The 53,996-nt window shown below is 69.7% G+C and carries 62 protein-coding genes, 2 tRNA genes and 1 pseudogene (2 of these 65 only partly in view); 30 read left to right on the top strand and 35 right to left on the bottom strand.

Annotation, left to right across the window (positions count from 1 at the left end):
* A protein-coding gene (locus tag B378_RS0112260; protein ID WP_026046278.1) for a metal-dependent hydrolase crosses the window boundary here: on the bottom strand, window positions 1-408 show its 5' portion. 87 nt of this gene lie to the left of the window's left edge; only the first 408 of its 495 coding nucleotides appear in the window; the start codon lies at window positions 406-408; its stop codon lies beyond the left edge, outside the window.
* Between the two features lie 114 nt (window positions 409-522).
* Here B378_RS0112260 and B378_RS0112255 point away from each other — a divergent pair, with 114 nt between their 5' ends.
* Entirely contained in the window at window positions 523-1,023 is a 501-nt protein-coding gene (locus B378_RS0112255) for an HPP family protein (protein WP_026046277.1), read from the top strand.
* 23 nt (window positions 1,024-1,046) lie between these two features.
* Here B378_RS0112255 and B378_RS17135 read toward each other — a convergent pair whose 3' ends face one another.
* A complete protein-coding gene (locus tag B378_RS17135) occupies window positions 1,047-1,199 on the bottom strand; it encodes a hypothetical protein (protein WP_192812443.1) in 153 nt (50 codons plus the stop codon).
* A 432-nt stretch (window positions 1,200-1,631) separates the two neighbouring features.
* On the opposite strand from B378_RS17135, the gene B378_RS0112250 reads away from it, so the two are divergent.
* A complete protein-coding gene (locus tag B378_RS0112250; RefSeq protein ID WP_017344072.1) occupies window positions 1,632-2,957 on the top strand; it encodes a 5'-deoxyadenosine deaminase in 1,326 nt (441 codons plus the stop codon).
* 67 nt (window positions 2,958-3,024) lie between these two features.
* Here the strand turns inward: B378_RS0112250 and B378_RS0112245 are convergent, their stop codons facing one another.
* From B378_RS0112245 to hemC, 4 genes are all read right to left on the bottom strand, one after another.
* Window positions 3,025-3,426 (bottom strand): hypothetical protein, encoded by a 402-nt coding sequence (locus B378_RS0112245; protein WP_017344071.1) that lies wholly within the window; start codon window positions 3,424-3,426, stop codon window positions 3,025-3,027.
* Between the two features lie 216 nt (window positions 3,427-3,642).
* Window positions 3,643-4,404, bottom strand: a complete 762-nt coding sequence (locus tag B378_RS0112240) for a uroporphyrinogen-III synthase (protein WP_026046276.1) — start codon at window positions 4,402-4,404, stop codon at window positions 3,643-3,645.
* Window positions 4,401-5,297, bottom strand: coding sequence for a uroporphyrinogen-III C-methyltransferase (gene cobA / locus B378_RS0112235; protein WP_017344069.1), 897 nt, complete (start codon window positions 5,295-5,297; stop codon window positions 4,401-4,403). The genes B378_RS0112240 and cobA overlap by 4 nt, the downstream gene beginning before the upstream one ends.
* Window positions 5,290-6,474, bottom strand: coding sequence for a hydroxymethylbilane synthase (gene hemC, locus B378_RS0112230; protein ID WP_017344068.1), 1,185 nt, complete (start codon window positions 6,472-6,474; stop codon window positions 5,290-5,292). Before hemC ends, cobA begins: the two co-directional genes overlap by 8 nt.
* A 168-nt stretch (window positions 6,475-6,642) precedes the next feature.
* On the opposite strand from hemC, the gene B378_RS0112225 reads away from it, so the two are divergent.
* From B378_RS0112225 to B378_RS0112195, 7 genes are all read left to right on the top strand, one after another.
* Window positions 6,643-7,731, top strand: a complete 1,089-nt coding sequence (locus B378_RS0112225; protein ID WP_017344067.1) for a beta-ribofuranosylaminobenzene 5'-phosphate synthase family protein — start codon at window positions 6,643-6,645, stop codon at window positions 7,729-7,731.
* Window positions 7,732-7,734: 3 nt separating this feature from the next.
* Complete coding sequence (locus tag B378_RS0112220) at window positions 7,735-8,571, top strand: HtlC (protein WP_017344066.1); 837 nt, start codon at window positions 7,735-7,737, stop codon at window positions 8,569-8,571.
* A gap of 110 nt (window positions 8,572-8,681) precedes the next feature.
* The gene (locus B378_RS0112215) at window positions 8,682-9,665 is read left to right on the top strand and encodes a hypothetical protein (RefSeq protein WP_017344065.1); all 984 of its coding nucleotides are present in this window, start codon (window positions 8,682-8,684) and stop codon (window positions 9,663-9,665) included.
* Entirely contained in the window at window positions 9,662-10,408 is a 747-nt protein-coding gene (locus tag B378_RS0112210; RefSeq protein WP_017344064.1) for a hypothetical protein, read from the top strand. Before B378_RS0112215 ends, B378_RS0112210 begins: the two co-directional genes overlap by 4 nt.
* 88 nt (window positions 10,409-10,496) lie before the next feature.
* Window positions 10,497-11,588, top strand: coding sequence for a putative sulfate/molybdate transporter (locus B378_RS0112205; protein ID WP_017344063.1), 1,092 nt, complete (start codon window positions 10,497-10,499; stop codon window positions 11,586-11,588).
* Window positions 11,589-12,127: 539 nt separating this feature from the next.
* On the top strand, window positions 12,128-12,457 hold the full coding sequence (locus B378_RS0112200) for a transcription factor S (RefSeq protein ID WP_017344062.1): 330 nt from the start codon (window positions 12,128-12,130) through the stop codon (window positions 12,455-12,457).
* 355 nt (window positions 12,458-12,812) lie between these two features.
* The gene (locus B378_RS0112195; protein ID WP_017344061.1) at window positions 12,813-14,057 is read left to right on the top strand and encodes a glycosyltransferase family 2 protein; all 1,245 of its coding nucleotides are present in this window, start codon (window positions 12,813-12,815) and stop codon (window positions 14,055-14,057) included.
* A 20-nt stretch (window positions 14,058-14,077) separates the two neighbouring features.
* Here the strand turns inward: B378_RS0112195 and B378_RS0112190 are convergent, their stop codons facing one another.
* From B378_RS0112190 to B378_RS0112165, 6 genes are all read right to left on the bottom strand, one after another.
* Window positions 14,078-14,728 (bottom strand): alpha/beta hydrolase, encoded by a 651-nt coding sequence (locus B378_RS0112190; protein ID WP_017344060.1) that lies wholly within the window; start codon window positions 14,726-14,728, stop codon window positions 14,078-14,080.
* Window positions 14,729-14,779: 51 nt separating this feature from the next.
* Entirely contained in the window at window positions 14,780-15,178 is a 399-nt protein-coding gene (locus B378_RS0112185) for a DUF5778 family protein (RefSeq protein ID WP_017344059.1), read from the bottom strand.
* A 68-nt stretch (window positions 15,179-15,246) separates the two neighbouring features.
* On the bottom strand, window positions 15,247-15,690 hold the full coding sequence (locus B378_RS0112180; protein ID WP_017344058.1) for a hypothetical protein: 444 nt from the start codon (window positions 15,688-15,690) through the stop codon (window positions 15,247-15,249).
* Complete coding sequence (locus B378_RS0112175; protein WP_017344057.1) at window positions 15,687-16,262, bottom strand: hypothetical protein; 576 nt, start codon at window positions 16,260-16,262, stop codon at window positions 15,687-15,689. The genes B378_RS0112180 and B378_RS0112175 overlap by 4 nt, the downstream gene beginning before the upstream one ends.
* Before the next feature lie 62 nt (window positions 16,263-16,324).
* Window positions 16,325-17,272 carry an A/G-specific adenine glycosylase gene (locus tag B378_RS0112170; RefSeq protein ID WP_017344056.1) on the bottom strand — a complete coding sequence of 316 codons (948 nt, stop codon included), beginning with the start codon at window positions 17,270-17,272 and terminating at the stop codon, window positions 16,325-16,327.
* A 24-nt stretch (window positions 17,273-17,296) separates the two neighbouring features.
* The gene (locus tag B378_RS0112165; RefSeq protein ID WP_017344055.1) at window positions 17,297-17,950 is read right to left on the bottom strand and encodes a hypothetical protein; all 654 of its coding nucleotides are present in this window, start codon (window positions 17,948-17,950) and stop codon (window positions 17,297-17,299) included.
* A 214-nt stretch (window positions 17,951-18,164) separates the two neighbouring features.
* Between B378_RS0112165 and dpsA the strand changes: the two genes are divergently transcribed.
* On the top strand, window positions 18,165-18,713 hold the full coding sequence (gene dpsA, locus B378_RS0112160) for a DNA starvation/stationary phase protection protein DpsA (RefSeq protein WP_017344054.1): 549 nt from the start codon (window positions 18,165-18,167) through the stop codon (window positions 18,711-18,713).
* Between the two features lie 96 nt (window positions 18,714-18,809).
* On the opposite strand, the gene B378_RS0112155 is transcribed toward dpsA, so the two are convergent.
* The 4 genes from B378_RS0112155 to B378_RS0112140 form a co-directional block, all read right to left on the bottom strand.
* A complete protein-coding gene (locus B378_RS0112155) occupies window positions 18,810-19,355 on the bottom strand; it encodes a DUF1684 domain-containing protein (protein WP_017344053.1) in 546 nt (181 codons plus the stop codon).
* 69 nt (window positions 19,356-19,424) lie between these two features.
* Window positions 19,425-20,126 carry a helix-turn-helix domain-containing protein gene (locus tag B378_RS0112150; protein ID WP_017344052.1) on the bottom strand — a complete coding sequence of 234 codons (702 nt, stop codon included), beginning with the start codon at window positions 20,124-20,126 and terminating at the stop codon, window positions 19,425-19,427.
* 65 nt (window positions 20,127-20,191) lie between these two features.
* Entirely contained in the window at window positions 20,192-20,470 is a 279-nt protein-coding gene (locus B378_RS0112145) for a hypothetical protein (RefSeq protein WP_017344051.1), read from the bottom strand.
* Window positions 20,467-20,865 (bottom strand): helix-turn-helix domain-containing protein, encoded by a 399-nt coding sequence (locus tag B378_RS0112140; RefSeq protein WP_017344050.1) that lies wholly within the window; start codon window positions 20,863-20,865, stop codon window positions 20,467-20,469. The genes B378_RS0112145 and B378_RS0112140 overlap by 4 nt, the downstream gene beginning before the upstream one ends.
* Before the next feature lie 168 nt (window positions 20,866-21,033).
* On the opposite strand from B378_RS0112140, the gene B378_RS0112135 reads away from it, so the two are divergent.
* The 3 genes from B378_RS0112135 (at window position 21,034) to rnhB (ending at window position 23,934) form a co-directional block, all read left to right on the top strand.
* Window positions 21,034-22,668, top strand: a complete 1,635-nt coding sequence (locus B378_RS0112135; RefSeq protein ID WP_017344049.1) for a TrkA family potassium uptake protein — start codon at window positions 21,034-21,036, stop codon at window positions 22,666-22,668.
* A gap of 138 nt (window positions 22,669-22,806) precedes the next feature.
* Complete coding sequence (locus B378_RS0112130) at window positions 22,807-23,178, top strand: 30S ribosomal protein S8e (RefSeq protein ID WP_017344048.1); 372 nt, start codon at window positions 22,807-22,809, stop codon at window positions 23,176-23,178.
* Window positions 23,179-23,226: 48 nt separating this feature from the next.
* The gene (gene rnhB, locus B378_RS0112125) at window positions 23,227-23,934 is read left to right on the top strand and encodes a ribonuclease HII (protein ID WP_017344047.1); all 708 of its coding nucleotides are present in this window, start codon (window positions 23,227-23,229) and stop codon (window positions 23,932-23,934) included.
* Between the two features lie 31 nt (window positions 23,935-23,965).
* Here the strand turns inward: rnhB and B378_RS0112120 are convergent, their stop codons facing one another.
* The 6 genes from B378_RS0112120 to B378_RS0112095 form a co-directional block, all read right to left on the bottom strand.
* Window positions 23,966-24,667, bottom strand: a complete 702-nt coding sequence (locus B378_RS0112120; protein WP_017344046.1) for a TMEM165/GDT1 family protein — start codon at window positions 24,665-24,667, stop codon at window positions 23,966-23,968.
* On the bottom strand, window positions 24,664-25,368 hold the full coding sequence (locus tag B378_RS0112115) for a metal-dependent transcriptional regulator (RefSeq protein ID WP_017344045.1): 705 nt from the start codon (window positions 25,366-25,368) through the stop codon (window positions 24,664-24,666). The genes B378_RS0112120 and B378_RS0112115 overlap by 4 nt, the downstream gene beginning before the upstream one ends.
* A gap of 177 nt (window positions 25,369-25,545) precedes the next feature.
* Window positions 25,546-27,138 (bottom strand): preprotein translocase subunit SecD, encoded by a 1,593-nt coding sequence (locus tag B378_RS0112110; RefSeq protein WP_017344044.1) that lies wholly within the window; start codon window positions 27,136-27,138, stop codon window positions 25,546-25,548.
* Window positions 27,138-28,022 (bottom strand): protein translocase subunit SecF, encoded by an 885-nt coding sequence (gene secF, locus B378_RS0112105; protein WP_017344043.1) that lies wholly within the window; start codon window positions 28,020-28,022, stop codon window positions 27,138-27,140. The genes B378_RS0112110 and secF overlap by 1 nt, the downstream gene beginning before the upstream one ends.
* An 80-nt stretch (window positions 28,023-28,102) precedes the next feature.
* On the bottom strand, window positions 28,103-28,573 hold the full coding sequence (locus B378_RS0112100) for a DUF5812 family protein (protein WP_017344042.1): 471 nt from the start codon (window positions 28,571-28,573) through the stop codon (window positions 28,103-28,105).
* A gap of 60 nt (window positions 28,574-28,633) precedes the next feature.
* On the bottom strand, window positions 28,634-29,176 hold the full coding sequence (locus tag B378_RS0112095; RefSeq protein ID WP_017344041.1) for a hypothetical protein: 543 nt from the start codon (window positions 29,174-29,176) through the stop codon (window positions 28,634-28,636).
* A 79-nt stretch (window positions 29,177-29,255) separates the two neighbouring features.
* Here B378_RS0112095 and B378_RS0112090 point away from each other — a divergent pair, with 79 nt between their 5' ends.
* Entirely contained in the window at window positions 29,256-29,915 is a 660-nt protein-coding gene (locus B378_RS0112090; RefSeq protein ID WP_017344040.1) for an undecaprenyl diphosphate synthase family protein, read from the top strand.
* A 30-nt stretch (window positions 29,916-29,945) separates the two neighbouring features.
* On the opposite strand, the gene B378_RS0112085 is transcribed toward B378_RS0112090, so the two are convergent.
* The 3 genes from B378_RS0112085 to B378_RS0112070 all read right to left on the bottom strand — a co-directional run bounded on the left by B378_RS0112085 (window position 29,946) and on the right by B378_RS0112070 (window position 32,611).
* Window positions 29,946-31,112 (bottom strand): inorganic phosphate transporter, encoded by a 1,167-nt coding sequence (locus tag B378_RS0112085; RefSeq protein ID WP_017344039.1) that lies wholly within the window; start codon window positions 31,110-31,112, stop codon window positions 29,946-29,948.
* Between the two features lie 629 nt (window positions 31,113-31,741).
* A tRNA-Gly gene (locus tag B378_RS0112075) sits at window positions 31,742-31,812 on the bottom strand.
* Window positions 31,813-31,903: 91 nt separating this feature from the next.
* Entirely contained in the window at window positions 31,904-32,611 is a 708-nt protein-coding gene (locus tag B378_RS0112070; protein WP_017344037.1) for an enoyl-CoA hydratase/isomerase family protein, read from the bottom strand.
* Between the two features lie 59 nt (window positions 32,612-32,670).
* On the opposite strand from B378_RS0112070, the gene B378_RS0112065 reads away from it, so the two are divergent.
* Both B378_RS0112065 and B378_RS0112060 read left to right on the top strand, forming a co-directional pair.
* Window positions 32,671-33,336: a hypothetical protein gene (locus B378_RS0112065; protein ID WP_017344036.1), complete on the top strand. Its 666-nt coding sequence runs from the start codon at window positions 32,671-32,673 to the stop codon at window positions 33,334-33,336.
* A 90-nt stretch (window positions 33,337-33,426) separates the two neighbouring features.
* A tRNA-Thr gene (locus B378_RS0112060) sits at window positions 33,427-33,498 on the top strand.
* A gap of 482 nt (window positions 33,499-33,980) precedes the next feature.
* On the opposite strand, the gene B378_RS16830 is transcribed toward B378_RS0112060, so the two are convergent.
* Window positions 33,981-34,157: a hypothetical protein gene (locus B378_RS16830; protein ID WP_155118215.1), complete on the bottom strand. Its 177-nt coding sequence runs from the start codon at window positions 34,155-34,157 to the stop codon at window positions 33,981-33,983.
* A gap of 769 nt (window positions 34,158-34,926) precedes the next feature.
* On the opposite strand from B378_RS16830, the gene B378_RS0112050 reads away from it, so the two are divergent.
* From B378_RS0112050 to B378_RS0112010, 10 genes and pseudogenes are all read left to right on the top strand, one after another.
* On the top strand, window positions 34,927-35,205 hold the full coding sequence (locus tag B378_RS0112050) for a ribbon-helix-helix domain-containing protein (RefSeq protein WP_017344035.1): 279 nt from the start codon (window positions 34,927-34,929) through the stop codon (window positions 35,203-35,205).
* Window positions 35,198-35,481, top strand: a pseudogene (locus B378_RS17490) (type II toxin-antitoxin system RelE/ParE family toxin). The gene B378_RS0112050 and the pseudogene B378_RS17490 overlap by 8 nt, the downstream one beginning before the upstream one ends.
* 52 nt (window positions 35,482-35,533) lie before the next feature.
* Window positions 35,534-36,124: an Rrf2 family transcriptional regulator gene (locus B378_RS0112045; RefSeq protein ID WP_017344034.1), complete on the top strand. Its 591-nt coding sequence runs from the start codon at window positions 35,534-35,536 to the stop codon at window positions 36,122-36,124.
* 3 nt (window positions 36,125-36,127) lie between these two features.
* Entirely contained in the window at window positions 36,128-36,604 is a 477-nt protein-coding gene (locus tag B378_RS0112040; RefSeq protein ID WP_017344033.1) for a DUF6516 family protein, read from the top strand.
* Between the two features lie 75 nt (window positions 36,605-36,679).
* Entirely contained in the window at window positions 36,680-37,681 is a 1,002-nt protein-coding gene (locus B378_RS0112035) for a hypothetical protein (protein WP_017344032.1), read from the top strand.
* A gap of 90 nt (window positions 37,682-37,771) precedes the next feature.
* Window positions 37,772-38,710: a lipoyl synthase gene (gene lipA / locus B378_RS0112030; protein WP_017344031.1), complete on the top strand. Its 939-nt coding sequence runs from the start codon at window positions 37,772-37,774 to the stop codon at window positions 38,708-38,710.
* A gap of 144 nt (window positions 38,711-38,854) precedes the next feature.
* Window positions 38,855-39,976, top strand: coding sequence for a branched-chain amino acid ABC transporter permease (locus B378_RS0112025; protein WP_017344030.1), 1,122 nt, complete (start codon window positions 38,855-38,857; stop codon window positions 39,974-39,976).
* Window positions 39,973-41,298, top strand: a complete 1,326-nt coding sequence (locus B378_RS0112020; RefSeq protein ID WP_017344029.1) for a branched-chain amino acid ABC transporter permease — start codon at window positions 39,973-39,975, stop codon at window positions 41,296-41,298. The genes B378_RS0112025 and B378_RS0112020 overlap by 4 nt, the downstream gene beginning before the upstream one ends.
* Window positions 41,291-42,202 carry an ABC transporter ATP-binding protein gene (locus tag B378_RS0112015; protein WP_017344028.1) on the top strand — a complete coding sequence of 304 codons (912 nt, stop codon included), beginning with the start codon at window positions 41,291-41,293 and terminating at the stop codon, window positions 42,200-42,202. Before B378_RS0112020 ends, B378_RS0112015 begins: the two co-directional genes overlap by 8 nt.
* Window positions 42,199-43,113, top strand: coding sequence for an ABC transporter ATP-binding protein (locus B378_RS0112010; RefSeq protein WP_017344027.1), 915 nt, complete (start codon window positions 42,199-42,201; stop codon window positions 43,111-43,113). The genes B378_RS0112015 and B378_RS0112010 overlap by 4 nt, the downstream gene beginning before the upstream one ends.
* A 32-nt stretch (window positions 43,114-43,145) precedes the next feature.
* Here the strand turns inward: B378_RS0112010 and B378_RS0112005 are convergent, their stop codons facing one another.
* From B378_RS0112005 to B378_RS0111985, 5 genes are all read right to left on the bottom strand, one after another.
* Window positions 43,146-44,222: a CNNM domain-containing protein gene (locus B378_RS0112005; protein WP_017344026.1), complete on the bottom strand. Its 1,077-nt coding sequence runs from the start codon at window positions 44,220-44,222 to the stop codon at window positions 43,146-43,148.
* A 59-nt stretch (window positions 44,223-44,281) separates the two neighbouring features.
* Window positions 44,282-45,604: a histidine--tRNA ligase gene (gene hisS / locus B378_RS0112000; protein ID WP_017344025.1), complete on the bottom strand. Its 1,323-nt coding sequence runs from the start codon at window positions 45,602-45,604 to the stop codon at window positions 44,282-44,284.
* A gap of 113 nt (window positions 45,605-45,717) precedes the next feature.
* Window positions 45,718-46,173, bottom strand: coding sequence for a DUF892 family protein (locus B378_RS0111995; RefSeq protein ID WP_017344024.1), 456 nt, complete (start codon window positions 46,171-46,173; stop codon window positions 45,718-45,720).
* 109 nt (window positions 46,174-46,282) lie between these two features.
* Window positions 46,283-46,876, bottom strand: coding sequence for an alpha hydrolase (locus B378_RS0111990; protein WP_017344023.1), 594 nt, complete (start codon window positions 46,874-46,876; stop codon window positions 46,283-46,285).
* Window positions 46,877-47,230 carry a DNA-binding protein gene (locus B378_RS0111985; RefSeq protein ID WP_017344022.1) on the bottom strand — a complete coding sequence of 118 codons (354 nt, stop codon included), beginning with the start codon at window positions 47,228-47,230 and terminating at the stop codon, window positions 46,877-46,879. It abuts the gene before it with no gap.
* A gap of 142 nt (window positions 47,231-47,372) precedes the next feature.
* Between B378_RS0111985 and B378_RS0111980 the strand changes: the two genes are divergently transcribed.
* Window positions 47,373-48,518: a 60S ribosomal export protein NMD3 gene (locus B378_RS0111980; RefSeq protein WP_017344021.1), complete on the top strand. Its 1,146-nt coding sequence runs from the start codon at window positions 47,373-47,375 to the stop codon at window positions 48,516-48,518.
* 101 nt (window positions 48,519-48,619) lie between these two features.
* Here B378_RS0111980 and B378_RS0111975 read toward each other — a convergent pair whose 3' ends face one another.
* Window positions 48,620-48,811 carry a UPF0175 family protein gene (locus B378_RS0111975; protein WP_017344020.1) on the bottom strand — a complete coding sequence of 64 codons (192 nt, stop codon included), beginning with the start codon at window positions 48,809-48,811 and terminating at the stop codon, window positions 48,620-48,622.
* A gap of 83 nt (window positions 48,812-48,894) precedes the next feature.
* Here B378_RS0111975 and B378_RS16825 point away from each other — a divergent pair, with 83 nt between their 5' ends.
* Window positions 48,895-49,065: a hypothetical protein gene (locus tag B378_RS16825; protein ID WP_155118214.1), complete on the top strand. Its 171-nt coding sequence runs from the start codon at window positions 48,895-48,897 to the stop codon at window positions 49,063-49,065.
* A 23-nt stretch (window positions 49,066-49,088) separates the two neighbouring features.
* On the opposite strand, the gene B378_RS0111965 is transcribed toward B378_RS16825, so the two are convergent.
* The gene (locus B378_RS0111965; protein WP_017344019.1) at window positions 49,089-50,993 is read right to left on the bottom strand and encodes a helicase C-terminal domain-containing protein; all 1,905 of its coding nucleotides are present in this window, start codon (window positions 50,991-50,993) and stop codon (window positions 49,089-49,091) included.
* A gap of 92 nt (window positions 50,994-51,085) precedes the next feature.
* On the opposite strand from B378_RS0111965, the gene B378_RS0111960 reads away from it, so the two are divergent.
* Together B378_RS0111960 and B378_RS0111955 are read left to right on the top strand one after the other, a co-directional pair.
* Complete coding sequence (locus tag B378_RS0111960) at window positions 51,086-51,316, top strand: hypothetical protein (protein ID WP_017344018.1); 231 nt, start codon at window positions 51,086-51,088, stop codon at window positions 51,314-51,316.
* 124 nt (window positions 51,317-51,440) lie between these two features.
* Window positions 51,441-51,869: a desampylase gene (locus tag B378_RS0111955; RefSeq protein ID WP_017344017.1), complete on the top strand. Its 429-nt coding sequence runs from the start codon at window positions 51,441-51,443 to the stop codon at window positions 51,867-51,869.
* Window positions 51,870-51,899: 30 nt separating this feature from the next.
* Here B378_RS0111955 and B378_RS0111950 read toward each other — a convergent pair whose 3' ends face one another.
* Complete coding sequence (locus B378_RS0111950) at window positions 51,900-52,727, bottom strand: universal stress protein (protein ID WP_017344016.1); 828 nt, start codon at window positions 52,725-52,727, stop codon at window positions 51,900-51,902.
* Window positions 52,727-53,996, bottom strand: partial view of an APC family permease gene (locus B378_RS0111945; RefSeq protein WP_017344015.1) — the 3' portion only. 155 nt of this gene lie beyond the right edge of the window; 1,270 of the gene's 1,425 nt are visible here — the last part of the coding sequence; its start codon lies beyond the right edge, outside the window; its stop codon occupies window positions 52,727-52,729. The genes B378_RS0111950 and B378_RS0111945 overlap by 1 nt, the downstream gene beginning before the upstream one ends.

Here is a 53,996-nt window from a genome sequence, read left to right as displayed (position 1 = left end):
CGCCGCCGTGAACAGGTCGAGCGTGTACTCGGTGTCTCGCACGGGCGCGAACGGCCGGATCCCCATTGGCGTCAGCGCGTCGGCGAGGAGGTGCGAGACGATCGTCACGACGCCGAACAGGAACCCGGCGCCGCCGAACAGCAGCGCCTCGACGCCGCCGCCTTGGAGGCCGGCCGCCAGCCCGACGACCCCGAAGGTGACGCCGACGAGCAGCGCGAACCAGACGGTGTGGGTGATCCCCCGGTGTTTGACGAGGGGGACGCGCATGTCAAGGTCGGGGACCATCGCCAGCGAGGCGACGCCGGCCGCGCCGACGAGCCCGACCTCTATCGAGGCGAGGGCCGTGACGAGGAACCCGAGCGGGGCGTAGACGACGAGCGACGCCCCGACGTGACCCTTCCGGTACATGTGAGCGACTGCGTTCCCGGTCCCTAAGTCCGTTGCGTCGGCGAGCAGCACGTCGTGCGTCCCGCCGCGCCGCCGGGGCGAAACGCCTACGGCCTCCCGCCGTGACGCTTCGGTATGACACTGACCGCCCGCGACCTGATGGAACCGGACGTGAAGACGGTCTCGCCCGACGACGACGTCGCCGACGTGTTCAAGCGATTCGCCCGCTACGAGTTCAGCGGCTTCCCGGTCGTCGACGACGACGAGCGGGTGGTCGGCGTGATCACCGAGTCCGACCTCGTCGACCTGTTCGAGCCCGAGGACGAGACACTGTGGATCCCGATCGGCCTCCCCCCGTTCGTCGACACGCTCTCCTATCAGGTGAAGCGCCCGTGGGCCGACCTCGACCTCGGCGTCGACATGCTCCGCAACGCGGACCGGCCCATCTCCGAGGTGATGAGCGCCGACGTGGCGACGGTGACGCCCGACAGCGACGTCGACGACGTGTTGGACCTCCTCGTCGGGGACGACCCGGATATTAATCGTGTTCCCGTGGTCGACGAGGAGGGGCGGATCGTTGGGATCATCGCCCGGCAGGACGTGATCCGCGCGTTTCGCGACCGCCGACTAGAATAGGACGGATCGAGTCGTTCTAAGAGCTATTTATAAATAGCCGACCATAGCTCGGCGGTGAACACCTCCAAATCCCCGGTCGCTCGCTTATAAATGGATGACTGTCGATCGACGGCGAACACCGCCAAAGCCCCAGCCGCTCGCTTATAAATGAGTAACTGTCGATTGACGGCGAACACCTCCAAAGCCCCAGCCGCGAGGCGGGCGCACGCTCGCTGCGCTCCTCACTCGGTCGCTCACTCCGTTCGCTCCCTCGTTGCGGTGCTTACGTCACCTGCGCCCGCCTCGCGGCTGCCCCTTTGAGTCCCGCCCGCACAGCACCGTCCCGCACCTCACTCCTCCCCAGCCTCGTCGGTCGCCGTCGCTTCGCTCGGCGACCGACTCCCTCGCGCGTGCGGTTCGCGGCCTATCGGCCGCTCACCGGCACGCGCCACCACACAGTCATTTATAAACGATTGCGACGACCGCTTACCCAAATTTAAATATCGCGTCGCTGCTGGCGGGCTGGTCCGCCGTTTCTCGGGTGGTTCGTTCGGTAGCCCCGAACGTCCGGGATTGGGGGGTCGCGAACGGACAGCCTCTTACCGGTCGACCGTCAGGAACGGACGGACATGCTGATAGCCGGAACCGTCGTCGCCGACTCCGAGACCGTCATCCCCGACGGCGCCGTCGTCGTCGAGGGGAACACGATCGCCGCGGTCGGCGACGAGGCCGCCCTCCGCGACCGCTACCCCGACCACGAGCGCCGCGAGTTCGACATCGTCGCGCCCGGGCTCGTCGGCGGCCACGTCCACTCCGTCCAGTCGCTGGGGCGGGGGATCGCCGACGACGACGCCCTCCTCGACTGGCTGTTCGGCGCCGTGTTGCCGATGGAGGCCGCGATGGACGCCGAGGCGACCCGGGCGGCCGCCGAGTTAGGGTACTTGGAGTGTCTCGAATCGGGGACGACGACCGTCGTCGACCACCTCTCCGTGAACCACGCCGAGGAGGCGTTCGAGGCCGCGATCGAGACTGGAATCCGCGCGCGGCTCGGCAAGGTGCTGATGGACCGGGACTCTCCCGACAGCCTGCTGGAGGAGACCGACGCCGCGCTCGCGGAGAGCGAGGCCCTCATCCGCGAGTACCACGGCGCGGCTGATGGTCGCGTCCGCTACGCGGTCACGCCGCGGTTCGCCGTCACCTGTACCGAGGAGTGCCTGCGCGGCTGCCGCGAGCTGGCCGACCGGTACGACGGCGTGACGATCCACACCCACGCCAGCGAGAACGAGGACGAGATCGAGACGGTGGAGGCCGACACCGGGAAGCGAAACGTCCTCTGGCTCGACGAGGTCGGGCTGACGGGACCGGACGTGACGCTCGCGCACTGCGTCCACACCGACGAGCGCGAGCGCGAGGTGCTCGCCGAGACCGACACGGTCGTCACCCACTGCCCCTCCTCGAACATGAAGCTCGCCTCGGGGATCGCCCCGGTTCAGGACTACCTCGAACGCGGCGTCACGGTCGCGCTCGGCAACGACGGCCCGCCGTGTAACAACACCCTCGACCCCTTTACGGAGATGCGGCAGGCGAGCCTCCTCGGCAAGGTCGACGCCCGGGACCCGACCCGCCTCCCGGCCCCGACCGTGCTGGAGATGGCGACGACCCACGGCGCCCGGGCCGCCGGCTTCGACCGCCTCGGCGCGCTCCGCGAGGGGTACCGCGCCGACGTGATCGGAATCTCGACCGACCTGACCCGGGCGACCCCGATACACGACCCGCTCTCGCACTTAGTGTACGCCGCCCACGGCGACGACGTGGCGTTCACGATGGTCGACGGCGAGGTCCGCTACGCCGACGGCGAACACGTCGGAATCGACGCCGCCGCGGTCCGCGAGCGCGCGACGCGCCACGCGGAGCGGGTGGTGGAGACGGCCGGCATCGACCTCGCCGGACCGTAGCCTCGTCGCCGTCGATCTCGCGCCGCGAGAAACGGGGAGGTCCGCGACCTACGGGGAGGTCCGCAACCTACGAGGAGGTCTCGACCGACGAGGCGGCCGCGGACGGGCACTTCGCCCACCGCAGCGCGGCGTCGTCGTCGTTGAACGCCTCGGTGTCGACGCCCTCGACGTCGATGGTCCGCTTGAGGTACCGCCGCTTCGAGCGCTGACCGACGACGGCGAAGCGGTCGACGCCACGGGCGACCGCGATCTGCGCGGACTCGCGGAGCGCCCGACGGCCAGCGTCCGAACACGGACGGCTCGTCCGCACGACGATCACGACGGCGTTGACGGTGTTAGGGTCCGTCGCGCCCCGCCACCGATCGAGGAGCGCCTCGCCGTCCGCGGGGCTCAGTCCAGTCCCGTGTGGGAACTCGACGACGAGGACATCGTCCTCGACCCGCAGCAGCCAGCGCTCGCTCGGTTCCATGGCACCCTCTATCACGTACAAGGGTATAAATTACGCCCTCAAAATATTCAATTTGATACTCTCCCGATCCGGTCGACAGCGCGGTCCGGTTTCCGCGCCATCCGCGCCGAGAAGTACGTGCGGGCGTCGCCGGCGCGGTCGCCCGTCCGTTATCATCGCGAGAGATTCGGCGGGAGCGCAACAGAAAGTGTCGCGGCCCTCGTCCGGCCCAGCGCGTCAGTCCTGGCGGGGCGATTCCACGTCGAGCGCGTCGACGACCGCGGTCGCGAGCGCCTCGAACGACGCCTCGTCGGGGACGACGTCGACGTCGACCCCGCGGTCCGCGGCCGTCTCCGCGGTCGGCGGGCCGATGACGCCGACCACCGCGTCCGCGAGTCCGGCGCGAGCCGCGTCCTCGACGCCGCGGTCCGCGGCCGCCGCGAGGAAGTTGTCGACGGTCAGCGAGGAGGTGAACGCGGCTGCGTCGAGGTCGCCGGCTGCGGCCAGCTCGGCAGCGTCACCCGCGCCGGTCGGTCGCGTGAGCCGGTACAGGACGGTCTCGGTCACGTCGGCGCCGGCCTCGCGCAGGCCGTCGAGGAGGACGTCGCTGCCGTGGTCCGAGCGCGCGACGACGACGCGCTCGCCCGCGACGCGGGGTTCGAGCGCCGCCACGAGGCCGGCGGAGGTGTACTCCTCCGGGACGACGTCGACCGTCCAGCCGGCCTCGCGGGCGGCCGCGGCGGTGGCGGGACCGATGGCGGCGAGGTCGGCGTCGCCCGGCTCCCAGCCCGCCTCGGCGGCCAGTTCGACGCCGGTCTTGCTCGTGAGGACGACGAGCGGCGCGTCCGCCGGAACCGCCCCCGTCGGCTCGACCTCGAGCATCGGGTCGGCGACAGGCTCGGCGCCGAGATCGCGGAGCAGGTCGACGGCCGACTCGATCCGCTCGTCGTCCGGCCGGAAGACGGCCACGCGCGGTCTTCGACCCCCGTTGCCGCTCACGCCTCGTCACCCCCGGCCGACCCGTCTTCTCTCTGGTCCTCGCTCGCCGACTGTACGGGGGCCGAGCCGGCGTTTTCGAGGAAGGTCACGACGCGGTCACGGGTCGCCGCCACGTCGCCGATCACGGTCACCGCGGGCGGTTCGATCCCCGCCTCGTCGCGGGCGTCGACGATAGTGTCGAGCGTGCCGGTCGCGACGCGGGTGTCGGGCCAGGTGGCGCGCTCGACGAGCGCGACGGGCGTGTCCCCGTCGAGGCCGGCGTCGCGGAGCGCGGCGGTGTACGCCGGCAGCTTCCCGACGCCCATCAGCACGACGATGGTTCCGCCGGTCGCCGCGAGCGCATCCCAGTCGACCGCCGACTCCTCTTTCGTCGGGTCCTCGTGGCCCGTGACGAACGAGACGGAGGAGGCGTGGTCGCGGTGGGTCACCGGGATCCCGGCGACCGCGGGACCGGCGATCGCCGAGGTGACGCCGGGGACGACCTCGAAGGGGACTCCCTCCTCCGCGAGGTGTTCCGCCTCCTCGCCGCCGCGGCCGAAGACGAACGGGTCGCCGCCCTTCAGCCGGACGACGCGGTTCCCCTCGCGAGCCAGTTCGACCATGCGCCGGTTGGTGTACTCCTGCGGCGTCCACTCGCCGCCGGCGCGCTTCCCCACGTCCTCCCGTTTCGCCTCGGGGATCTCGCCGAGGATCTCCGGACCCGGGAGCTTGTCGTGGAGGACCACGTCGGCCGACTCGATCAGCCGCTTCGCCTTGACCGTGAGCAGGTCCGGGTCGCCCGGCCCGGAGCCGACGAGGAAGACGGTGCCGACTCGGTCGTCGCGACCGCGCGTCGGGGGCTCGTCCGCGTTCGATCCGGGGCCCGCGCCGGTGCCGGCAGCGTCCTCACTCATCGTCCTCCCCGGTCTCCGCTTCACTGTCCTCCCCGGTCTCCGCCGCCTCGCGCGCCTCGGCGATCAGGTCGTCGGCGCCACGCTCCGCGAGGTCCGCGGCGAACTCGGCGGCGGCCGTCGCGTGCGACCGGATCGGCAGGTCGCGGGTGTCGGCCACCTCCTCGGTGCCGTCGGTCGAGAGGATCCGCGCGCGGACGTGGACGTGCTCGCCTTGAACCATCGCGGAGACGCCGATCGGCGCGACGCAGCCCCCGTTGAGCTCGCCGAGGACCGTCCGCTCGACGGTGACCGCGACGCGGGTCCGCGAGTGGTCGACCGCGTCGCGGACCGCTTCGATCACCTCCGGGTCGCTCGCGGTGACGGCGATGGCGCCCTGTCCGGCCGCGGGGACGAACTCCTCGCGCGGGAGCCGCGTCGTCTCCACCTCGTGGAAGAGGTTCGAGCGGCGGAGCCCCGCCTCAGCGAGGACGACCGCGTCGTACTCGGTCTCGACCCGCCGCTCCATCGCCGCGCGTTCGAGGTCCGACAGCGAGTCGAACCACTCCTCGACGGTGCGCTCGAAGTCGGCGTCGATTTCGTCGCTGTCTGTTTCGGCCTCGTCGCCCTCGCCGCCCTCGTCCTCCGCGCCGTCGCCCTCGGCGGTCAGCGCGCTCTCCTCGCCCGATGCGATCAGTCGGCGCTCGTGTTCCGCCTGGAGGCCGGGCGCGAGCAGCTTCTCCAGCCGGGTGTCGACGTTGCCGCGGATCGGCTCGACGGTGAGGTCCGGCCGCGCCGCGCGGATCTGCGCGCCCCGGCGGAGCGATCCGGTGCCGACGACGGCGCCCGACGGGAGGTCCTCGATGCCGAACCCGTCGGGGTGGACGACCACGTCGCCGGAGGGGGCGCGCTCGGGGACGCCAGCGACGACGAGGTCGGCCATCTCCTCGGTCGGGAGGTCCTTCAGCGAGTGGACCGCGAGGTCGGCGTCGCCGGCGAGCACCTCCTCGTCCAAGGCGCGCACGAACGCGCCCGTCTTCCCGAGGCGGTGGATCAGTTCGTCGGGGATCTGGTCGCCGCGCGTCTCCACCTGCCGGAGTTCGACGTCGCGGCGCCGGCTCGACAGCGCCTCGCGGACGGTCTCGGCCTGTCGAAGGGCTAAGTCCGACCCGCGGGTCGCGAGCCTGAGCGTTTCGGTCATACGCGAACGGAGGTCCCCCGCGTTCAAAAGCGCACCAGTTCGGCCGCCTCAGCGGCCGCGACCGTCCGGTGCCGCGTTCGCGGGGTTCAGGCGTCCGCTCGCCGGGTCCGAGGCAACTCCCGCCACGGTCACGGACCCTTTATCAGTCCGCCCCGAAGCGACGACGAGATGGCACGCGCGAGCGCCGGGGCCCGGCTCCACTTCGGCTTCTGTAACCTCAGCCTCTCGCACGAGCGGCTGTACGGCGCCCTCGGCGTGGGGCTCGCCAGCCCTCGCGTCGTCGTCGACGCGGAGCCGGCCGCGGCGGTGCGCGTGACGGTCGACGAGGCAGACGGGACCTCCTCGGAGTCGGCCGATTCCGCTCCGAGCGTGCGCGACGACGCCCGCGAGTACGCGACCGCGGCCGTCGACCTGCTCGGCGTCGACGGCGCCCGGATCGCGGTCCGCGAGTCGCTCCCGCGACACGCCGGCCTCGGCAGCGGGACGCAGCTGGCGGCGGCGACGCTCGCGGCGGTCGCGACCGCCCACGGCGAGCCGGCCCGGGTGCGCGAGCGCGCTCCGGCCCTCGGCCGCGGCGGGCGCTCCGGGGTCGGCGTCGCGACGTTCGAAGAGGGCGGGTTCGTCCTTGACGCCGGCCACCCGACCGCGCGCTTCACGACGGACCGCCCGGCGGACGGCGAGTGGACCGTCCCGCCCGTGGCCGCGCGCCACGCCGTCCCCGACGACTGGCGGTTCCTGCTCGTCGAGCCCGAGGCGGACGCCGGCCGGAGCGGCGCGGCCGAGGACGACGCGATGCGGACCGCGGTCGAGCGCGCGGAGCCGGGGCTCGCCGACCGGATCGGCGGGATCGTCACGCGGCGCGTTCTCCCCGCGGTCGCGACCGGAAACGCGGAGGCGTTCGGGGCCGCCGTCGGCGAGATCGGCCGTCTCAACGGCGCGTGGTACGCGGACGAGCAGGGCGGCGTGTACCGGCCGCCGGTCGGCGAAGTCGTCGACTCGCTGTCGGGCGCCGCGTCGGTGTTCGGCGCCGGGCAGTCCTCGTGGGGGCCGACCGTCTACGGGGTCACCGACGCGGAGCGCGCGGCGGCGGCGCGCGACGCCGGCGAGCGCGCGCTCGACGCGGCCGGAGTCGGCGGCGAGGTGTCCGTCGTCCGCGCTTCGAACGAGGGCGCGCGGATCGACGCGGAGCGCGGGACGGAACTGCCCTCGGCCGACCCGGAGAGGGGTAACACTAAACCCCGCGGCGACGGGGCCTAACCCATGTCCAGTGTTCCGTTCGGGGTCGCGCGCCTCGACTCGATCCTCGGGGGCGGCGCGCCGCCGGGAAGCGTCGTGCTGCTCGCGGGCGAGGCGGGCGCCGGCGCCCGGGAGTTCGCGTACACCAGCGCGGCGATGAACGCGCTGGCGGGCGCCGACGAGGAGCTGTTCGACCTCTACTACGGCGACGTCGACGCCGACGCGACGCTGCCCGAGTCCGTCCACTACATCTCCTTTACCGCCGACACCGAGGCGATCACCCGCGAGATGGGGTACACGATGGCCGACGAGATAGTCGACGCGGCGGTCGACGAAATCTCCTTCCGCGACCTCTCGCCGGAGTACTTCCAGCTGTCGCCCGTGCCGCGCGACTGGTACGAGACGGCGACGGCGTCGATCACCGAGCTCGGCGACCGCGGCGAGTACGAGGACGTGCTCACCGCGTTCGGCGACTACCTCTCGGAACACGGCGAGCGGAGCCTCGTCTGCATCGACTCCGTCACCGACCTCGTCTCGATGGTCTCCGATGACACCGACTGGAGCGACGTCGCCATGGTCATGAAGGGGTTAAAGAAGGCCGCCTACGAGTGGGACGCCCTCGTCCTCGTGTTAGTGAATACCGACGCGCTCCGCGACCGCGAGTTCGGCACCCTGATGGACGCCGCAGGCGGGACCCTCCAGTTCTCCTGGGAGAGCGGCGGCTCCCAGCGCGCCCGGACGATGTTCGTCCGCGAGTTCCGCGGGGTGCTCTCGCGGCTGGAGGCCGAGAACATCGTTCGCTTCGAGACCGAGATCCACGAGGGCGGGTTCGACATCAGCGACGTGCGGAAGATCCGGTAGCTGATTCCCGACACCGGACCGGGCGGTCGCCGAGTATCGATCCGGAGAACGGCGCGACAGGTTACTTAAGCCTCGCCCCGCAACGGCAGGTAGATGACGGAGGATCCGCGATGAGCGACCTCGACCCCGCGGCGGCCGCCCTCGACGCCGCGGCCGAGGACGCCGGCGTGAGCCGCGAGGAGCTCCTCAAGCGCGCGCTCGTCGCGCTCGCGGAGTCCGAGGAGATCGACGTCCCCGATTCCGAGGAGGTGGCGGCGATCGAGGCCCGCCTCGACGACCTCGACGCGGAGCTGGACGAGAAGGTCGCCGACCTCCGCGAGCGGTTCGTCGACCTCTACCGCGAGGTGGAGTCGCTCGACGCCGCCGAGGGGGGCGCGGAGGACGACGGAGACGCCGGCGACGCGGAGGGCGCGGCCGCGGCGCGGATCGACGAGCTCGCCGACGAACTGGAAGAGGTCGCCACCCGGCTCGACCGCCTCGACGCGGCCGTCGCCGACGCGCCGTCCGCGGACCGGGTCGACGACCTCCGGGAGCGGCTGGAGGCGCTCGACGACCGCCTCGACGACCTGGACGCGGTCCGCGACCGACTGGACGCGTTCGGCGACCGCCTCGATGGGGTCGACGAACGTGTCGACGCCGTGGACGACCGCCTCGACGACGTCGAGGCGGACCTCGACGGGATCTCCGCGGACGACCTGACCGAGATAGACGACAAGCTCTCGCGGGTCGCGAACGCGGTCGTCAGAGTCAAACGCCGGCTCGACGCGGCCGAGCGCGACCGAGCCGATCGCGAGCGCGTCGACGCGCTCACGCGGACGGCGAACCGGCACGGGGTGCGGACCGCGGACTGCGACCACTGCGGCGGCGGCGTCGAGCTGGGGCTGCTGTCGGCGCCTGAGTGTCCCCACTGCGGGCGCCGGTTCGAGGACTTAGAGCCGAACACCGGCTTCCTCGGCACGTCGAAGCTCCTCGTCGGGGACGCGCCCGCCATCGACGGCGATGTCGCGGACGGCGAGCGCGACGAGACGAGCCGGACGACCGACCGAACGAGCACCGCCGCGAGCGACGGCGGGCCGGACGGGGACCGCCGATGAGCGACGACCGGTCCGACGACCCGGAGGCCGATCCCTTCGGCGACGACGACTCGGACGGGGACCCCTTCGGTGACGATCCGTTCGGCGACGAACCGAACGACGAGACCGACGACGGCTTCGACGACTCCGACGCGGACGAAGCCGACGACCCCTTCGCGGCGCTCGGCGAGGGAGTCGACGACGGCCCCGACCCCGCCCGAGACGACGCCCGCGGCTCCGACGACGCTGATATCGGGTGGGAAACGGACGCCGCGGCTACCGACGACAGCAGCGAGACATCGTCTTGGGCGGACCCGGAGCCGAGCGCGTCCGCGGACCCCGAACCGAGCGCCCCGGCGGACGACCCGTCCGCCGAACTGGACGCCGACGCGTCCGACGCGCCGACCGACGAGGACCCCTTCGAGTCCATGGGGAGCGGCGACGTCGGCGAGGAGGACGTGTGGGAGGCGCTCGACGAGGGGACGTCGGTCGGCGCCGACGCGGCCGGGAGCGCTGCGGTCGGCGACGCGGAGGCGCCCGGCTCCGAGTTCGCGGGAACGGCGCCGGGCGCCGGGACCCTCGGCGACGAGCGCGTGGTCGACAAGCGGAGCTACTGCCAGCAGTGCCCGCACTTCACGGCGCCGCCGGAGACGGCGTGTACCCACGAGGGGACCGAAATCGTCGAGTCGGTCGACTTCTCTCGGTTCCGAGTCCGCGACTGCCCGATGGTCGACGCGGAGGATCCCGCCTTCGACGAAGAGTAACCGTACGTAGTTTCTCTCTGACGGTAGCGCATCCACCAGAAATTTCTGAACACGTTCAAGTCACCTCGGCAGATAATGCCCTCGTCACGTGGTGAAATTCGGTTCGAAGGGGTACCGGTCGATCGAGTTCGGGTCGGGGGCGGTCACCGGCGCGATAGGGGATTCGATTACGGTCATTCCGCTCGTCGTCGCGCTGGCGCTGCTGACGGACGTGTCGCTGCCGCACGCGCTCGTCGCCTTCGGCGCGTTCCAGGTCGTCTGGGGGGTCCGGTACGGCCTCCCGGTGTCCGTCGAGCCGATGAAGGCGCTGGCCGCGCTCGCGATCGCGGGCGCGCTCACCTACGCCGAGCTCGCGCTCGCGGGGATGATCCTCGGCGTCGTCCTCCTCGCGATCGGACTGTCCGGGACGCTCGCGTACGTCGAGCGCTGGATCGGCGAGCCCGTCATCCGCGGCGTCCAGTTCGCGGTCGGGCTCGTCCTCTTGGAGACGGGGATCGAACTCGCGGTCGACGACCCGCTCGTCGCGCTCGTCGGTGTCGCGGTCGCCGCCGCGTTCGCGCTCGCGGGCCACGGGAAGGCGAGCGCGCTGGCCGTTGCCCTCCTCGGCGTCGCGACCGCGCTCGTCGTCGCCGGCGTGCCGACGCCACGGCTGCCCGGTGCGCCGCCGACGCCGGCGTTCGGAACGGCGCTCACGCGGGCCACCTTCGACGGCGTGGTCGCGCAGTTGGCCATGACCATCGGCAACGCCGCGCTGGCGACCTCCCTCCTCTTCGCGGACCTGCTCGACGCCGACGTCACCCCCGACGAGCTGTCGACGAGCATGGGGATCACCAACCTAATCGCGGTGCCGCTCGGCGGGATTCCCATGTGCCACGGCTGCGACGGGGTCGCCGGCAAATACGCGTTCGGCGCGCGCACCGGCGGCGCGAACGTCGTGCTGGGCGCCGGCTACCTCGGTGCCGCGCTCTTCGCCACGCCCGCGCTCATCGCGGCGTTCCCGCTGGCGATGCTCGGCGCGCTCCTCGCGATCGTCGCCGTCTCCCTCGCGAGCAACGTCACCGACTCGAACAACCGCGCGCTCTCGGTCGGTATCGGCGTCCTCGCGCTCGCGACGAACCTCGGCGTCGCGTTCCTCGTCGGCATCGCCGTTCACCTCGTGTGGGAGCGGGTCGGCGGCTGACGGGCCAGTGAGGGGAAACCACTTATAAACGAGATGCGGTGGCGCGTGCCTGCGAGCGGCCCTTGGCCGCGAGGAGCACGCGCGAGGGAGTCAGCCGGCCGGAGCGTAGCGGAGGCCGGCTGACGAGGCTGGGGAGGCGTGAGGTGCGGTGCTGTGCGGTGCGGGTGCGGGGTGGGACTCAAAGGGGCAGCCGCGAGGGCGAAGCACGGCGCAGTAAGCACCGCAGGAGCGAACGGAGTGAGCGACGAGGAGCGCAGCAAGCCGCGCGAGTCCTCGCGGCTGGGGCTTTGGCGGTGTTCGCCGCCGATCTGTTCTCAGCTATTTATAAGCCAGCGACTGGGGATTTGGCGGTGTTCAACGCTGAGCTACTGACACCTATTTATAAAAGAGCGGCAGAGGTTTTCGGAGAGCCCACGGCAGCGATTCCCGATACGTCGACCGCAATCTCGGTGTGAGCTCGTTTATAAATCCCCTCGCGCTTCTTCGTCTCGATCGTACCCACCGGACCTAAACCGCTCGACCCCCTGTCGAACACGTATATGCAGTTCTGTGACGACTGCGGCTCGATGATGGTCTCTCGCGACGGGGAGATGGTGTGTCAGAACGACGACTGCGGCGGCACCGCCGAGCGCGACGAGGGGCTCGCGGCCGAGTTCGAGTCGACGACCGAGCAGACCGGCGAGGAGGTGATAGAGACGGAAGAGGGCGCGAACTTCGAGGGGAAGCCGACCGCGACCGACGTCGTCTGCGACGAGTGCGGCCACGGCGAGGCGTGGTACACGATCAAACAGACGGGCGCCGCCGACGAGCCGCCGACGCGCTTTTTTAAATGCAAGGAGTGCGGCCACCGCTGGCGCGGGTACAACTGACCGCGAGAGCGCGGGAGGCTCCACGGCGACGCGCGGTCGACGCGGGGGCGACGCGTTCCCCGGCCGCGCCCCTCCCGAGGACCTCGGCGGAGACCCGCCTGCGGCGAGCGGCCGGCGGCAGGGCTGATCGGCGATCGCTGACGCGCGCGCCGCGAGCGCCTGGACCGATCGACGGCTTCATCCGCGAAGCACAGATCCGACACCATGAAATACACTAACACGCGTCATAGCGCCGCAGTCTGTGGATTGTCTCGAATCAGATCGGATTAAGCGCGTAAATCCGGTCGAAATACGACTGAATTCTCCTGTAACGTTTGGACGGTTCATAGGGCTCGGCGCGGGAGTGGGGGGCACGATGAACACCGAACGTATCGCACTGATCGGGGTGACGCTGGCGCTCGTCGTCGGCGGCCTCGCGACGCTGTTCGCACCGACGGTCCTCTCCGGCCCGGGCACCGCTCCCGCGCAGGCGGCGGCAACCACCGCAGTCGGCGACGGCGGACTCGGGTCGCTGTTCGGGATCGCGCTCTGGGGCGTGACGCTCCTCTTCGGCGCGACCGCGCTCGTCTGGTTCGTGCTCACGGGAGTCGTGGGCGCGGGCTACGAGGCGCCGCCCAACGAGTACGGCCTCGACGAGATTCAGGTCCGTATCATGACCGTCGACGCCGCCGAGGTCGTTCAGGACACCGTCGACTCCCTGCCCGAGGGGCTCGACGACGTCCACGTGATCGCGGAGTCGGAGATCGACGTGAGCGGGGCGACCGTCCACGTCGTCCCGGAGGAGTTCGCGTGTGACGCGGTCCGGAAGGGGCGCGCCCAGGAGTGGGCGCGCCAGGCGCTGGACCCTCAGCGGGAGTTCGTGCTGTACCTCGACGAGGACAGTATCGTCGAGTCGCTCGACGGCCTCCCGGACGCGGACATCGTCCAGCTCCGCGAGAAGCCCCGACTCACCGGGTCGAACCTCAGCTACCTGGCCGACATCTACCGGATGGGCGTCCAAGTCGAACAGCGCGCGTTCGCGCGCCTCTCGATCCCGCTGTTCGCGTGGGGCGGCGGCATCGCGGTCCGGACCGAGGTGGAAGACGAGACGACGTGGGACCGCGAGACGCTGGTCGAGGACACCGCGTTCGTCTGGGCCGCGTTCCGGGAGTTCGACGTGACGTTCGCGCTGTCGGACGCGGTCTGCCGGAACGAGGCGCCGCCGTCGCTGTACGAGATCGTCCAGCAGCGCCGCCGCTGGGCGGCCGGAAACCTCCAGGCGTCGGCGATGCTCCCGTTCCGGTACGAGCTGCTGACGAGGGTCCGCAACTACGCGTGGGCGCTCTCGCCGATCGTCACCCTGCTCGTCGTCCCGCTGTCGCTGCTCAGCGTGACGATCGCCTACAGCGGACTGTTCTTCGTAGCGTCGATGGGACTGGCGCTGTGTACGCTCGGCTGGTTCCTCCTCGGCGTCGGCTACTACGGCGACGACCACCGCCGGTGGGCGCTGGCGGTCCCGCTGGCCCCGCTGATCACCGTCATCCACTCGATGGGGACGGTCGCCGGCATCCTCAGCCCGCCCGAGACGTTCCGGGTGACGACGAAGGTCGGGAGCGAATAGTCCGGACGAAGCGCTGCCGCTTATAAATCGTCGCGAAGCCGCGGTCCGAGAAACGCCGCGGCCGCCTCGCCTATCTCCCCGCTCCGCCCGACGAAGAAGTGGTCGGACTCGAACGCGACCGTCTCGACGCCCAACTCCTCCGCCCGCTCCACCACGGGCTTCCAGTCGGCCGTCGAGTCGCGCGTCGCGTACAGGATCCGAACAGGAGTGTTGCGCCCGACGACCTCGTCGAGCGCTGCGACCGCGTCGACGTCGGGGTTCAGGCGCGCCGTCGGGGCAAGCGCGCAGACGCCCGCCAGCTCGGGCCGCGACGCGGCCGCGACGAGCGCGACCGTCCCGCCGAACGAGAAACCGAACAGCCCGACGCGGTCGTAGCGGTCGAGCGCCCAGCCGACCGCCCGATCCGCGTCGGTGGTCTCACCGTACCCCTCGTCCCAGTCGCCGTAGTCGAACCGGAGGCAGTCGATCCCCCGGTCGGTCAGGGCGTCGCTCACGGCCACCAGCCGCTCGTCGCCGCGGTGGCCGCGCTGCTGCGGGTGCGGCGGGCAGGCGACGACAACCGTGTCGCTCCGAGGGTTGTCCGGCGACCCCTCGGCAGCCCCGTCGGTCGCGGCGGTGTCGAGGGTGGCGCGCACGTCGCGCCCGCCGGGGATCAGAATGGTGTCGCTCACGGAATTCGGATTCAGTTCGAGTTCGGATTCGGTGGTCGCGGTCGCTCCCGCTCAGGGGACCTGCGTCACGCGATCGACGTCGTCGAGATCGGCGAGGTCGGCCGCGAGCGCCTCCTGGTCGACGGTCGCCTCGTAGTAGAACACGATGTCGAAGGCGCCGTCGCGGAGGAGCTGCTGACACTCCCAGACGAACTCCTCGCCGTCGAGCGTGAGTCCCTGAAACTGGTTCGACGAGAAGTTCGTGTCGTCGTTGCCCGCCTCGATGTACGTCTCGCCCTTGTCGGCGTGGTCGGCGATGACCTCGTTGGCGGCGACCGTCAGCTCGTGCATCTCCAGGTCCTGCTGCCCGTCGAGGTTCGTGTGGACGATACAGCCCACTAACTCGATGTCGCCGGGCTCTAACAGGGCCTTCGTCCGGGCGTACAGGTCCGAGTCGACGGTCTCGCTCATGCGTCTCCCTTCCGGCTCCCGTAATAAACGGGTGACGGTTCACGGGGCGGACCGAACCGGACCGGGCGCTACTCCTCCCAGAACGCCCGTTGCCGCGCTTCAACCTCCGAGAGCGCGCCCGACAGGACGTCTCGCCAGTCCGGCGGGTGGGACGCGTCGTCACCGGGGGTCGGCGCATCCGGTCCCGGGTGGACGTGGTCGCGCGCGTTATGGTCGGAAGGGTGTCTGTCCCACCGATGGTCGAACGCCCCGGCTTCGTACTCCTCGTGGTAGTGGATCGAGAAGTCCCCGTTCTCGTACCAGACCACCTCCAGCCGAGCGGCGCGGACTCGCCCCGGGTAGAACCGGTCGTTGTAGACACAGACCAATCGGTCCGGAGCGCCCGCCGGTTCCCCGTCGACTCGACTGAACCGGTCGTCCGTCGCGAACCGCTCGCGGATCGCGTCGAGTCGGTCGAAATCGACGGGCGCACCGCTCGGCGAGTCCGACTCGTCTCCCGCTCCGCCGCTCATACAGCGGATCGCCGGTCGGCGGCGTCACCGGACTCGGCCGCGAGCGCGCGTTCGAGCAGTGCCACCCGTCGGAGGGCCGTCTGCCACGCGGCGAGCCGTTCCCAGACCGCTTCGACGGAGCGGTCGGTCGCTTCGGCGCGGGCCGCGATCGCGACGTCCGTCGGGTCGTCGGCGTCGAACTCCCGTCGCAGCGCCGTGGCACGCTCGGACTCCTCCTCCAGCAGGCCGATGAGCTCCTCGGTCGTGTACTCCCGGCGGAGGCGCTGGACGCGTCGCCAGTTCAGGTACTCCTGGTTCCGCTCGTAGGTGGCCGGCGAGTTCGTGGCCTTCGTCACGACTCCCATGCGCTCGAACCACGACAAGTACTCCCGGGCGGCGTCGACGCCGTGGCCAGCCAGATCGGCGACCTCGCCCGCCGTCGCCGGCGAATCGAGCGCGAGGACGGCGTCGAGGAAGTCGTCCCGCGTTCGATCGCCGTGGACCGCCTCCTCCGGCGGCGCCAACGCTTCGAAGTCGGGCGCGTCCGCGCGCTCCGCATCGCCCGCCTTCAGTTCGTCACGGGGGTCGTCCATACGCCGCTCTTCGGGGTATTACGGGATAAAACTTTCTCGCACGGAATATTCCACGAACTCCCCTACCGCAATCGAACGACCGCCCGATCGCTCCGCTCTTCGAGTCGAACCAGCCCGTCGTCCGCGAGGTCGTCGACGAGCCCGCGGAGCCACTCCCGGCCGTGCTCGCCGTCCGGTGCGTAATCGACGCGGATCCGGTGGCCGAGCGCGTCCAACTTCATCTCGTCGTACTCACCGAGCAGCCGCACGATCCGCCCGCGGAACTGCCGGCGGCTCCCCTCGAAGCTCGGCTGCTCGGGCACGTCCGGGGCGGTAAAATCGCCGGTCTGGTAGGCGTGACACCACTCGCGCCACGGACAGCCGGCCTCGTCGCAGCGGGGCTTCTTCCCGCAGGCGACGCCGCCGAGTTCCATGATCGCGTTGTTCCAGACACGCGACTCGCCCGCCGGCATGAGCCGGGACGCGACCCGCTCGAACGCGTCGTCGTCGTCCGGGACATCGAACGCGCGGTACAGGACCCGCTTCACGTTGGTGTCGACGACGGCGTCGCCGTTGTCGAACGCGAACGACGCCACCGCGTTGGCGGTGTACGGGCCGACGCCCATCAGTTCGCTCAGGCCGTCGGGGTCCTCCGGGAACGACCCGTCGTAGTCGTCCTCGACCTGGCCGGCCGCCTCGTGGAGGTACTTCGCGCGGTTGTTGTATCCGAGCGAGTGGTCCGACCAGAAGGCGACCACGTCGGCGCGATCGGCGGCCGCGAGGTCGGCCGTGGTCGGCCACTCGTCGAGGAAGTCCTCCCACGCCGGCACGACGCGGTCGAGCTGAGTCTGCTGGCTCATCACCTCGCTGACGAGGACCTCGTAGGGGTCCTCGGTGCGGCGCCACGGGAACTCCCGGTGGTCCGCCTCGTACCAGTCGACGAGCGCGTCGCGGACCGCGTCGAGGTCGGCCGGCAGCGCCGGCGACTCTCCGGCGTCGTCGCCCGCGGCGGCACCCTCCGAGTCGGTCATACCTCCGGTCCGACCGGCGGCGGTTTATCGGTGCTGGTCGCCGCCGGCGTCGACCGCCGCCATCGTCCGTGGGTCGCGGTCGGGACCCGGATACTCTCCGCCGACGGCGTCCGGGTACAGCTTCGCAGGGTCGAACACCGTCGCAAACGCGCGCGGTTCCCGGACGCTCACGGGCATGCGGTCGCGCAGCCCGGCGGCGGCCCCCGGCCCGGTCAGCGAGGGGTCGAGGCTCACGACCTGCATCGCGCCGCCGCGGTAGGCGGAGGCCAGCGCGGGGTGATCGCCCGGCGGCTGCGCGACCGGCTCGCGCCACGTCTCGACCGCGGCCCGCCAGTCAGCCGCGAGGTCGGCGTCCGAGAGCGACGCGATCACGGCCTCGGCGTCGTCGAGGAGCGGGTCGCTGGCGACCAGCGTCGTCCACGCGTGCGATCGGAGCGCGTCGAGCGCATCGCGCGCGGCGCCGCCGACGAGCAGGTCCGCCGCGAGCGCGTCCGCGTCGGCGACGACGCGGGCCGGGGTGGGGTCGAGGGGGTCGGCGACCGCGTCGCCGTCGCGGGAGGCGTCGCCGTCGTCCCGGTCTGACGCTGATCGCACGTCGTCGAGCGCCGAGCGCACGTCCGCCTCGTCGAGGTCGCCGTCGAACGCGGCCGCGCGCTCGAACAAGTCGGCGAAGGTCATACGCGTCGGTCGGCGCCGCGCCCGTATCGTCCTTGCGGCCGAACTCGACCGGGCGCCGGCGACGCTGACCGCGACGCTCGACCGCGAGACGCTCGCCCCACAGCGGGATCCGGTCGGCGCCGTCGATAAGTTTGAAAATATTCTTTTGAATATTGAAAAAGTAGTTTTCTAAGTAGGAACTATTAAGTAGGTCGCGCGCGTATGTACAGTTGAAATGAGTACCCAAAAGCAGGCCCGTCAGCGATACGGCGACGTTCACGAGAGCGAAGCGCTCCGCGTCCCCGAGGAGAAGGCCGAACAGCTCGTCGACGCGCTCAACAGCGACCTCGCGGCGACGTACGTCCTCTACCATCAGGTCAAGAAACACCACTGGCTCGTCGAGGGCGCCGAGTTCCTCGACATCCACGAGTACCTCGGCGAGGTCGCGGCCGACCTCGAGGAGGGCGCCGACGTGCTCGCCGAACGCGCACAGGCGCTCGGCGGCGTGCCGCTCTCTGGCGGCGCGAACTACGAGGAACACGCGCCGGTGACCCCCGAGGACGCCGACGCCTACGACATCCGGACGTCGCTGGAACACGACCTCGAGATCTTCGGCGACATCACCGAGCAGCTCCGCGAGCACATCCAGCTCGCCAACAACCTCGGCGACTACAACACCGAAGAGCAGCTCCGCGAGGTCCTCGAAGACGTCGAGGAACACGGCCACCACCTCGAGCACTACCTCGAGGACGACACGCTCGTCACGAGCGAGACGCTCGAGTAAGCCGACCGCGACGGACTGCTCTCGGGCCGTTCCGGAATCCGATTTTCGTGTTTTTCACGCCCCGCAGAGTGGCGACGCCAGCGACGCTCCCGCCGCTCAGTCCATGTCCGGCGCCCGCTCGCCCGCCGGGATCACGATCTCCAGCCAGTTCTCCTCGGGCGGGAGCGGACAGGAGAACGTCTCGCTGTACGCGCAGAACGGGCTGTACGCGAGGTTGAAGTCGATCGTGACGCTGTCGCCGTCGTCGAGGTCGCGCTCGGGCGCCAGCTCCATGTAGCGCCCCTGATGGTACGTCTGCTGACCGGTCGTCTTGTCGCGGAAGGGGACGAAGATGGCGCCGTCGTCGCCCTCCTGTCGGTAGCCCGCCAAGGTGTGTTCCTCTCCGTCGACCTCGAACGCGAACGTGACGACCCGGAGGTACCGGACCGGGTTGCTCGCGGTCGTCTCCATCTCGACCGGCTCGGGATCGTCGTGGACCGTGACGGTCGCCTCGACGCGGTAGTCCGGATTCGGCGGGAAGTAGTCGAGCCCGTCGAACTCGTCGCGCTGTTCCGGCGGAATCGGCGACTGCGGGTGGTCGTCGAAGAACTCGTCTTTCTCCCGGCGGTTCGCGCGGAGCCGCTCGGCGTAGTCCTCGCTCATGGCCGGACCGACGGGCGCCGGCCGTTTCAGGCCCGCGGTTCGGCTGCCCTCTCCGTCCCCGCCGTCAGCTCACAGCGCCTGAAGGTCCGCGAGGCAGTCGTCGAGGTCGCGGTTCGACGTCGCCAGCGAGACGCCGTCGACGCGGGCGAGGTCGGCGGCGTGGTCCCAGAGGTCGCCGTCCTCGATCCCGTGGAGCACGACCGCGTTTGGGGTGGGGCTCACGACCCGGAGCGCGACGAGCGGCGACTCGCCGCGCGTCACCCGCGTGAACACGAGCGCGCGGTTCGTCGACTGGCCGTACAGCCGGTAGAACTCCTCGCTGGAGAGCCGCGTGATCGCCTGGATCGAGTCGATGACTGTGTGCCCGTTCACGTGGTCGTGGTCGCCGCGGACGATCTCCGTCGCGCCCATCGCCTCGTAAAACTCCGCTAAGGGCACCGCCGTCGAGTACTCGCGGAGGTCGTGGACGATGTCGCTCTCGAACCCGGCCGAAAGCACCCGGGCGTGCTGTCGGAGCCGCCCGCCGCCGCGCCGCTCGTCGATGTCGAGCAGGCCCTCAACCGTGCGGCGGACGACGCCGATCCCCGGGCTCTCGCGGCGACCGCTCTCGTAGTCGGAGACGACCGACGAGGAGACGCCGAGCTGCTCGGCCAGCTCCGTCTGCGAGACGTCGAAGTCGGTCCGCCACTTCCGGAGCGTCGCCCCCGGGTCGTCGCTCAGCGTTATCTCGCCGGCGATCCGGCGGGAGAGCTCCTCGCGTGCGTCGCTCATGCCATGAACGGACGGCCGAGCGCCGCAAAAGGGTACCGTTCGTCGCGCGTCGAAAGCCGCGAAGCCTACTCCAGATACAGCGAGTAAACGATGACCGCGAACCCGACCGCCGTGAGGAGGCCGTCGATGGCGATGCCGACCGCCAGGTCGGCGCCGATAATCTGGTGGGAGACGCCGCCCAGCAGCGCCCCGACGGTGACGATGCCGAAGCCGACGCCGAGCTCCCGCAGCGAGCGGTCGCCGGTCCGGTTGTACGCGCGGAGCGCGTAGTAGGTGATGCTGCCACCGAGGGCCAGGATGGCGGTCTTTGCGGCGATGATAGTCAGGTCGATGTAGGGGTTCATGTTTCCTCTCGTAGCTCCGACCACAGGTCGGCAAGTCGCTCGTCTCGGGTCCGCTCCGGCCGAGAGAACTCCACGTCGAACTCGCGGCGGTCCGCGTCTTCCTCGCCGTCGCCGTCGACCGAGACGGTGACGGCGTCGAACGACACCGAGTACCGCGTCGTGTGCTGTCCGTCCCGCCGGATGTCGGTCGACTCCGACAGCAGGGAGGCGTCCGTGAGCTTCTCCAGCTTCCGGTAGGTCGTCGACAGGGGGATGTCGCACTCCTCGGAGAGCTCGCTCGCGGTCTTCGGCTCGGTGAGCGCCGCGACGATCTGCCGGGCCGCGTCGTCGGCCAGCGCGTCGAGCACCTCGTCGACCGACGGCGGCTCCGACTCTCGCGACGGGTCCCGCACCATGCCTGACGGTTCGGCCCCCGGAACTTAAACCATCGAACTTCGGTCCAGTGCCGGGACGGTTCGACCGTCCACCTCCCGGTCCGACCCGCAGAGGGACTGCGCATGGGCGCGGGAGTCGACCCGAGCGAGTCCCCCCGTTTTTGTACGGCCGCGGCGTATCGCGGCTCGATGGACACGTGGAAGCGACGAGTCGTGTTGTACACGATATTTCTCGGCGTCGTGCTCACCTTCACCGCCGTCGCTTACCGGTGGGGGATGCGCGTGTACGAGAACGACCCCCGGACCCTGATCGAGTCGGTCCAGTTCGCGATCGAGATGTTCACCACGACGGGGTTCGGCGGCGACTCGTCCTCGTGGCAGAGCCAGCAGATACACGCGTTCGTCGCCGTGATGGACCTCGTCGGGATGATGCTCCTCATCGGCGCGCTCCCCGTCGTCGCGACCCCGCTCCTCGAGTCCGCGTTCTCGACGACCGTCCCCCGATCGCTAGAGGGGGACCTGGAGGGACACGTCGTGGTGTGTTCCGACACGGCGCGCTCCGATGCGCTCTTAGACGAGTTCGAGTCGGAATCGGTTCCGTACGTCGTCGTCGAGCGCGACCCGGACCGGGCGCTGGACCTCTACGAGGCGGGCCACAGGGTGATCCGGGCCGACCCCGAGACGACCGGGGGGCTCGAGCGCGCGGGCCTCGGGTCGGCGCGCGCCCTAGTCACCGACGTCTCCGACCGCGTCGACGCGAGCATCGTCCTCGCGGCGAAGGAGCTCTCGACGGACGTCCGCGCGATAAGCGTCGTCGAGGACCCGAGCCGCGAGCGGTACCACCGCCTCGCCGGCGCGGACGAGGTACTCTCCCCGCGGTCGCTGCTCGGAGAGAGCCTCGCCTCCAAGGTGACGACCGCGGTGCGGACCGACCTCGACTCGGCGGTCGCGGTCGGTGACCTGCGGATCGCGGAGGTGTCGATCCACCACGGGAGCGGCCTCGCCGGCTCGACGCTCGCCGGCAGCCGGATCGGCGAACGCACGGGGGTCGACGTGATCGGCGCGTGGTTCAACGGGTCGTTCGAGGCGGCGCCGCCGCCGAACGCGACGCTGTCCGCGGGGACGGTCCTCCTCGTCTCGGGGACCGAGGGGCAGGTGGAGCGGCTCGTCGACCTGACCAACTCGGCGGCCCGCCGGTTCGGCGCGGGCGAGACCGTCGTCGTCGGGTACGGACAGGTCGGGAAGACCGTCGTGGACGCCCTCGAAGCGGCCGACCTCCCGGTGACCGTCGTCGACCGCGACGGCGGCGAGGCGATCGACGTAGTCGGCGACGCGACCGAGCCGGAGACGCTCCGGGAGGCCGGCGTCGACGACGCGCGCACCGTCGTCCTCGCCCTTCCCGACGACACGACGGCCGAGTTCGCGACGCTCGTGGTCCGCGATCTGGCGCCGAACGTGGAGCTGCTCGCGCGGGTCGAGGACCCGGAGAGCGTGCCGAAGATGCACCGCGCCGGCGCCGACTACGTCCTCTCCCTCTCGACGGTGACCGGGCGGATGTCGGCGTCGGCCGTCCTCGCGGACCGCGACGTGCTCTCGCTGGACACCCACGTCGAGGTCGTCAAGAGCGAGGCGCCCGCGTTGGCCGGCCGTACGGTCGGGCAAGCGGCCGTCCGCGAGACCACCGGCTGTACCGTCATCGCCGTCGAGCGCGGCGACGAGCTCGTCACCGACGTGGGCCCGGAGACCCGGATCGAGCGGGGCGACGGGCTCGTCGTCGCCGGCACCGACGAGGGGGTCCGCGCGTTCGAGCGCGCGTTCGCCTGAGCGGGTTCGCTCTGCGGATTCGCTCTACGAATTCGGCCCGCGCCGCCGGTCCGGGTCGCGGCGCTGATCCCGCTCGCACCGCCGATCCCGCCGGGACGAGTCGAACGCTTCAAGTATTCGCTGGCTGTTCGTACCCGTATGAAAGACCAGGGACGCTCCGCGCGCAAGCGGACCGGCGGCCGACTCAAGCACGCCTCGAACAAGAAGCGCCACCAGCTCGGCCGCGAGCCCGCCGAGACCACGGTCGGCGAGACGCGACTCCAGTACATCGACGCCCGCGGCACGGACAAGAAGGTCCGCGCGCTCTCGACGAACGTCGCGCAGGTCGCCGACGACGGCGAGGTCAGCGAGGCCGAGATCGAGAACGTCGTCGACAACCCCGCGAACGTCAACTACGCCCGCCGGAACATCGTCACCAAGGGCGCCATCATCGAGACGTCCGCCGGCCGCGCGCGCGTCACCTCCCGCCCCGGCCAGACCGGCCAGGTCAGCGCGGTCCTGCTCGACTAAGCGCGACCTTTCTGAAGGTATTTCCCCTCGCACGTCCACCAGCCACGCGTGTACCTCGGCGTCGACGAAGCCGGCAAGGGGCCCGCGCTCGGCCCGATGGTCGCGGCCGCGGTGATCGCCGACCCGGCGAGCCTGCCGGCCGACGTCGGCGACTCGAAGCGGATCGCGCCGGCTCGGCGCGAGGAGATGGCCGCGGCCCTCAGGAGCGACCCCGACGTCGCCGTCGGCGTCGCCCGCGTCGAGCCCGCCGAGATCGACCGCCCGGACACCGACATGAACACGCTCACCGTTCGGGGGCAGGCGCGGGCGGTCCGCGACGCGCTCGCGGACCTCCCCGCGGACGTCGCCGAACCGGTCCGCGTCGTCGCCGACGCGGGCGACACCAGCGAGGAGCGGTTCGCGCGGCGCCTCAGCGAGTTCGTCGAGGGCGACGGCGAGAGCGACCCCCCAGACGGGGGACCGCTCCCGGCGGTCGACGTGACGGCCGCCCACGGCGCCGACGAAGACGATCCAGTCGTGGGCGCTGCGAGCGTCGTCGCCAAGGTGAGCCGCGACCGGCGAATGGCTGCGATAAACGCTGAGTACCCCGAGTACGACGACCTCGGGAGCGGCTACCCGAGCGACCCCGCGACCCGGTCGTTCCTGCGCGAGTACGTCGCCGAGACGGGCGACCTCCCCGACTGCGCCCGCCGTTCGTGGGCGACCTGCGACGACGTTCTCGCGGCCGCCGAGCAGTCCGCGCTCGACGAGTTCTGAGCCGATTCGAAAGGGCGACGGAGGGTCGCCCTCAGAACAGTCCTGCGACGAGCCCGCCGACCGCCCCGACGAACGCCTCCCACACCGAGAAGCCGGTCGCGATCGCCAACACGGTGTCCGCGCCGAAGAAGGCGAACAGCAGCGCGGAGCCGAGGTGAGCGAGGCGCATGTCGACCCGCCCGGCGAACTTGTGGAAAAAGTACGCGTTCGCGAGGCTCACCGGGATGATCGCGAGCATCTCGCCGAACCAGATGGCGGAGGTCGCCCCGTACTGGACCGCTAAGCCGATCGTGACCAGCTGGGTCTTGTCGCCGAACTCGCCGGTCGCGGTGAGCGCGAAGATCGGCAGGAAGCCGCCGAGCGACCCCGAGTACCGATCGAGCCGCCCCGGCAGCGAGAGGTCGTCGAACGCGGCCATCCCGCCGTCCGTGCGCTCCGCCTCGGGGCTCGTCCCGCGGGGCGGGGCGGAGCGGTACAGAAGCACCGCGAAGACGAAGAACAGGACCGCCGTCACGGCGTTGAGCACGAGCGGCGGGAGCGCCGACTGGAGGGCCTGACCGAACGCGATCTCGACGGCGGTCCACCCGGCGAACGCGGACCCCGCGGCGGCGACGACGATCTTCGGGTCGTACTTCGTCGCGAGCCCGGCGATCATCAGCTGTACCTTCTCGCCCGGGAGCACCGCGAGCTGGGCGGCGAACGCGACGACGAGGATTTCGACGTAGCCGGTCATGCGTCGCTTGCCTCCTGGCCGTCTCCGGCGGCGCTCGACTCCGCGGCGCGGCGGACGTACACGCGGTCCGCGACCGCCTCGGGCAGCCCGTGTTCGTCCCCGTCGCTCGTCCGGACGGTGACGAGCCCGAACGAGGCCACGTCGACGACCTCGACGGTCGTTCCCGGGGTGATCCCCGCGTCGACGAGGAACTCCAACACGTCGGGGTCGCGGTCGCTGATGCGGGCGACGGTTCCCCGTTCGCCGGGCGCCAAGGCTGCGACGAGCGCGGTCCCGGCGTCCTCCGGCGTCGACAGGTCCGCCGGGGGAATGGGGTCGCCGTGCGGGTCGGCCGCGGGGTAGTCGAGGACCCGCTCGACGCGTCGCGTGAACTCCTCGCTGACGTGGTGTTCGAGCGCGTCGGCCTCGTCGTGCACCTCGGTCGCCTCGTAGTCCAGCTGCTCGGCGAGGAACGCCTCGATGAGGCGGTGCCGGCGCACGACCTCCAGCGCGGCGACCTCCCCGGCGGGGGTGAGTTCGACGCCTGTGTACTTCTCGCGGGAGAGCAGCCCCCGGTCGGAGAGCGTCTCCACCATGCTCGTCACGGTCGCGGGGGTCTTGTCGAGCGCCTCCGCGACCTGCGAGGTCGAGACGGGCGGCCCCGCCCGCGACTCGATCCGATAGATCGCCTTGAGATAATCTTCGACGGCGTCGGTGGGCATAGACTTTTTTGACTGGTCTAAACTAATAGTTTGTCGGATCATCTGCCGTTTTCTGATAGAGCCCTAGTGCCGCCCCTATCGGGATCACGAACGAGAAAAAGAGCGCGCCGGACGCGAGACAACTGATCGAGCGTCACATATGGCCGGGGAACAGGCGACCGCGGGGTCAGAGCCGGGTCACCTGACCGTCAGCAGGCGGCGCAGGATGTCGCCGTAGGCGGGGCGGGTGATCAGCACGCCGATCAGCACGCCGAGGACGGTGAAGATGGCGAACCCGGAGAGGTCGCCGAGCGACAGCACCATCAGCGGCGACATCGCGATGATGGTCGTGGCCGCGGCCGCGCCGATGACCCAGAACGCCTGCCGGAACCGCGAGTTGAACACCGTCCGGGAGCTCACGTCGCCCTCGCTCATCACCTGGTCGGCGATGATGACGAGGTCGTCGACCCCGGTCCCGACGACCGCGATGAAGCCCGCGATCACCGCGAGCTCCAGCGGGTAGCCGAGCAGCGCCGCGAACCCGAGCAGGGCGTACACCTCCGCCAGCGCGGTGACGATCATCGGCAGGGCGACGCGCGGTTCCCGGTAGCGGAGGAACACCATCCCGGCGACGGCGAACACCGAGAGCACGCCGATGATGAGCGAGTAGGTCCGGAAGTTCTCACCCTGCGAGGCCGAGATGGACGAGGAGGTCCCCTCGCCGCTGATGTCGAGGTCGGCCGGGAGCGCGCCGGCGCGGAGGTTCAGCGAGATGGTCTGCGCCTCGGTGAACTCGCCGGTCGTGAGACGGAAGTTCCCCGTGTCGGCCCACGAGCCGGCCGCCATGCTGCCGGCGAGGCCGGGGTCCATCCCGAAGGAGTTGACGACCTCCCCGTCGACGACGAGCAGGAGACACGGGTTCGAGTTCTCGAGTTCCCCGGTCTCCGAGTTGTACCCGCATCGGTCCGCCTGGGATTGGTACGCGTCGGCGAAGCCGCGCTGCGCCACGGCGTCTTGGAAGGCGTGTGCGGGCGACTGTCCGCCGTCGGCGGTGTTACGCACCGTGACGGGGACGTACGCGCCGGTGCCGCGGTCGCTCTGTGTCGCGGTCCCGATCTCCTCGAAGTCGTCTTGGATCAGCGCCCCCTCCTGAACCGCGGTGCCGTTCCCGTCGGGGTACGCGATGTCGATCCGGACGGTCCCGCGGTCCTCGAGGAGGTCGATCACTTCCTGCCGGCCCTGTCCCGGCACCTCGACGAGGATGAAGTACTCGCCGGTGATCGACTGGACCTGCTGGACGCTCCCGCCGGAGAGGCCCGCCTCGTTGATCTTCCCTTGGATGATCTCCATCGTCGCGTCTCGGGTCTCCTGAGTGACGCCCGAGCGGATCCCGCCGTACTCGTAGCCGGCGGCGTCCATCGCCGCCCGGAACTGGGACTCGGTCACGGACGGCTCCGTGACCTCCACCGCGCTCTCGTCGGGGACGACGCCGACATCCCGCGTCGAGGCGTTGTCCAGCTCGGCCGCGACCGCCTCCGCGACCGCCTCGGGACTCTCACCTCCGAGCGCCACGTCGGTGGCGGTGTACCCCGAGAGCGGCGCTCGGACGCGCGTCCCGCCCGCGAGGTCGAGCCCGTACTGGAGGTTCGTGATCCCCTGTTTGGCCTCGCTCGCGTTCTCGCCGGGCGCCGGCTCCGGGCCGAATCCGGGGCCGAACAGCGCCACCGTCGACCCGAGCACGACGACGACAAGCAGCAGGATCCGCCAGTTCTCCTTGATCGGTTCGAGCATTATCGCGCCACCCCCTCGAACTTGTACCAGCGAAGCAGCGAGACGTTCAGAAGGTACGTGTTCATCAGGTCGGCACAGAGCCCGACCGAGAGGATGATCCCGATGTCACGGAGCAGTCCGACGCCGAACACCGAGGCGACGACCGCCATCACGACCATCGCGGCGATGGAGGTGAGCGTCATCGTCACCCCGGTCCGCATCGCGCGGCTGACCGACTCGTAGAACTCGCCGGTCCGGCGCAGCACGGAGTCGTTCAACAGGATGTCCGAGTCGACGCTGTAGCCGATGATCATCAAAAGCGCCGCGATCGTTCCGAGCGTCATCTCGATGCCGAGGAGGTTCATCGCCGCGACCGGTATCACGAGGTCGGAGAACGCGGACGCGACGACCGCGAGCGAGGGGACGAACGTCCGGAACAGCGCGAACACGAGCACGCTCATCCCGAGGAACGCGAGGGCCACGCCGAACAGCGCGGTCCGCGCGGTGTCGCTCGCGAAGCTCGGCGACACCTGATCGACGGCGGTCGTGGTTAACCCCGCCGCCTCCGCCTGGTCTTGGAGGTCGTTCGCGAGTCCCTCCGGGTCGTCTTCGGCCGCCTGGAACGTGACGACGACGACGTCGTCGCCCGGGATCGTCCGGACCGAGTCGGGCTGGCGGTCGAAGGCCGTCTGAATCTGCTGTTCGACGTCGCCGTTCGCCTCGTCCGCGACTCGCAGCTCGACGCCGCCGGTGAACTCCAGTCCGAGGTTCGCCGGCGCACCGGTGGCCACGAACCAGCCGCCGATGATCGCCAGCGCGAGGACCAGGAACGCGAGCGGCACCGCCGCGAGCTGCCGGTTCGAGTAGTCGGTGTAGTTGACCTCCGGCACCTCGATCGCTACCATAAATACCGCTTCCTCCGCGGGCGCGAATAAGCCTTCTTATCTCCGAGGGTACGGCGACGACGGCGCTCCGGTCGGCCGCGCTACGGAAGGTACCGCACGGCGACGACGCCCGGCTCCGACCGGACCTCGACGCGGTTCACGCCGAGCCGGGCCGCACGCGAGAGCGTCCCCTCGCGATCGTCTATCACGTCGGCGACCGCCGCTTCCGTCTCCGACTCCGGCGGCGTCAACACGTGGACTTCGCCGACGCCCGCGCGCTCCTCCCGGGAGAGCTCTCCCGTCTCGGTCTCCGCGGCGAGCTCGCGCTCGTGGACGGTCGGCGGCTCCGGGCTCTCCTCGATCGACAGCGACCGGCGCTCCGCGACCTCGATCACCTGATAGGTGACCTCCATCGGCGGATCGGGGGCGACGGTCGCCTCGACGGCGTCGTCGACGTCGAGACCGGGGTTCGAGCTCAGCGTGTGCACCTGCCCGTCGTGGACGTCCTTCAGCACGGCCGAGTCGCTCTCGACGTGCGTGACGAGGAACGTGCTCTCCTTCTCGTCGGTCATTGCGTCCGGGTAGTCGCTCGGCCGACTTCCGGCTTTCGAGCCGTCGGCGGTGACTCGCGTCTACGTCGCCACGTCGTTGACGTCCGCGTCGTCGTCCGACCCGCCGCGGAGCCGGAAGTGCGTCGCGAAGACGGCGAGCGCGGCCGCGACGGGCGGGACGAACCCGGCTAACTGCGGAAGCGCGTACAGCGCCCCGATCACGGCGGAGTCGGTCGGGTCCCGGAGGCCTTCGGGCGCCGAGATGACCATCCCGAGGTATAGGGAGAGCAGGAACAGGAAGCCGGCGACCCCCATCCACCGGTCGTACGTGTCCGCGACGCGGTCGCCGCGGCGGTGGCGGCGGGCGACGAACAGGATCGGCGCGAGCAGCGGGCCGACGGCGCCGAGCCCGGCGACCACGAACAGCGACCGCGAGAAGAGGAACGTCCCCCCCTGCGCTGAGACGGTCTCGCCCATCCAGACGACGAGGGCGAGCGTGACGATGAGCGCGACGAACGCGGCCGCCAGCGCGCCGAGCGCGGCGTACGCGCGCATCGTCAGCGACTCGGTCGCGCGGAACGCGTAGGGAATCGCGCCGAACACCCCGCGGTAACTCTCTGCCATTACACGCGGTAGGCGCGTCGGCGGATTAAATCCCTCGTCGGCGGGAAGCCATTTATAGGCGCGACCGGATCCTCCCTACGTGGGTCTCTACGACGCCTACCTCGCGACGCGCCACCGCCTCCACGACGCCGAGCCCCCGGCACACGTCGCCTTGGTGGTCACCGAGCGCGACCTCCTCGCCGATGGCGCGTTCGACACGCTCTCGTCGGCGATCGGCTGGGCGTTCGAGTACGGCGCAGAGCGCGTCACCGTCTCCGTCTCCGTCCTCGACCGCGCGGTCGCCCCGACGCTCGTTCGTGAGTTACGGCGGCTCGACACACCGACGGAGACCGTGGTCCGCGGTCCGGAAGTCGACGGGGGGCCGGAGCAGGGGAGCCCGGACGCGGCGACGGAGGCCGGCACTGCCGCTGACGCCGACGCCCCGGTCCGGATTCTGGTCGGCCTCGGCGGCAAGGCGGAGTTCGCCGGCGCGGTCCGCGAGCTCGCGAGCGACGTCGCGGCCGGCGAGATCACGCCCGAGGCCATCGACGAGACCGACGTCGCGGAGCGGCTGCTGTTCCCCGAAGAGCCCGACTTAGTCATCAAGACCGGCGCCGAGCGGCTCTCCGACTTCGCCATCTGGCAGTCGGTGTACGCCGAACTCTACTTCACCGACGTGAACTGGCGTGACTTCCGCAGGCGGGAGTACCTCCGCGCGGTCTTAGACTTCCAGGACCGACAGCGCCGGTTCGGTAGGTAGCGAGCGCCGTTCGGCACCCCAGAAGACCGCCTACCAGACGAACGCGAAGAGCGCGGTGAACGTCACCAGCGCGCCCACGGTCGAGAGGATCGGCACGATGTTCTGCATCAACACGACGCGCGCGCTCGTGCCCGGGTTGAACAGGTCCGAGGCCGAGGGGATGTCGCTCGCGTCCCCCTCGCCGATCTCCGGCATCTCGTCGGCCGTCAGCGCGCCGACGGAGACCGTCGGCTCCTTCTCGCCTTTGATCCCCTGTCGTACCGTCACCGTGCGCGTTGCGCGCCCCCAGCCCAGCCCGACGATCGACATCGTCGCGATGATCACGAACGAGGCGGGGATGCCGACCGCCGAGAGGCTGATGACGATTCCCGAGGAGACGACCGCGACGACGATGGCGGCCGTCAGCGGGAGGTCGGTGATGTCGTTGCCGAGCGTGTCGAGCGTTCGCCGAGCGATGGTGAACGCGCCGACCGCGACCGCCGCGCTCCCGAGGAGGATCATCGGCGTCATCTCCACGCCATCGAGCGCGACGAGCGGCGCGATGGCGTTCGCGATGTTCGACGTCCCGGAGGAGAACGCCATCAGGCAGCCGATGGAGATGACGACGATTCCGCCCGTCAGCTCGCGCCGCGTCGTGTTCGGGCCGAGGACCGGCCGCGGGATCAGCCCGGAGCGGTCGAACTCGAACAGCGCCCCGTCGGTGCTCTCGATCGCCACCCAGCGGTCGATCGCCGAGTAGAAGTAGCGACCCACGACGCCGGACACCCAGAACCCGATGATCGGCGCGACGAGCCACCAGATCGCGATCTCGCCCATCACCGCCCAGTCGAGGGTGTTCGTCGCGATCCCCAGCCCGGCGATGGAGCCGACCGCCGTCATCGACGTCGACGCCGGCACGCCGGCGAAGTTGCCGACGAACAGCGCCCCGCCGATGAAGAAGAGCACGATGATGCTCGTCTCCAGCGTGAACACGTTCGCGCCGGTGACGAGGTCCTCGCCCAGCGTCGTCACCACGCGCTGGCCCAGCGTCCCCGCGCCGACGAAGAAGAACACCGACATCAGCGCCGCCGCGCCCGCCTTCGATATCACGTCCGCGCCGACGGCCGGTCCGAACGCCGGCCCCGTCGTCGCCCCGCCGATGTTGTATCCGACGAACGCCGCCACCGCGACGCCGACGAGAAGAAGAAGCTCAACCATATACGCGAACAGAGGACACACGCGCTGTTAAACGGACGGGGTCTGTCGCCGTCGGCTCAGCACACGCGGCGCTCGCGGAGCGGTCACGAGCGAGAGGGACGCGAACGCGGACGGTATTTAAATGACGATGCGAGCAGTTCTGAGTTGTTTATAAATGAACGGGGCGGTGGCGCGTGCCTCCAAGTGGCCGCCGAAGGCGGCCGCGAGGAGCACGCGCGAGGGAGTCGCTGGCGGCCGGAGCGCAGCGAAGGCCGCCAGCGACGAGGCTGGGGAGGCGTGAGGCGCGGTTGCGGTGCGGGGCGGGACTCAAAGGGGCAGTCGCGAGGCGGGCGCAGACGACGCAAGCACCGCAACGAGGGAGCGGTAGCGACCGAGTGCGGAGCGCAGCGAGTGTGCGTCCGCCTCGCGGCTGGGGCTTTGGCGGTGTTCACCGCCGATTCACAGTCAGTCCTCTACGGCCGAGCAGCTGGGACTTTGGGAGAGTTCGCAGCGGAGACGGCTGAAAGGAGTGCACCGGCCGAGATTTGAACTAGGGAAAGACGGTCCTGCTCGCTCACTCCGTTCGCTGCGCGGGCTGCGTCTTTCTGAGTTCAAATCCCGCGGTGATTTCTCTCACTGCGTTCGAGAAATGCACCGGCCGAGATTTGAACTCGGGTTGCAACCATGGCAAGGTTGCGTGATACCACTACACTACCGGTGCGTGCTTCGCATCTCGCAGTTGGTCGGAGACTCACTTAAACCTGTCACATCGGGACTGCGGTGCGTCGTTGTCCTCGTCGCCGCTTCGTCGCTCACTCTCCCCGCAGTCGCGCGATCTCGTCCGCGTGCGCGTCGTGAAGATCGGCGAACGTGGCGGCCTCCGCATCTTCCTGCGTCCCGCTCTCACGCCGGTCACGCATCCGGCGCTTGATCGCCGCGAGCGCGTCGGACTCGCCAGCCGCGATCTCGTCGGCCACCGAGCGCGGGTCGTCGACGACGCGCGAGACGAGCCCGGTCCGCAGCGCGGCGTCCGCGTCGAGGACCCGCCCCGAGAGCGCGAAGTCGAGCGCGTCACCCTCGCTCATGACGCGCGGGAGCCTGACGGTCCCGCCCCAGGCGCCGAACAGCCCCAAGGAGACGCCGGGCTCGGCCAGCGTCGCCCGCGGGGTCGCAACTCGAACGTCGGCCGCCAGCGCCAACTCCACTCCACCACCATGGGCGGCGCCGTCGATCCCGCAGACGACGACCGACGGCGATTCCTCGATGGCGGCGGCGACGCGTTGCCCTCGCCGCGCGAACGATTCCGGATCGTCGAGCGCGGCGACCGCGTCGAGGTCGGCGCCGGCACAGAAGGCGTCGCCCGCGCCGCGCAGGAGCGTCACCGGCGGGCCTTCCTCGGCTTCCGGCTCCGCGAACGCCTCGCGCAGGGCGGTCAGGTCCGCGGGCCGAAGCGCGTTGCGCGCCTCCGGGCGGTCGAGCGTGACGACGCGCACGTCGCCGTCGGTTCGGGTCCGGATCACGGTACCGGATCCCGTTCGTTTCCAAAGGTCTTTGCCCTTCGCTCGTCTACCGAACGGCAATGGACGATGCCGCGCGAGCGCGTGACGCCGCGCGCGATGCGCTCGCGGACGTCGAACCCGAACAGCTCCGCGAGGCCCTTGACGGTCGGCTCCTCGACGCGGCGGTGACCCCCGGCGTGCTGGCGCTGGTCACCGCTCGCGCGCTGGAGCCCGACGTCGACCTCGGCGACGTGGCCGACCGCGCCGCGGGCGTGCAGCTCATCTACGAAGGGTTGCGACTCACCCGCACGGTGGCCCGCGAGGAGCCGTGGGTGACGGCGGCGACCGCCGCGGCCGACATCGACGCCGACATGGATATCCTCGCCGCCGACGTGCTCGTCTCCCGCGGCTTCTCGCTTTTAGCCTGTACCGACGCCGCCCGCCCCGCGGTCGACGTGGTGCGTTCGTTCGGCCGCGACCAGACGCTGCGCGACCGCGAGGGCACGGACGCCGAGACGGCGGCCGGACTCGACCGCAACCTGGAGGTGGACGCCCTCGAGCTCGCCGTCGTCGCCGGCACCACCGCCGTCGGCGGCGACCCGCCCGAGGAGCTGCTCGAATACGCCCGCGACCTCGCCGCCGACTGCGACGGCGAGTTCCCGCCCGCGGGCCGGGCGCTGCCGGACGCGACCGCCGACCGCATCGCCGACATCTCGGAGCGGGCCGTCAGCGCGACGGACCGCTGACCGGCGGACGACGAGGCGGAGTCGATCCCCCGACGCCGCGCCCACGAATCGAAACCCCTAAAGTCGAATCCGGTCAACGACTGGTTGCGTGCCTGGGTAGCTTAGCGGTAAAGCGCGTCCTTGGTAAGGACGAGACCGGGGGTTCAAATCCCCCCTCAGGCTCTTTCCTCCGTACACTCCTTGTACGCACACTTTTCCGGCTACACTCGTCTGAACGAAACCCGTTCAAGATTCGCGTCTCTCGCTAAACAGGGCATCCCTCGCCGTAATGCGATTCGTCAAACTATCAGGACACACAAACTAATTCACAGACAGCGGCGGATTAGACCCGAAATCGACCGGGGGCGCATCCCCTCAAGGGACACCCCAGATTTCGCTAATCAACGCTCACAGGACGGCCGATGAACCGTAGTCAGTAATATGACAGAACACCCCTCGATGCGGCGAGATACGGGTGGAGGTTCAGCGGATTTGGCCCCGGTCGTTGTCGGTCGTGAGCCATATCATCGAGGGGGGCTGTTTCTTCTGCCCCTCGATGTGGTGAGAAGTTTCGGTCAGTACAGGTCAAGTACGTATCGTTTAATGTGGAATATATTCATCAACTGATATTCATTTTCTATTTGGTTACCATAGTGGGGTATGCCCTATGATTCCCGACCATCAAGGAAGTCGTTGACGAGTAGAGGAACAAATATCCCGACTACAAAGAGAACTGCAGTTTTAACCCATGATGGGTACTCAGTGAAGCCTACGAGGGCTAAGAATATGACGAGGGCTGACGCTCCAAATACGTAGAATACCTTATTCTCACGGGCAACCATGCTCAGAGGGATGCTTCTGAGGTATATAGTTCCACCCATTGAGTGAACCTTCTTCGGTCGATACGCACGCTCTACTATCCAGCTGGTTCACCTCAGCATTTCTGAAACGAACGGGGTACTCCCCACTCGATGAAGTGGGCAACACGTATGAACCACACAACACCCCTCACAATTATGATGTGTCGAGTAGGGCAACACTCACCCGAACACGTTTGTTGTTTTCCGGTGTCCACAGACGGCATACGGGGCTGAATACCCAATTCTTTTATAAGTAGCGTTGCTAATAGAGAGATAAGAAGCACGCAAAGTGGGCGTTTGCGGCAAAGGTAGCCGCTTTCAGGGCCGAAGGCCTCCTCGGTAAAGCAAGTCCTTGGTAAGGACGAGACCGGGGGTTCAAATCCCCCCTCAGGCTCTTTCCTCCGTACACTCCTTGTACGCACACTTTTATCGATACACTCGTCTGAACGAAACCCGTTCGAGATTCGCGTCTCTCGCTAAACAGGGCATCCCTCGCCGTAATGCGATTCGGTGAAGTGTCAGGACACACAAACTGATTCACAGACAGCGGCGGATTAGACCCAAAATTGACCGGGGGTGCGTCCCCTCAATCGACACCCCGGATTTCACTAATCCACACTCACGGGATGGACGATGAACCGTAGTCAGGAATGTGATAGAACTGCTCCTCGATGCGGCTATCCACGTCGGTTACGCGGTGAGTGAGCCTCCGCCGAAACGACTATCGGTAAGACCAGCGTATTACGTTTATATGTCCGAAGCAACCACAAACGACGACGGCGGCGACGACATCGCCACGGTCAACTTCAAACTCACCGAGTCGTTCCTCGAACAGATAGACGATACGTGGCAGGGACGCGGGTTCAACAGCCGGAGCGAGTTCATCCGGTACACGCTTCGGGACGCCGTCGAGTTCCCGACGTTCGACCGCGACGAACTCGTCGCCCTGCTCGAAGCCGAAGAAGACATCCGCGAGGGACGAACGACGAGCGCCGAGGAAGCCCGCGAGCGGTTCGACACGGATGAATGACAACGGGAGGGCGTGGGAACTCTCCGCGACGGCCGAAGACGACCTCGACGGACTCCCTCCTGCCGATCAAAAACAAATTCTCGATAAGCTCGACGAGATCGTCGACTCACCGTGGCGCGACCCGCCCGACTACGGTGAACCGCTCCGGAACAGTCCGTACAAGAAAATCCGATCGGGGAGTTCCGGCTCTCCGTGAGCTTCCGGCAGGACGACGAGCGGCTCGTCGTTGCACGTATCAAGCGTCGGGGCGGCGCGTACACCGCTAACGACGATTAAGTAACATGATCCTCTCCGAACTACTATATTCCTTCATATCCAGTGTGATCGCATGGACGACGGAAGCCCACCGGAAGCGTTCGAGGACGTCAACGAGGCGGTCGGCGCCGACTGGGAGGCCGAAACGACGCCGTACGAACGCGTCCGGCGCGTCATCGAGCACGCGTACGACCCCGTCTCGGCCGAGACGGTCGCGGAGGAGGCGCGGACCGCGCCGAAAACCGCCCGCAAACACCTGAACGCGCTCGCGACGGAGGGGTTCGTCGAGACGGAGAACGGCGACCACGGCGGGACGCTGTACCGCCGCTCGCCGGAGTCGCTGGTCGTCGAGCAGGCCGCGGAGATCCTCGAACGCGTCTCCACCGACGACCTCGTCGCTCGGATCCGAGAGATGCGGACGCGGCTCGGCGAGTTCCAGTCGGAGTACGGCGTCGAATCGCCCGAGGAACTGACCGTCGACCAGACGAACCACGCGCTCGCGGCGTCCGAGTCCGAGTCAGATGACCCCGATCCGGAGAGGATTCGCGAGTGGAAGACGCTCCGGCGGAACCTCGCGTTCGCGAACGCGGCCCTCGCAGTCGGCAACGCGGAGCGGTTCGTCGACGACGACCGTCGCTCCGGCGACGACGGCGTTCCCGTGTGATCGATGCCGGAGCCACAACATGAGGCCCACGCCCTCCGCGGGGCGACCGACCGCCCGGCGCTGCTCGCGATCCGCGACACCGTCGAGGAGATGGAGCCGCTCGCCACGGCCCGCCTCGACGACTATATCAATCCGTCCGCGCTCGAAGTCGAACTCGCGGACGGACTCCGCGACGCCGACGAGGCCCGCCTCGACGTCACGTGGACGACGCGAGGCGATTACAAGTACCACTACACGGATCCCACGGGCGTGAACCTCCGGTGGGGAAACCATCCCCACGACGGCGACTACGTTCACGCCACCGGGCCGGAGCACTACCATCCGCCTCCGGACGCGAGTTCGGACCCCGACGAGGTCGAGGCGTCCTGTATCACGCAGTCTCCCGAGGAGCTGGTCACCCGCGCCGTCTGTAAACTGTGGCGGGTCGCCTATCACGCGGACTCGTACGCGCCGCTCAACGCCGTGAGCAACCCGCCCTGAACCGGCGCCGGTAAGCGATCGAATCTCCCCGCGGTAGGCGCTTTTTTATTTCCCACTCTCCGACTGACACGACACATGGGCAAACACGAGCGCGGCTGGGTCGAGGCCACGGAGAAGCTGACGGCGCAGCTCGCGAACGGCACGGCACCCGACCCCGACCTCGAAGAACAGGGGGAACCCGACCTCGCGAAGGCCCTCGCGGAGCGCATCCGGGCCGACTTCCCGGACCGGACCGCGGTGCGACACGCCGGCAACTCCTACGACTCGCTGGGCGACCTGATCGTCGACGCCGCCGACGGCGAGACGTTCCTCGAAGCGAAGTTCGTCGCGAGCGGGGGCACGCGGGCGAACCTCGGACAGGACACCCTGACGCAGTTCGGACTCTTCGAAGACGCCACCGCGTGGAGCGACTTCCGCGAGGAGATCGGGTTCCCCGAGGACCGCGAGGCCCTCCTCCGGCGGTTCGACGACTACCCGGACGACGTCCGCGACTGGTCGTACAAGTCGGCGGTGTACGACCGCGCGAAACACCTCAAAAACGTCCTCGACGTGTCGCGGGGCCAGAAAACGGGGTCGCGGGCGGATGAGGTCCTCGCGGACCCAGATTCGACGGAGAGGCAGCGCGAGGCGGCGCGGATCGTCAACGCGATTCTCGAACTCGACCGCGAGGAGAAGTTCGCGTACTTCGATCACCTCCGCGAGGCCGAGCAGAACCCGCGCAACGTCGAGACGTTCGCGCACCTGATCATCTGTGGCTACCACACCGCCGACGCGCTGGAGGAACACTTCGACGACGACCTCGACGAGATCAAGCGGCTCCTCGAAACCGACTCCTACCGCCTCTACGAGGTGAACAAGAACAGCGGGGCGGTGACGGTCGAGAACCCCTCGGAGCTGCTCGCCGGCTTCGAGTGGGCGGACACGCGCGTCGAGATCCCGGAGGACGGGACCTCCGTGAGCGTGGTGACGGGACCGCCCGAGAATCGGCGGCGCGTGCTGAACATCGCGTACAACTGGAAGAACAAGTTCCAGGGGATCCAGACGCCGTCGATGAACGTCTTCGTCCCCGAGGCCTGAGTCGAGGGGACCGCCGCGCCGCTCCGGCTCGAACCGGCGGCGACCCCCGCCGACCCGCACGCTTTTGCGCTCGGACGCTAAGGGTCGACCATGCAACGCGGCCGCCGGAAGCCGGACTGGCTGAAGTCGCGCCCGCCGTCCGGGAGTCGCTTCACCGAGATCAAGTCCACCCTCCGCGACCGCGACCTTCACACGGTCTGCGAGGAGGCGAACTGCCCGAACATGGGCGAGTGCTGGTCGGGAGAGGACGGCCCCGGCACGGCGACGTTCATGCTGATGGGCGACCGCTGCTCGCGCGGCTGTAACTTCTGTGACGTCGAGACGGGCGGCATGGAGCCGCTCGACCCTGACGAGCCGGCGAACGTCGCGGACGCGGTCGCGGAGATCGGCTTGGACTACGTCGTTCTCACGTCCGTCGACCGCGACGACCTCGCGGACGGAGGATCGGCGCACTTCGCCGAGACGATCCGCGAGATCAAGCGCCGCGACCCGGAGATCCTCGTCGAGACGCTCATCCCGGACTTCCAGGGGGACCCCGAGGCGATCGACCGCATCATCGAGGCGGAGCCGGACGTGATCGCCCACAACGTCGAGACCGTCGAGCGGCTCCAGTGGCCGGTCCGCGACCGCCGCGCGAACTACGAGCAGTCGCTCGCGGTCCTCGACCGGGTCGACCGCGAGTCGGACATCCACACGAAGACGAGCCTCATGCTCGGCGTCGGCGAGTACGACCACGAGGTGTACCGGACGCTCGGCGACCTCCGCGAGGTCGGCGTCGACGTCGTCACCTTCGGCCAGTACCTCCAGCCGTCGCGCTCGCACCTCGACGTGTTCGAGTACGTCCACCCGGACGTCTTCGAGACGTGGCGGCGGGTCGCCGAGGAGGAGTTCGACTTCCTCTACTGCGCGTCGGGCGCCATGGTTCGGTCGTCGTACAAGGCCGGCGAGCTGTTCGTCGAGGCGCTGGTGCGCGAGGGCAGGTCGCCCGAGGACGCGCGGCGCCACGCGCGGGCCGCGGGCGGGGACTGACAGGGATATAAAACACCGAGGCGCGGCTCCGAGAACTCCGCCGAGGCCGCCACAGCTGTCAGGCGCTTTCGAGGTATCGACTTTTGTCCGAACAGCGAGTTATTTACCGCTCGGTGACCCACCCTGTGGCAGTGAGACGTACACATGGGAACAACTGACTCGTCGATCGTCGACTCGGCGCGGGCCCGACCGGGGCTTCTCTTCGTCGCCCTCCTCGGCGGCCTGCTTCTCGTCGACCTCGCGGCGAAGCTCGCGGGAGTCGGCCTCGGCCCGATCGGGGGGTCGATCTCGGTCGACCGGCTCGGCTCGAACCTCTGGAACGGCGTCGTCATCGGGCTCGTGATCGGGCTCGCGGGCATCGGGCTCTCGATGACGTACAGCATCCTCTCGTTCGCGAACTTCGCGCACGGCGACCTCGTCAGCGTCGGAGCGTTCTCCGGCTGGGGCGTGGCGTTCCTGATCGCGGGCTTCGGCGACGTGCCGGTCCGCGCGCTCCTGACCGTCCGCGATGCGGGGAACGCCTCGCCGGGCGACATCGGCGCGCACATCCTCACGACGCCCGCCGCCATCCTCGTCGGGCTGCTCGCGGCGTTCGCCGTCACCGCGCTGCTCGCGGTGGCGCTCGACCGCGCGTTCTACAAGCCGATGCGTGACCGCGACGGGATCTCGCTGCTGATCGCCTCCATCGGCGCGGCGCTCATCGTCCGCTACCTGCTCCAGTTCGTTTACGGCTCCGACCGCCGAGGGATCACCGCCAGCGTCGACGCGTCGAACCTCGCGTTCGACCCGCTCGGGCTCTCGGTGAACGCCCACGAGCTCACCATCCTCGTGGCCGCGGTCGGGCTGATGCTCGCGATGCACGGGATGCTCCAGCACACGAAGCTCGGCACGGCGATGCGGGCGATGGCCGACAACAAGGATCTCGCGCTCATCACGGGGATCCCGGCCGAGCGCGTCGTCACCGCCACGTGGATCATCGGCGGCGGGCTCGCGGGCGCGTCCGGCTACCTCTACGTGCTGCTCCGCGGGACGATCCAGTTCGACTTCGGCTGGCTCCTCCTCCTGTTGATCTTCGCGGCCGTGATCTTAGGCGGGATCGGCTCCGTCTACGGCGCCATCGCCGGCGGCCTCGTCATCGGCGTGGTGTTCACCACGTCGACGATCTGGATCCCCTCCGACTTCAACCAGGCCGCGGCGTTCGGCGTGATGATCCTCATGCTGCTGTTGCGCCCCGAGGGGCTCTTCGGCGGGGTGACGACCACATGAGCGACGCGAATTCGACTGAAGGGGACGCCGAGGCGCCCGAGAGCGCGACGGCGGCGGTGGTCGAGGCCGCCCGAGAGAGTGACCTCGGCCTCGTCGTCGGGACGCTGCTCGCCATCTACGCGGCCGCGACGCTGCTGACGTTCACCGACGGGCTCAACAGCGTCGTCGGGCTCATGGAGACGCTGACGTTCCTCGGGCTCGTCTACGCGCTCACCGCGCTCGCTTTAAACCTCCAGTGGGGGTACACCGGCCTCTTCAACATCGGCGTCGCCGGCTTCATGGCCGTCGGCGTGTACACGATGGGGATGGTCGTCCGGTCGCCCGACCCCGCGTTCGGCCCGCCCGGACTCGGGCTGCCGCTCCCGGTCGGGATCGTCGCCGGCATGGGGATGGCGGCGCTGCTCGGCGCGGTCGCGGCCCTGCCGGCACTCCGGCTCAAGGCCGACTACCTCGCCATCGTGACGCTCGGCCTCTCGGAGATCGTCCGCCTGTCGCTCCAGTCGAGCGCCTTCGACAACTTCCTGCGCGACACGATCGGCGCCGGGACCGGCGGCGGCCGCGGGATGGGGATGCCGGACAACCCCGTCCGCGAACTGTTCCTCGTCGACGGACAGGCGGGGACGCCGACCGCGTTCGGCGAGCTCGTCTTCGGCGTCTTCGGGAACGACGGGCTCGGCATCTCGCACCCGATCCTCATCGGCTGGGGGTACATCGCCGTCCTCGCGGCGTTTTTGGTCGCGTTCTACCTCGTACTCGAACGCCTCGGCCGCTCGCCGTTCGGTCGGACGATGAAGGCGATCCGGGAGGACGAGCTCGTCGCCAACTCGCTCGGCAAGGACGTGAACCTCGTGAAGATCAAGGTGTTCGTCATCGGCTGCGCGCTGATGGGGCTCGCGGGGATCCTCTGGTTCGGCAGCCAGGGCAACGTCTCGCCGACCCCGCAGTTCCGCCCCCTCCTGACCTTCTACGTGTTCATCGCGGTGATCATCGGCGGGTCGGGGTCGAACACCGGCTCCGTCCTCGGCGGCATCGTCTTCGCCGCGGTCCTGTTCGAGGGGCCGCGGCGCGTCGGCGGGACGGTGCGGGGGCTCATTGACGCGGAGACGCCGCCGTCGTTCGCCGACGCCCTCGTCTCGCTCGACCCGGTGACGTTCCTCGCGTACGCGACCGACAACATCGCGCCGCTCCAGTTCGTCTTCCTTGGCCTCGTCTTGGTGTTCATCATCCACCGGCGGCCGGAGGGAATCTTAGGCGACCGGATCGAGACGGCCGCGGCCGTCGACCTCTCGGAGCGGCCGGCCGGAGGTGAGAGCGATGAGTAGCGACGCGCCCGACCCGGCCGACATCGCCGACGCGGACGATGTCGCCGAGACGGTCGACGCGACGGACGCGACGGTCGACGAACCCGAGGCGAACGACAGCGCGGTCGAGGAGGCGGCGAAACACGTCCCCTCCGGGGGGCCCCCGCTCCGCGTGGAGGGATTGGTCAAGCGGTTCGGCGGCGTCACCGCCGTCGACGGCGCCTCGTTCGAAGTCGAGTCCGGCTCGCTGACAGGGCTCATCGGGCCGAACGGCGCCGGGAAGTCGACCACGTTCAACTGCATCACCGGCGTCCACGAGCCGACCGCCGGCAAGGTGTACTTCGAAGGCGAGGATATCACCGGACTCAGGCCGCACCAGATCGCTCGGAAGGGGCTGGTTCGGACGTTCCAGATCGCCCGGGAGCTCTCCGAGATGACCGTCTTAGAGAACCTCATGCTCGCGCCGCAGGGCCAGCTCGGCGAATCTGCGGTCCGGGCGGTGACGCCCGGGCTCCGCGGCGCCGTCGTCGCGGAGGAGACCGAGCTCCGCGAGCGGGCCTGGGAGACGCTGGAGTTCTTCGAGATCGACCACCTCGCACACGAGCACGCGGGGAACCTCTCCGGCGGCCAGCGGAAGCTGCTGGAGATGGCCCGCGCGCTGATGACCGACCCCGAGATGGTGCTGCTCGACGAGCCGCTCGCCGGGGTCAACCCGACCCTCCAAGAGAAGCTCTTAGACCGGATCCACGACCTGCGCGCTGACGGCTACACCTTCCTGCTCGTCGAACACGACATGGACGTCATCATGGACAACTGCGAACGCGTCATCGTCATGCATCAGGGCAGCGTGCTCGCCGAAGGGACCGGCGACGAGATACGGAACGACGAGCGGGTCATCGAGGCCTACCTGGGGGAGGACCTATGAGCGCCGACGACGGACCTGACGCGGCCGGCGACGCCGCCTCGCCGACGAACGGAGGCGACGCCCCGGCGACGGACGGGGACGACGCCCCGGCGACGGACGGGGACGACGCCCCGGCGACGGACGGACACTCCGCCGACGCGGTCGACGTCGACTCGGATGCGGTGGAGGCCGACGCGGACGCCGGTGCCGAACACGCGATCGACGGCGACGCGATCCTCCGGATCCGCGACCTCGACGCAGGCTACGGCGACCTCCAGATCCTCTCGGACGTGGTCTTAGATGTCGCCGACGAGGAGTACGTCACCATCGTCGGCCCCAACGGGGCCGGGAAGTCGACGGTGATGAAGACCGTCTTCGGACTCACGACCCACATGGGCGGCACCGTCGAGTTCGAGGGGAAATCGATACAGGGGCTCGCGCCCGAGCAGATCATCCGCGAGGGGATCGGGTTCGTCCCGCAGAACGACAACGTGTTCCCCGGGCTCAGCGTCCGCGAGAACCTCGAAATGGGCGCGTACATCCTCGACGAGGTGCCCGAAGACCAGATCGAGACGATCTACGACCGGTTCCCGATCCTCCGCGAGCGCAGCGACCAGAAGGCGGGGACCCTCTCCGGCGGCCAGCGGCAGATGGTCGCGATGGGGCGGGCGCTCATGCTCGATCCCGACCTCCTCCTGCTCGACGAGCCCTCGGCCGGGCTCGCCCCGGACCTCGTCTCCGACATGTTCGACCGGATCGACCGGATCAACGAGGGCGGGACGGCGGTGTTGATGGTTGAGCAGAACGCGAAGGAGGCGCTCCGTCGCTGCGACCGCGGCTACGTGCTGGTGAACGGCGAGAACCGCTACACCGACCGCGGCGACGTGCTGCTCGCCGACGAGGACGTGCGGCGCGACTTCCTCGGCGGGTAGGCGGCCGCAGAGCCGCCGGCGTCACTGCCCGTTTATAAGTTGCCAGCGTCCAGCGGGTCCTCTAACTGGCCCATCACCGCCTCCATCGCGTCGGTCGCGGTGATCAGGCCGACGACCCCGCCGTCCTCGATGACTAAGGCGAGCTCCTGCGACTCCGCCTGAAACTGGTCGAAGGCGTCGCTGACGCTCGCGTCCGCCGACACCGTCATCGGCGGGGCCGCGACGTCCGCGAACGTGAGGTCGCCGTCCCGGAGCTCGTCGAAGCGGCTCACGATCGACGGGGCGTACACGATCCCCTCGAACTCGTTCAGGTCGTCGCCGACGAGCGGGAAGCGGCTGTGCGGGGTGTCGCGGATCCGGTCGAGGTTCTCCTCGGCGGAGGCGGTCGTCGACAGCGAGATCACCTCGTCGGCCGGCGTCAGCACCTCCCGTACGGCGAGCTCGTCGACGTCGAGCGCGTTGAGGACCTCCTCGCGGCGCTCTTCGGGGAGCTCGACCTCCTCCATCATCGAGCCGAGGCGGTTGCGGAGCTCCGCGCGCGTCTCCAACACCTCCTCTTCGGCCTCGGTCCACGAGCCGGTCATCTCGACGCCGAACAGCCCCAGCGTCGCCTTCGCGACCCAGTCGCCGAACTTGATCAGCGGCGAGATGAGCCACGCGAACCAGTACAGCGGTCGGGAGCCGTAGTTGGCGACCTGCTTCGAGCGCTCGACGCCGAGGTACGTCGGCGTCTGCTCGCCGTGGGTCAGGTGGACCATGTTGATGAGGAAGAATCCCAACAGGGAGCCGGCGCCGGCGGACGCGAGCGCCGTGTTCTCGAACAGCGGGGCGAAAAGCGCCGCGAGCCCCGGCTCCGCGACGATACCGAGCGCGATGGACGTTCCGGAGATCCACACCTGACAGGTCGTCAGGTAGAACTCCAAGTCGTCGGTCATCTCCCACGCCCGCCGCAGTCCGGGGGTGTCCATCTCCGACTCGGGGTACTGACGCAGGCGCGTCAGGCCGAACTCGATCGCCACGAAGTACGCGTTGATCAGGATGAGGGCGACGCCGGCGGCCACGCGGAGGCCGATCTCGACTGGGGGCATCGCCGTCGCGAGCGGGATCATCGTCCCCACCGTCCCGACGCGCAGTTGAAAAGCGTTGAGAAAGCGACCGCGTTCGCCCGTTACTCGTAGTCCTCGTACGTCGGCAGCCCCTCCTCCGGCGGGAACTCTTCGACCGGGACCGTCGTCTCGTCGCCGCTCGCCATGTCCTTCACCGTGTACTCGCCGTTCTCCAGGTCGCGCTCGCCGACGACCACGACCGTCTCGGCGTTGATCGAGTCGGCGTAGCCGAGCTGCGCGCCGAACGAGCGGCCGGAGACGTCCTGTTCGACGACCACGTCGTCGCCGAGCGCGCGGAGGTCGCTCGCGAGCGCGGCGGCCTCGCTCCGCGTGTCGCCCACCGAGAGGACGTAGTAGTCGGTCGACAGCTCCTCGTCGGGCCAGACGCCGGCGCGCTGACAGAGGAGCTTCAGCGTGGCGTGACCGGGCGCGACCCCGACCGCGGGGGTCGGCTGGCCGCCGAAGCTCTCGATGAGGTCGTCGTAGCGCCCGCCGCCGAAGACGGAGCGTGAGACCTCGCCGGTGGAGTCGAAGCACTCGAAGACGACGCCCGTGTAGTAGTCGAGCCCGCGGGCGGTCGTCAGCGACACCTCGCAGAACTCGCCCGCGCCGAAGTCGTCTGCCGCGGCGAGCACGTTCCGGAGGTTCTCGACGGCGTCCTCGACCGACTCGTCGCCGGCCTCCGCGACCGCGTCGAGGTCGTCGACGGTCTCGACGTCCGCGATGAGGTCGTCGAAGTCGCGCGCCGTGTCGCGGGCGAGCCCGGCGTCGGAGAGGAGGCCGACGTACTCGGCGTCGTCGACCTTCGCGCGCTTGTCGACCGCGCGGATGGCGGCCGCGGTGTCGACCGCGTCGGGATCAGCCGCGAGCGAGCGAACGAGGCCGCCGAGGATGTCGCGGTGGGAGACCCGGAACTCGAAGTCGTCGCCGGTGAGCCCCAAGTCCGTGAGGGCGTCGGCGGCGACTGCCAGCACCTCGGCGTCGGCCTCGGGCGCCGAGGAGCCGAACACGTCGATGTTCGTCTGGTAGAACTCGCGGAAGCGGCCCTGCTGGACCTGCTCGTAGCGCCAGAACGGGCGGGTGGACATCCACTTGATCGGCTTCGACAGCTCCTGACCCTTCGCGACGACCATCCGGGCGACGGTGGGCGTGAGCTCCGGCGTCATCGAGACGCCGCGGCCGCCCTTGTCGTCGAAGGCGTACAGCTCCTCGACGATCTCCTCGCCGGACTTGTCGACGTACATCTCCGTCCGCTCCAAGGCGGGAGTGGCGATCTCGCGGAAGCCGTGCCTGACCGCCGCGTCCTCGATCGCGTCGGTCACCTCGCGGCGAGCGGACTGCTCGCCGGGGTAGAAATCTCGGAATCCCTTGAGGCCGTCGTACATGAGCGTCGGTTCGGCGAGCGCCCGCTTGAAAGCATCCTTTCGGGGGCGGGCTCGCCGGCGTCGATGCGTGGGTCGCGCGACTCACGGTCGGGGAGCGCGGCCCCGCGACCGGTCTACTCGCGCTGGTACTCCTTCTGGAACCCGCGGAACTCGGTCCGGTGGGCCTCCTCGTCGGAGAGCAGCGTCACGGCCAGGTCCTCGGTGACCGGGTCGTCGGCTTCCTCGGCGGCGTCGATCAGGTCTCGGTACGTCGCGATCGCGTCCTCCTCGGCGTCGAGGACGCCGTTGATGACGGCCAACACGTCCGTCGAATCCTCGGGCGGCTGGAGCGACTCCTGGCCGGCCGTGAACTCGGCGGACCCGGGCGGACGCGCGTCGAGCTGTTTGAGCCGCTGTCCGAGCTGTTCGGCGTGGCCGAGCTCCTCTTGGACGTCCTGTTTGAGGCTCTCTTTGATCTCCTCGGCACGGACGCCGTCGAGGACGATCGCGTTCGTCTGGTAGTTCATCACGGTCTCGATCTCGTCGGCGTACGCCGTCCGGAGCAGGTCGACGACTCGGTCGGATGACATACCTGACGCTACGACCCCGGGGTCGAAAGGAGTTCCGGCGGTTCCGGGTCGACGGGAGGGCGTCGACTGCGGACGGTGCCGCCCGCGACGGACGAGGGGTCGGCCGGGGTCAGTCGTTCCGGCCGTGGACGTACGTCTGGTCGTGGTCGGGGAACACGTCGCCGACGGTCTCTTCGCCGTACTCGCCGGCGATGAGCGTCCGGAGCTCGTCCTCGTAGTCCGCCTTCGGGACCTCCTCGCTCGGCCCCTGTTGGACATCGAAGGTGGCGTCGACGAGCTGGTCGACGGCGTGGCGGCCGAACCCGGAGAGCGGGGAGATGTAGTCGATCCCGTTGCGGTCTTCGAGGCTCTGCGCCTGCGCCCGCGACACCGTGGGGACGCGGTCGTCGCGACGAGTGCCGTCCGCGATGGCGTCGACGTCGAGGGCGGCGATGGTCTCTAAGGCGTGCTCGTGGACGCGCTGGATCCCGTTCCGGGGGTAGCCGTCGGCGACCATCGTCTCGGCTGCGTCCTCGGCCACCTCGCGGTCGAGGTCGACCCGCTCGAACGGGAACCCGAGCTCGTCGGCCGCCCGCTCGGCGTGCTCCCAGTCGTCCGTGAGCCCGAAGCTGCCGGTGACGCAGCGGACGTCGTAAAACCGGTCGAGCAGGTGGGCGGCGAGCGAGGAGTCTTTCCCCCCGCTGTACAGCAGCGCGAGCTCCATCTACCGGTGTCGGATGTCGAAGCTCTTCTGCTCGGGCTGAAGCTCTTTGAGCAGGTCTCGCATCTGCTCTTCGTCGATCTGTCCTTGGATTCGTCCGCTCTGCGCCAGCGCGGCGACCTGCTTTTTCACCTTCTCGCCGAACTGGGGCTTCGACATCTCGACCGCGTTGAGCCGCTGGCGCGCGCCGTCGGTCAGGTGCTGTTTCAACACCGCCTCCTGCTGGGCCTCGGCACGCTCTTGGGCCTCCTGTTGGGCCTCGGCGGCGTCGCCCTCGCCGCCCTGTCGCTCGCGGAGCTCCTCCATCTTCTGTTCGCGCAGTTCCTCGAGCCGTTCGTCGTCGGGGTTGCCGCTCATACGCGTCCGTTCTCGGTCCGTGCGAAAAACCATTTCGGAGGTCGCGACCCGCGCGGCCCGGGCGGAACCGGGGGGGCGCCCGTCGACGACCGACGGGGGCGGTCCGCGCGGTTTAAACGGATCCTCGGCGTAGCCGCGGGCAATGAGCGAGTCGCGGGAGTTCTGTCCGCGCTGCGGCGACCCGGTCCCCGAGCGGCGCGACCCCCTGCCGGGCGAGCCGCGCGGGCGAGACGCGCTGCTCTGCGACGACTGCTACTTCGAGGACTTCGACCTCGTCGACGCGCCCGACCGGATCGAGGTGCTGGTCTGTTCCGGCTGCGGCGCCGTCAGGCGCGGCGAGTCGTGGCGCGACGTCGGCGCGCGCGACTACACCGACGTCGCCGTCGACGAGGTCGCCGAGGCGCTCGGGGTCCACGTCGACGCCGAGGACGTCGAGTGGGGCGTCGAGCCCGAGCAGGTCGACGAGAACAACGTGCGGATGCACTGCCGCTTCTCGGGCGTGGTGCGCGGCACCCTCCGGTCCGCCGAGGTGACGGTCCCGGTCAAGATCTCGCGCGGGACCTGCGACCGCTGCGGGCGCATCGCCGGCGGCTACTACGCGGGGATCGTCCAGGTCCGCGCCGACGAGCGCGACCTCACCCCCGCAGAGCGCGCCGAGGCGCTCGACATCGCCGAGACGTACGTGGCCGACCAGGAGGCCGACGGCGACCGCGAGGCGTTCATCACCGAGGTGAACGAGACCGACGACGGGCCGAATATCAAGCTCTCCTCGAACCGCCTCGCGCAGAACGTCGCGACGCGGATCACGGAGTCGCTCGGCGGGAGCTTCGAGTCGTACCCGACGCTCGTCACCGAGGACGGCGACGGCAACGAGGTGTACCGCGTCACGTTCGCGGTCCGGCTGCCGAAGTACGCGGAGGGCGAGATCGTCGACCCCGAGGACGGCGACGGGCCGGTCCTCGTCACCGGCGTCTCCGACCGCCTCCGGGGCGTGCGCCTCGCCAGCGGCGCGGAGTACGCCTCCGCGTTCGCGGACGGGGAGGCCCCGGACGCGACCCGCCTCGGCACCCGATCGGACGCGACGGAGACGACGGTCGTGACCGTCGAGGACGAGAACGCGATCCAGGTGCTCGACCCCGTCACCTACGAGGCGAAGACCGTCCCGAACCCGGCGTTCGTCGACGACGACGCCGACACGGTCCTCGCGTTCGAACACGGCGGCGACGTTCTCCTCGTTCCGGAGGAAGGAGCGGAACCGACCGCGGAGTCGGCGCCGAGTCGGGACTGACGCTTCTCGCGGGTCGTTTCGGCGGAAGAACTGATCGTTCGTGGAAGGAAGCCGAAGAGTCGGGTCGGCGCGTCGACGTCGTCAGCGGGAGCGGGAGACGCTCAATCGGCGCGGGCGGGCTGTTCGCGGCCGAGCGCTGCGGCGCGCTCGGACTCGGTTACCTCGATGCCGCGGCGTTCGAGCTGCTCGATGAATTCGGCCTCGCTGAGCCCTGCCTGTGCGGCCGCCTGCGACAGCGTCAGGGTTCGCGCACCGTACAGCGTCAGCGCACTCGACAGCCCGTTCGTGGCCATACATCCAGTAGTCGCGTGAGGGATTATGAAGGTTACTACTTCATGGAGGGCCCTGATACACCTTATACGATATATATTGACGCATGATCGGCGCGGGGGTGATAATACGACTCGCGCGCCGCCACCCCTCGCCCGCAGGAGTTATACGGTTCTACGGTCGACACGGCGACATGGACAGACAACAGGTTATGGCGCTGTTCTTCGCGTTTCTCATGGTGAGCTCCATGGTCGCGTACGGCGTCTCGCTGCTGTGACGGCCGCCTCGCGGTAACCCCCGTCAGCCGTCGCCCCACACGTCCGACAGCGGGTGGTCCCGTCGGCGCTCCTCGTCGCGCTCGGAGCGGGTCCGGACCGACTCGTCGCCGGGCGTTCCGCTGTCGACGGTCGCGTCCCCGTCGCCGGCTTCCGAGCCGCCCTCGCCGCGGGACGCGTGACCCGCGTTCCCGCTCTCTGACCCGCCCGAGCGGCGACTCCGCCGCCGTCCCGCGCCGGCGCCGCCGGACGGCGACGCGTCGATGCCGGCCAGCGCCGCCTCTGGGTCGAACGCCGGCAGCGACGGGGTCGTCATCGCGTCGACCTGGTCGCGGAACCAGCCGGGCGTGTCGGCATCGGCGCGCTCGAAGAGGTCGAGGAGGGAGTCGTCCGCGAGGTACGTCGCGCCGTAGTCGTCCGGCGCGCGGACGACCCGGCCGCACGCCTGGATGACCGTGCGCAGCGCCGTGCGGTGGTACCACGCCCACTGGCCGTCCTCCAGCCGCCGGGCGACCCGCGAGTCGTTCGTGTTCCGGTACGGCGCCTTACACACCACCTGCCAGCGGCAGAGGTCGCCTTTGAGGTCCAGCGCCTCCTCCATCTTCACGGAGACGAACACCTCCGGGTCGGCGCTCGCCTTCCACGCCTCCAGTTCGGCGTCCCGGTTCTGTCGGTCGTGGCGCCTGACGCGCGCGGCGACGCCGAACTCGCCGAGGCGCTCCGTGATCCGCTCCGCGATGTCGTACGAGTGCGCGTGGATCAGCCCCTTCTCGTCGGGGTGTTCGGCCATCAGCCGGACGATCAGGCGGGCGATCTTCGGCACCGTCTCGTCGCGGTGCTCGTACGTCATCGGCCCCTGCGTCACGTCGTACAGCGGTCGGTTCGCGAGCGGGAACGTGTGCTCGACGTCGACGAGGGCGACGTCGGCCGGGTCGAGCCCGACGCCGCGGCAGAACGCGTTCTTCGAGAGGATGGTGGCGGACAGCAGCGCGAAGCGGTTCCCGCGGTCCCACACCGTGTGTCTGAGGTAGCGCGCGGGGTCGAGCGGCTTGATGTCGATGCGGGACCCCTCGCCGCCCGACTGGTCGACGACCCACGTGGTCGGGGACTCCGGCTCGCGGTAGTCCTCAAGGAACCAGCCGAGTTCGCTGATGAGCTCCTGAAGTCTGTCGCGCCGAGCCACCTCCTCGCGGTCGAGCTCGGGGCGGCCGACCAGCTCGTCTTTCGCGCGGATCGCCACGTCGCGAAGGCTCTCGACGAACCGCGCGGTCCGGTCGAGCGGGTCCTCCTCGGGGCCGGCGTCGGCCGCGACGTCGGGGACGCCCACGTCGTCCCACACCGGGACGCGCTCGGGCGATATCTCGATGGTCGCGTACATCTCGGCCCACTCCGCGAGCCCGTGCGCCTCGTCGATCACGACGACGTCGCGCTTGCGGAACACCTCGGAGCCGGCGGTGCGCATGAAGTACGCGAGCGTCATGGCCGCGAAGCGGTTGCCGGAGGCGATGGCGCGGTCGGAGAAGTACGGGCAGCGGTGCCGGATCGAGCAGTCGAACCCCTGCTGGCGCGCGCAGGGGGCGCGGTTCACGGGCGTGTCGTGCTCGCCCGGGAGCACGCAGTCGTAGTTCGACTTCCCGCGGATCACCGCGAGGTCGTCGAGCAGGTCGTCGGCCTCGACATCGTCGATCTGCGACACCTGCGGGGTCGTGTAGTAGGCGCCGGTCGCCTCGCTGGGGGCCGCCTCGCCGGCGGTCGCGGCCGCGCCCATGATCGCGCGGGCGAGCAGCGACTTGCCGCTGCCCGTCGGCGCGCGCACCAACACGACCCGGTTGCCGGCCGCGAACGCGTCGCGGATGTCGGCGAGGGCCTGCTCCTGTGCCCCGCGGAAGCTCGGCGCGGGGAACTCGGCGGGGATCCGGCTCGGGTCCACACGACGCCCTCGCGCGCTGTCGGAATTAAACCCTCGCTTGGGCCGCGGGGGCGACACCTATTGGTAGTCCGGGGCAAAAGGGCGAAGCGACGATGAGCGACGACGGGATCCTCGGGTCGCTGTCCGCCGTGGGCCTGCTGAGCCTCTGCTGTATCGGGTTCGGCGGGCTGGCCGGCGGGGCGGCGGCGGTCGGCGGCGCCGCCTCCGCGAGCGCGTTCGCGACCGGCGCGACGAGCGTCCGCGGCGCGCTGATCTCCGGCGCCGTCACGTTCGGGACGGTCCTCCTCGCAGCCGCGGTGATCCGCTGGCGGTTGAACCGGTGACGACGGCCACCGCATCGACACCTCGCCGCTGCTCCGACTCAACGTCGCTCCGCCTCGCGACCTTCGGCGGCGCGCCGACCCCCGGTCGAGACGGACTTATCCGGCGCCCCTCCGTTGTCCGCGTATGATCGAGTTCGCTCGGGAGGCCTACGACGACGTGGTCCGGCACGCCGACGCGGGCGGCGCCGAGGAGGTCTGTGGCGTGCTGGCCGGGACGCGCGGCGACGGCGACGAGCCGAGCGTCGTCGCGCGCGCCCACGAGGCGGAGAACGTCGCCGACGCGCCCGCGGTCCGGTACCGGATCGACCCCGAGGAGCAGCTCGAACTGTTCGAGGCGATCGAGACCGACGGCCGCGAGGTGGTCGGCTTCTACCACTCGCACCCGGCGGGACCGGCGCGCCCGAGCGAGACGGACGCCTCGCGGGCGACGTGGCCCGGCTACTCGTACGTGATCTGTGCGCTCGACGGCTCCCCGTTCGTCGGCTCGTGGCGCTGGCGCGGCGACGAGGCGGGGTTCGAACAGGAGACGGTGTCGGTTAGCGGCGAGCGGTAGGATCTCCGAACGACGCCGCGCCGGCCCGTCCTACTCGTCGGCGGCAGGCGCCGTTTCGTCGGCGGCAGACGCCGCTGTGTCCTCGTCGGACTCGTCGTCCGCTCGGCGGTCACGGACGACGAGGACGGGACCGACGGAGGCGGCCGCGACGCGCTCGCTCTCCTCGCCGAACACGAACGACCGGAACGAGGGCGCGCGCTCGCCCATCACGACCGCGTCGTGGCCGGGCACCGCGTCGATCAGCGCGTCGAACGGCGAGCCGTCCGCCGCCGTCGCCGTGTCAACGTCGAGCCCCGCCTCGCGGAGGCGGTCGGCCGCGGCCGCCAGCCGGGCGTCGACACCGTCGCCCACGTCGCCGGCGACGCCGGGATCGGCACTCTCGGACGCGGCGGCGTCTGCGGCGCCGTCGCCGGGCATTTCGGCTCCCGCCGCGAGGAACAGGGTGACGCCGATGTCGCGGTCGCCGACGAGCGAATCGACGAACGAGAGGATCCGGTCGGCGTCGACGTCGCCCGAGAGCGACACTAAGATCCGTTCGACGTCGCCGGTCGTTCCGGGGACGGCGAACGCGTCGGCGTCGACCTCGCCCGCGACCCGCCGGATCGTCTGCTCGCGGTCGTGCGTGAACACGAGCCGGTGGTCGGCCGCGCCGCCCGCGGCCGCGAACTCCTGACTGATGTCCTCCAGGGCGGACGTCGCGCGCTCCTCGAACCGGAGCCGGGCCTGGTCCGGCGGCGTCTGTTCCGGGAGGATGTGGTAGCCGAGGACGGTCACGTCGACGGTCCCGAGCAGCGAGATCAGGCCGGTCGAGACGCTCCCTCCCTCGAGCACCGCGACGGGTACGAGTACGCGTGTCATTACAGGGCCCCCTTGAGCGACACGTCGCGGGCGTAATAGAAGTACCACCCGGCCGTGGCGGCGATGATCGCGATCCCGACGAGGATCGAGAGCCGGTTCATGAACGCGATCAGCCCGAAGCTGGCGAGCGCGCCGAGGACCGGGATAACGGGCCCCCCGGGCACGACGAAGTCGGGGTCGTACCACGCGGGCCGGTCCCGGCGGATGGCGACGAGCGCGACGCACATCAGCCCGTACATGATCAGGTGGAGGAAGGAGGCGACCTCGGCGAGCAGTTCCACCTGCCCGGTCGCCGCGAGGACGACGACGGGGCCGCCGGCCATGCCGAGGGCAACGTGCGGCGTGCCGTACCGGAGGTTGATCCGGCTCGCCCGCCGCGGGAGGAGCGCGTCCTTCGAGACGCCGTAGATCGCCCGCGAGGTGCTGAGTATCGAGGCGTTCGCCGACGACATCGTCGCTAACAGTCCGCCGACGATGATCACGAGCGCCCCGGCCGGGCCGAGCAGCGCGCGGCCGACCTCGACCATCGCGGTCTCGCCGGCGGAAAGCAGCGCGTCCCGCGTGAAGATGTTGGTCGCGACGAAGATGGTCAACACGTACAGCACCGTGACGATCACCACAGAGCCCACCATCGCGAGCGGGAGGTTCCGTCCGGGGTCTTTCATCTCTCCGGCCACCGTCGCCACCTGGGCGAACCCGAGGTAGGAGGTGAACACGAGCGCGGCGACGGAGAGGACCGGCCCGGCTCCCCAGATGTTCGCGGCCTGGCCGGGCGGCGTGTCGACGGCGACGAGCCCGAACGCCTCTAACAGCCCGAACCCGAGGAACGCGACCAGCATCGAGAGCAGGAGCGCGACGATCCCGTTCTGGAGCTTCGCGGCGTTCTCGGTTCCCGTGACGTTCAGGACGGTGAACGCGACCCCGGCGAGGACGGCGATGACGGAGACGACGGCGTCCGAGCCGGCGCCGACCGCGAGCCCGACCTGTGCGAGCGCGTCGAGCGCGTAGTAGCCGAGCCCGACGAGGTAGAAGGCGGTCGCGAACACGAGCCCGAGCCACAGTGACAGCCCGATCACGGTCCCGGCGAGCGTCCCGAGCCCCCGCGAGATGAAGTAGTAGCCGCCGCCGCTCCGCGGCATCGCCGTCGCGAGCTCGGAGGTCGGGAGCGCGACGAGGAGGGCGATCACCCCGCCGACGGCGAACGAGGCAGCCGCCGCGGTCCCGATCTCTCCGCCCGCGAGCCCGGGGAACACGAAGATCCCGGCGCCG

The organism is Halorubrum sp. T3, assembly GCF_000296615.1.
GTDB lineage: Archaea > Halobacteriota > Halobacteria > Halobacteriales > Haloferacaceae > Halorubrum > Halorubrum ruber.
Note: the sequence above shows the minus strand (reverse complement) of the source record. Positions and strands in the feature narration are given on the sequence as shown.

Bases quoted from the DNA above. Each gene is read 5' to 3' on its own strand.
- B378_RS0112175 (WP_017344057.1), bottom strand. From the start codon at position 16,262: ATGGACGACCCCCGTGACGAACTGAAGGCGGGCGATGCGGAGCGCGCG.
- B378_RS0111960 (WP_017344018.1), top strand. From the start codon at position 51,086: ATGAGCGACGACGGGATCCTCGGGTCGCTGTCCGCCGTGGGCCTGCTG.
- dpsA (WP_017344054.1), top strand. From the start codon at position 18,165: ATGAGTACCCAAAAGCAGGCCCGTCAGCGATACGGCGACGTTCACGAG.
- B378_RS0112150 (WP_017344052.1), bottom strand. From the start codon at position 20,126: ATGAGCGACGCACGCGAGGAGCTCTCCCGCCGGATCGCCGGCGAGATA.
- B378_RS0112065 (WP_017344036.1), top strand. From the start codon at position 32,671: ATGGACGATGCCGCGCGAGCGCGTGACGCCGCGCGCGATGCGCTCGCG.
- B378_RS0112250 (WP_017344072.1), top strand. From the start codon at position 1,632: ATGCTGATAGCCGGAACCGTCGTCGCCGACTCCGAGACCGTCATCCCC.
- B378_RS0112050 (WP_017344035.1), top strand. From the start codon at position 34,927: ATGTCCGAAGCAACCACAAACGACGACGGCGGCGACGACATCGCCACG.
- B378_RS0112215 (WP_017344065.1), top strand. From the start codon at position 8,682: ATGAGCGACCTCGACCCCGCGGCGGCCGCCCTCGACGCCGCGGCCGAG.
- B378_RS0112115 (WP_017344045.1), bottom strand. From the start codon at position 25,368: ATGCCCACCGACGCCGTCGAAGATTATCTCAAGGCGATCTATCGGATC.
- B378_RS0112130 (WP_017344048.1), top strand. From the start codon at position 22,807: ATGAAAGACCAGGGACGCTCCGCGCGCAAGCGGACCGGCGGCCGACTC.
- B378_RS0112170 (WP_017344056.1), bottom strand. From the start codon at position 17,272: ATGACCGACTCGGAGGGTGCCGCCGCGGGCGACGACGCCGGAGAGTCG.
- B378_RS0112015 (WP_017344028.1), top strand. From the start codon at position 41,291: ATGAGTAGCGACGCGCCCGACCCGGCCGACATCGCCGACGCGGACGAT.
- B378_RS0112225 (WP_017344067.1), top strand. From the start codon at position 6,643: ATGGCACGCGCGAGCGCCGGGGCCCGGCTCCACTTCGGCTTCTGTAAC.
- B378_RS0112145 (WP_017344051.1), bottom strand. From the start codon at position 20,470: ATGAACCCCTACATCGACCTGACTATCATCGCCGCAAAGACCGCCATC.
- B378_RS0112010 (WP_017344027.1), top strand. From the start codon at position 42,199: ATGAGCGCCGACGACGGACCTGACGCGGCCGGCGACGCCGCCTCGCCG.
- cobA (WP_017344069.1), bottom strand. From the start codon at position 5,297: ATGAGTGAGGACGCTGCCGGCACCGGCGCGGGCCCCGGATCGAACGCG.
- B378_RS0111995 (WP_017344024.1), bottom strand. From the start codon at position 46,173: ATGTCATCCGACCGAGTCGTCGACCTGCTCCGGACGGCGTACGCCGAC.
- B378_RS0112120 (WP_017344046.1), bottom strand. From the start codon at position 24,667: ATGACCGGCTACGTCGAAATCCTCGTCGTCGCGTTCGCCGCCCAGCTC.
- B378_RS0112110 (WP_017344044.1), bottom strand. From the start codon at position 27,138: ATGCTCGAACCGATCAAGGAGAACTGGCGGATCCTGCTGCTTGTCGTC.
- B378_RS0112025 (WP_017344030.1), top strand. From the start codon at position 38,855: ATGGGAACAACTGACTCGTCGATCGTCGACTCGGCGCGGGCCCGACCG.
- B378_RS0111990 (WP_017344023.1), bottom strand. From the start codon at position 46,876: ATGGAGCTCGCGCTGCTGTACAGCGGGGGGAAAGACTCCTCGCTCGCC.
- B378_RS0112255 (WP_026046277.1), top strand. From the start codon at position 523: ATGACACTGACCGCCCGCGACCTGATGGAACCGGACGTGAAGACGGTC.
- B378_RS0112020 (WP_017344029.1), top strand. From the start codon at position 39,973: ATGAGCGACGCGAATTCGACTGAAGGGGACGCCGAGGCGCCCGAGAGC.
- lipA (WP_017344031.1), top strand. From the start codon at position 37,772: ATGCAACGCGGCCGCCGGAAGCCGGACTGGCTGAAGTCGCGCCCGCCG.
- B378_RS0112035 (WP_017344032.1), top strand. From the start codon at position 36,680: ATGGGCAAACACGAGCGCGGCTGGGTCGAGGCCACGGAGAAGCTGACG.
- B378_RS0111985 (WP_017344022.1), bottom strand. From the start codon at position 47,230: ATGAGCGGCAACCCCGACGACGAACGGCTCGAGGAACTGCGCGAACAG.
- B378_RS0111980 (WP_017344021.1), top strand. From the start codon at position 47,373: ATGAGCGAGTCGCGGGAGTTCTGTCCGCGCTGCGGCGACCCGGTCCCC.
- B378_RS0112220 (WP_017344066.1), top strand. From the start codon at position 7,735: ATGTCCAGTGTTCCGTTCGGGGTCGCGCGCCTCGACTCGATCCTCGGG.
- B378_RS0111975 (WP_017344020.1), bottom strand. From the start codon at position 48,811: ATGGCCACGAACGGGCTGTCGAGTGCGCTGACGCTGTACGGTGCGCGA.
- B378_RS16825 (WP_155118214.1), top strand. From the start codon at position 48,895: ATGATCGGCGCGGGGGTGATAATACGACTCGCGCGCCGCCACCCCTCG.
- B378_RS0112180 (WP_017344058.1), bottom strand. From the start codon at position 15,690: ATGAGCGGCGGAGCGGGAGACGAGTCGGACTCGCCGAGCGGTGCGCCC.
- B378_RS0112165 (WP_017344055.1), bottom strand. From the start codon at position 17,950: ATGACCTTCGCCGACTTGTTCGAGCGCGCGGCCGCGTTCGACGGCGAC.
- B378_RS0112140 (WP_017344050.1), bottom strand. From the start codon at position 20,865: ATGGTGCGGGACCCGTCGCGAGAGTCGGAGCCGCCGTCGGTCGACGAG.
- hisS (WP_017344025.1), bottom strand. From the start codon at position 45,604: ATGTACGACGGCCTCAAGGGATTCCGAGATTTCTACCCCGGCGAGCAG.
- B378_RS0112135 (WP_017344049.1), top strand. From the start codon at position 21,034: ATGGACACGTGGAAGCGACGAGTCGTGTTGTACACGATATTTCTCGGC.
- B378_RS0112200 (WP_017344062.1), top strand. From the start codon at position 12,128: ATGCAGTTCTGTGACGACTGCGGCTCGATGATGGTCTCTCGCGACGGG.
- B378_RS16830 (WP_155118215.1), bottom strand. From the start codon at position 34,157: ATGGTTGCCCGTGAGAATAAGGTATTCTACGTATTTGGAGCGTCAGCC.
- B378_RS0112245 (WP_017344071.1), bottom strand. From the start codon at position 3,426: ATGGAACCGAGCGAGCGCTGGCTGCTGCGGGTCGAGGACGATGTCCTC.
- B378_RS0112100 (WP_017344042.1), bottom strand. From the start codon at position 28,573: ATGACCGACGAGAAGGAGAGCACGTTCCTCGTCACGCACGTCGAGAGC.
- hemC (WP_017344068.1), bottom strand. From the start codon at position 6,474: ATGACCGAAACGCTCAGGCTCGCGACCCGCGGGTCGGACTTAGCCCTT.
- B378_RS0112185 (WP_017344059.1), bottom strand. From the start codon at position 15,178: ATGAGCGAGACCGTCGACTCGGACCTGTACGCCCGGACGAAGGCCCTG.
- B378_RS0112195 (WP_017344061.1), top strand. From the start codon at position 12,813: ATGAACACCGAACGTATCGCACTGATCGGGGTGACGCTGGCGCTCGTC.
- B378_RS0112040 (WP_017344033.1), top strand. From the start codon at position 36,128: ATGCCGGAGCCACAACATGAGGCCCACGCCCTCCGCGGGGCGACCGAC.
- B378_RS0112045 (WP_017344034.1), top strand. From the start codon at position 35,534: ATGGACGACGGAAGCCCACCGGAAGCGTTCGAGGACGTCAACGAGGCG.
- B378_RS0111950 (WP_017344016.1), bottom strand. From the start codon at position 52,727: ATGACACGCGTACTCGTACCCGTCGCGGTGCTCGAGGGAGGGAGCGTC.
- B378_RS0112155 (WP_017344053.1), bottom strand. From the start codon at position 19,355: ATGAGCGAGGACTACGCCGAGCGGCTCCGCGCGAACCGCCGGGAGAAA.
- B378_RS0112005 (WP_017344026.1), bottom strand. From the start codon at position 44,222: ATGATCCCGCTCGCGACGGCGATGCCCCCAGTCGAGATCGGCCTCCGC.
- B378_RS0112085 (WP_017344039.1), bottom strand. From the start codon at position 31,112: ATGGTTGAGCTTCTTCTTCTCGTCGGCGTCGCGGTGGCGGCGTTCGTC.
- B378_RS0112095 (WP_017344041.1), bottom strand. From the start codon at position 29,176: ATGGCAGAGAGTTACCGCGGGGTGTTCGGCGCGATTCCCTACGCGTTC.
- secF (WP_017344043.1), bottom strand. From the start codon at position 28,022: ATGGTAGCGATCGAGGTGCCGGAGGTCAACTACACCGACTACTCGAAC.
- B378_RS0112210 (WP_017344064.1), top strand. From the start codon at position 9,662: ATGAGCGACGACCGGTCCGACGACCCGGAGGCCGATCCCTTCGGCGAC.
- B378_RS0111955 (WP_017344017.1), top strand. From the start codon at position 51,441: ATGATCGAGTTCGCTCGGGAGGCCTACGACGACGTGGTCCGGCACGCC.